Origin of the sequence: Kitasatospora sp. NPDC048286 (assembly GCF_043201735.1) — a bacterium.
GTDB lineage: Bacteria > Actinomycetota > Actinomycetes > Streptomycetales > Streptomycetaceae > Kitasatospora.
In genome coordinates this window covers 1-57,671 of the sequence record NZ_JBICZE010000012.1, presented here as the reverse complement: position 1 = coordinate 57,671, position 57,671 = coordinate 1, and the positions used below count along the sequence as shown (strand labels likewise).

General features: G+C 73.0%; 46 protein-coding genes and 2 pseudogenes (1 of these 48 running past the window's edge). 24 read left to right on the top strand and 24 right to left on the bottom strand.

Annotated elements, in window-relative coordinates; translation table 11 throughout:
- Window positions 1–1,072: the 5' portion of a condensation domain-containing protein gene (locus ACGF13_RS27240; RefSeq protein WP_392879808.1), read on the bottom strand. The gene continues 344 nt to the left of window position 1, outside the view; 1,072 of the gene's 1,416 nt are visible here — the first part of the coding sequence; the start codon lies at window positions 1,070–1,072; the stop codon falls past the left edge of the window.
- A 328-nt stretch (window positions 1,073–1,400) separates the two neighbouring features.
- Here ACGF13_RS27240 and ACGF13_RS27235 point away from each other — a divergent pair, with 328 nt between their 5' ends.
- From ACGF13_RS27235 to ACGF13_RS27225, 3 genes are all read left to right on the top strand, one after another.
- Complete coding sequence (locus ACGF13_RS27235; RefSeq protein WP_392879805.1) at window positions 1,401–2,735, top strand: MFS transporter; 1,335 nt, start codon at window positions 1,401–1,403, stop codon at window positions 2,733–2,735.
- A gap of 115 nt (window positions 2,736–2,850) precedes the next feature.
- Window positions 2,851–3,966 (top strand): oxygenase MpaB family protein, encoded by a 1,116-nt coding sequence (locus ACGF13_RS27230; RefSeq protein WP_392879802.1) that lies wholly within the window; start codon window positions 2,851–2,853, stop codon window positions 3,964–3,966.
- A 264-nt stretch (window positions 3,967–4,230) separates the two neighbouring features.
- Window positions 4,231–6,615: a penicillin acylase family protein gene (locus ACGF13_RS27225; protein ID WP_392879799.1), complete on the top strand. Its 2,385-nt coding sequence runs from the start codon at window positions 4,231–4,233 to the stop codon at window positions 6,613–6,615.
- 274 nt (window positions 6,616–6,889) lie between these two features.
- On the opposite strand, the gene ACGF13_RS27220 is transcribed toward ACGF13_RS27225, so the two are convergent.
- The 3 genes from ACGF13_RS27220 to ACGF13_RS27210 all read right to left on the bottom strand — a co-directional run bounded on the left by ACGF13_RS27220 (window position 6,890) and on the right by ACGF13_RS27210 (window position 9,335).
- Complete coding sequence (locus tag ACGF13_RS27220) at window positions 6,890–7,765, bottom strand: class I SAM-dependent methyltransferase (RefSeq protein WP_392879796.1); 876 nt, start codon at window positions 7,763–7,765, stop codon at window positions 6,890–6,892.
- A 107-nt stretch (window positions 7,766–7,872) separates the two neighbouring features.
- Complete coding sequence (locus tag ACGF13_RS27215; RefSeq protein WP_392879793.1) at window positions 7,873–8,739, bottom strand: RNA polymerase sigma-70 factor; 867 nt, start codon at window positions 8,737–8,739, stop codon at window positions 7,873–7,875.
- Complete coding sequence (locus ACGF13_RS27210) at window positions 8,736–9,335, bottom strand: carboxymuconolactone decarboxylase family protein (protein WP_392879790.1); 600 nt, start codon at window positions 9,333–9,335, stop codon at window positions 8,736–8,738. Before ACGF13_RS27210 ends, ACGF13_RS27215 begins: the two co-directional genes overlap by 4 nt.
- Before the next feature lie 274 nt (window positions 9,336–9,609).
- Between ACGF13_RS27210 and ACGF13_RS27205 the strand changes: the two genes are divergently transcribed.
- Window positions 9,610–10,068 carry a DinB family protein gene (locus ACGF13_RS27205; RefSeq protein ID WP_392880285.1) on the top strand — a complete coding sequence of 153 codons (459 nt, stop codon included), beginning with the start codon at window positions 9,610–9,612 and terminating at the stop codon, window positions 10,066–10,068.
- Between the two features lie 31 nt (window positions 10,069–10,099).
- Here ACGF13_RS27205 and ACGF13_RS27200 read toward each other — a convergent pair whose 3' ends face one another.
- Window positions 10,100–10,594 carry a hypothetical protein gene (locus tag ACGF13_RS27200; RefSeq protein ID WP_392879787.1) on the bottom strand — a complete coding sequence of 165 codons (495 nt, stop codon included), beginning with the start codon at window positions 10,592–10,594 and terminating at the stop codon, window positions 10,100–10,102.
- 218 nt (window positions 10,595–10,812) lie between these two features.
- Window positions 10,813–12,480: a CehA/McbA family metallohydrolase gene (locus tag ACGF13_RS27195; protein ID WP_392879785.1), complete on the bottom strand. Its 1,668-nt coding sequence runs from the start codon at window positions 12,478–12,480 to the stop codon at window positions 10,813–10,815.
- Window positions 12,481–12,684: 204 nt separating this feature from the next.
- Here ACGF13_RS27195 and ACGF13_RS27190 point away from each other — a divergent pair, with 204 nt between their 5' ends.
- On the top strand, window positions 12,685–13,629 hold the full coding sequence (locus ACGF13_RS27190; protein WP_392879782.1) for a polysaccharide deacetylase family protein: 945 nt from the start codon (window positions 12,685–12,687) through the stop codon (window positions 13,627–13,629).
- Window positions 13,630–13,738: 109 nt separating this feature from the next.
- On the opposite strand, the gene ACGF13_RS27185 is transcribed toward ACGF13_RS27190, so the two are convergent.
- The 3 genes from ACGF13_RS27185 to ACGF13_RS27175 form a co-directional block, all read right to left on the bottom strand.
- A complete protein-coding gene (locus ACGF13_RS27185; RefSeq protein ID WP_392879780.1) occupies window positions 13,739–14,122 on the bottom strand; it encodes a barstar family protein in 384 nt (127 codons plus the stop codon).
- A gap of 53 nt (window positions 14,123–14,175) precedes the next feature.
- The gene (locus tag ACGF13_RS27180) at window positions 14,176–14,829 is read right to left on the bottom strand and encodes a 4'-phosphopantetheinyl transferase (RefSeq protein ID WP_392879777.1); all 654 of its coding nucleotides are present in this window, start codon (window positions 14,827–14,829) and stop codon (window positions 14,176–14,178) included.
- Window positions 14,830–14,972: 143 nt separating this feature from the next.
- Window positions 14,973–15,164, bottom strand: coding sequence for a hypothetical protein (locus ACGF13_RS27175; protein WP_392879775.1), 192 nt, complete (start codon window positions 15,162–15,164; stop codon window positions 14,973–14,975).
- A gap of 268 nt (window positions 15,165–15,432) precedes the next feature.
- Between ACGF13_RS27175 and ACGF13_RS27170 the strand changes: the two genes are divergently transcribed.
- Complete coding sequence (locus ACGF13_RS27170) at window positions 15,433–15,918, top strand: cysteine/serine endopeptidase inhibitor (RefSeq protein WP_392879772.1); 486 nt, start codon at window positions 15,433–15,435, stop codon at window positions 15,916–15,918.
- A gap of 114 nt (window positions 15,919–16,032) precedes the next feature.
- On the opposite strand, the gene ACGF13_RS27165 is transcribed toward ACGF13_RS27170, so the two are convergent.
- Window positions 16,033–16,950, bottom strand: coding sequence for a LysR family transcriptional regulator (locus ACGF13_RS27165; protein WP_392879770.1), 918 nt, complete (start codon window positions 16,948–16,950; stop codon window positions 16,033–16,035).
- Between the two features lie 128 nt (window positions 16,951–17,078).
- Here ACGF13_RS27165 and ACGF13_RS27160 point away from each other — a divergent pair, with 128 nt between their 5' ends.
- The 8 genes from ACGF13_RS27160 to ACGF13_RS27125 all read left to right on the top strand — a co-directional run bounded on the left by ACGF13_RS27160 (window position 17,079) and on the right by ACGF13_RS27125 (window position 24,782).
- A complete protein-coding gene (locus ACGF13_RS27160) occupies window positions 17,079–18,017 on the top strand; it encodes an FAD-dependent oxidoreductase (protein ID WP_392879768.1) in 939 nt (312 codons plus the stop codon).
- Window positions 18,018–18,179: 162 nt separating this feature from the next.
- Window positions 18,180–19,577 (top strand): hypothetical protein, encoded by a 1,398-nt coding sequence (locus tag ACGF13_RS27155; RefSeq protein WP_392879766.1) that lies wholly within the window; start codon window positions 18,180–18,182, stop codon window positions 19,575–19,577.
- Window positions 19,578–19,681: 104 nt separating this feature from the next.
- On the top strand, window positions 19,682–20,173 hold the full coding sequence (locus tag ACGF13_RS27150; protein ID WP_392879764.1) for a flavoprotein: 492 nt from the start codon (window positions 19,682–19,684) through the stop codon (window positions 20,171–20,173).
- A gap of 107 nt (window positions 20,174–20,280) precedes the next feature.
- Window positions 20,281–21,669, top strand: coding sequence for an NAD(P)/FAD-dependent oxidoreductase (locus tag ACGF13_RS27145; protein ID WP_392879762.1), 1,389 nt, complete (start codon window positions 20,281–20,283; stop codon window positions 21,667–21,669).
- A gap of 308 nt (window positions 21,670–21,977) precedes the next feature.
- Window positions 21,978–22,940, top strand: coding sequence for a DUF6528 family protein (locus ACGF13_RS27140; protein WP_392879759.1), 963 nt, complete (start codon window positions 21,978–21,980; stop codon window positions 22,938–22,940).
- Window positions 22,941–23,311: 371 nt separating this feature from the next.
- Window positions 23,312–23,509: a hypothetical protein gene (locus tag ACGF13_RS27135; RefSeq protein ID WP_392879757.1), complete on the top strand. Its 198-nt coding sequence runs from the start codon at window positions 23,312–23,314 to the stop codon at window positions 23,507–23,509.
- Window positions 23,506–24,153, top strand: coding sequence for an acyl-CoA thioesterase (locus ACGF13_RS27130; RefSeq protein WP_392879755.1), 648 nt, complete (start codon window positions 23,506–23,508; stop codon window positions 24,151–24,153). Before ACGF13_RS27135 ends, ACGF13_RS27130 begins: the two co-directional genes overlap by 4 nt.
- A 233-nt stretch (window positions 24,154–24,386) precedes the next feature.
- Window positions 24,387–24,782: a DUF2267 domain-containing protein gene (locus ACGF13_RS27125; RefSeq protein ID WP_392879752.1), complete on the top strand. Its 396-nt coding sequence runs from the start codon at window positions 24,387–24,389 to the stop codon at window positions 24,780–24,782.
- A 30-nt stretch (window positions 24,783–24,812) separates the two neighbouring features.
- Here the strand turns inward: ACGF13_RS27125 and manA are convergent, their stop codons facing one another.
- The 7 genes from manA to ACGF13_RS27090 all read right to left on the bottom strand — a co-directional run bounded on the left by manA (window position 24,813) and on the right by ACGF13_RS27090 (window position 34,862).
- Window positions 24,813–26,045 carry a mannose-6-phosphate isomerase, class I gene (manA, locus tag ACGF13_RS27120; protein WP_392879750.1) on the bottom strand — a complete coding sequence of 411 codons (1,233 nt, stop codon included), beginning with the start codon at window positions 26,043–26,045 and terminating at the stop codon, window positions 24,813–24,815.
- A gap of 19 nt (window positions 26,046–26,064) precedes the next feature.
- Complete coding sequence (locus tag ACGF13_RS27115) at window positions 26,065–27,015, bottom strand: ROK family protein (RefSeq protein ID WP_392879747.1); 951 nt, start codon at window positions 27,013–27,015, stop codon at window positions 26,065–26,067.
- Between the two features lie 103 nt (window positions 27,016–27,118).
- Complete coding sequence (locus ACGF13_RS27110) at window positions 27,119–30,160, bottom strand: alpha-mannosidase (RefSeq protein ID WP_392879744.1); 3,042 nt, start codon at window positions 30,158–30,160, stop codon at window positions 27,119–27,121.
- A 124-nt stretch (window positions 30,161–30,284) separates the two neighbouring features.
- The gene (locus ACGF13_RS27105) at window positions 30,285–31,541 is read right to left on the bottom strand and encodes a glycosyl hydrolase (protein ID WP_392879742.1); all 1,257 of its coding nucleotides are present in this window, start codon (window positions 31,539–31,541) and stop codon (window positions 30,285–30,287) included.
- A gap of 57 nt (window positions 31,542–31,598) precedes the next feature.
- Entirely contained in the window at window positions 31,599–32,516 is a 918-nt protein-coding gene (locus ACGF13_RS27100) for a carbohydrate ABC transporter permease (protein ID WP_392879738.1), read from the bottom strand.
- Between the two features lie 3 nt (window positions 32,517–32,519).
- Window positions 32,520–33,392 carry a carbohydrate ABC transporter permease gene (locus ACGF13_RS27095; protein ID WP_392879736.1) on the bottom strand — a complete coding sequence of 291 codons (873 nt, stop codon included), beginning with the start codon at window positions 33,390–33,392 and terminating at the stop codon, window positions 32,520–32,522.
- Window positions 33,393–33,572: 180 nt separating this feature from the next.
- Window positions 33,573–34,862, bottom strand: a complete 1,290-nt coding sequence (locus ACGF13_RS27090; protein ID WP_392879733.1) for an ABC transporter substrate-binding protein — start codon at window positions 34,860–34,862, stop codon at window positions 33,573–33,575.
- A 212-nt stretch (window positions 34,863–35,074) separates the two neighbouring features.
- Here ACGF13_RS27090 and ACGF13_RS27085 point away from each other — a divergent pair, with 212 nt between their 5' ends.
- From ACGF13_RS27085 to ACGF13_RS27070, 4 genes are all read left to right on the top strand, one after another.
- The gene (locus tag ACGF13_RS27085; protein ID WP_392879731.1) at window positions 35,075–36,184 is read left to right on the top strand and encodes a LacI family DNA-binding transcriptional regulator; all 1,110 of its coding nucleotides are present in this window, start codon (window positions 35,075–35,077) and stop codon (window positions 36,182–36,184) included.
- A 307-nt stretch (window positions 36,185–36,491) separates the two neighbouring features.
- On the top strand, window positions 36,492–38,936 hold the full coding sequence (locus tag ACGF13_RS27080) for a discoidin domain-containing protein (protein ID WP_392879729.1): 2,445 nt from the start codon (window positions 36,492–36,494) through the stop codon (window positions 38,934–38,936).
- A gap of 34 nt (window positions 38,937–38,970) precedes the next feature.
- Window positions 38,971–43,230, top strand: coding sequence for an NEW3 domain-containing protein (locus ACGF13_RS27075; protein WP_392879726.1), 4,260 nt, complete (start codon window positions 38,971–38,973; stop codon window positions 43,228–43,230).
- Window positions 43,227–43,925, top strand: a complete 699-nt coding sequence (locus ACGF13_RS27070) for a hypothetical protein (protein WP_392879724.1) — start codon at window positions 43,227–43,229, stop codon at window positions 43,923–43,925. The genes ACGF13_RS27075 and ACGF13_RS27070 overlap by 4 nt, the downstream gene beginning before the upstream one ends.
- 221 nt (window positions 43,926–44,146) lie before the next feature.
- Here ACGF13_RS27070 and ACGF13_RS27065 read toward each other — a convergent pair whose 3' ends face one another.
- A complete protein-coding gene (locus ACGF13_RS27065; protein ID WP_392879722.1) occupies window positions 44,147–44,671 on the bottom strand; it encodes a DUF6879 family protein in 525 nt (174 codons plus the stop codon).
- Window positions 44,672–44,840: 169 nt separating this feature from the next.
- Window positions 44,841–45,572, bottom strand: a complete 732-nt coding sequence (locus tag ACGF13_RS27060) for a hypothetical protein (protein ID WP_392879719.1) — start codon at window positions 45,570–45,572, stop codon at window positions 44,841–44,843.
- Between the two features lie 346 nt (window positions 45,573–45,918).
- Between ACGF13_RS27060 and ACGF13_RS27055 the strand changes: the two genes are divergently transcribed.
- Together ACGF13_RS27055 and ACGF13_RS27050 are read left to right on the top strand one after the other, a co-directional pair.
- A complete protein-coding gene (locus ACGF13_RS27055; RefSeq protein ID WP_392879717.1) occupies window positions 45,919–46,416 on the top strand; it encodes a hypothetical protein in 498 nt (165 codons plus the stop codon).
- 152 nt (window positions 46,417–46,568) lie between these two features.
- The gene (locus ACGF13_RS27050; protein WP_392879715.1) at window positions 46,569–47,657 is read left to right on the top strand and encodes an alcohol dehydrogenase catalytic domain-containing protein; all 1,089 of its coding nucleotides are present in this window, start codon (window positions 46,569–46,571) and stop codon (window positions 47,655–47,657) included.
- 50 nt (window positions 47,658–47,707) lie between these two features.
- Here ACGF13_RS27050 and ACGF13_RS27045 read toward each other — a convergent pair whose 3' ends face one another.
- Window positions 47,708–48,388, bottom strand: a complete 681-nt coding sequence (locus ACGF13_RS27045) for a DUF6368 family protein (protein WP_392879712.1) — start codon at window positions 48,386–48,388, stop codon at window positions 47,708–47,710.
- A gap of 206 nt (window positions 48,389–48,594) precedes the next feature.
- On the opposite strand from ACGF13_RS27045, the gene ACGF13_RS27040 reads away from it, so the two are divergent.
- Window positions 48,595–49,131 (top strand): DUF1707 domain-containing protein, encoded by a 537-nt coding sequence (locus ACGF13_RS27040; protein WP_392879709.1) that lies wholly within the window; start codon window positions 48,595–48,597, stop codon window positions 49,129–49,131.
- On the opposite strand, the gene ACGF13_RS27035 is transcribed toward ACGF13_RS27040, so the two are convergent.
- Both ACGF13_RS27035 and ACGF13_RS27030 read right to left on the bottom strand, forming a co-directional pair.
- The gene (locus ACGF13_RS27035) at window positions 49,116–49,724 is read right to left on the bottom strand and encodes a hypothetical protein (RefSeq protein ID WP_392880283.1); all 609 of its coding nucleotides are present in this window, start codon (window positions 49,722–49,724) and stop codon (window positions 49,116–49,118) included. The genes ACGF13_RS27040 and ACGF13_RS27035 overlap by 16 nt on opposite strands.
- Window positions 49,716–50,780, bottom strand: a pseudogene (locus ACGF13_RS27030) (FAD-dependent monooxygenase); the annotation flags it as partial. The gene ACGF13_RS27035 and the pseudogene ACGF13_RS27030, both read right to left, overlap by 9 nt.
- 87 nt (window positions 50,781–50,867) lie before the next feature.
- Here ACGF13_RS27030 and ACGF13_RS27025 point away from each other — a divergent pair.
- Both ACGF13_RS27025 and ACGF13_RS27020 read left to right on the top strand, forming a co-directional pair.
- Window positions 50,868–51,434 (top strand): CGNR zinc finger domain-containing protein, encoded by a 567-nt coding sequence (locus ACGF13_RS27025; RefSeq protein WP_392879706.1) that lies wholly within the window; start codon window positions 50,868–50,870, stop codon window positions 51,432–51,434.
- Window positions 51,435–51,779: 345 nt separating this feature from the next.
- Window positions 51,780–52,145, top strand: coding sequence for a hypothetical protein (locus tag ACGF13_RS27020; RefSeq protein ID WP_392879704.1), 366 nt, complete (start codon window positions 51,780–51,782; stop codon window positions 52,143–52,145).
- Window positions 52,146–52,220: 75 nt separating this feature from the next.
- Here the strand turns inward: ACGF13_RS27020 and ACGF13_RS27015 are convergent, their stop codons facing one another.
- Together ACGF13_RS27015 and ACGF13_RS27010 are read right to left on the bottom strand one after the other, a co-directional pair.
- Window positions 52,221–52,574, bottom strand: coding sequence for a hypothetical protein (locus ACGF13_RS27015; RefSeq protein ID WP_392879701.1), 354 nt, complete (start codon window positions 52,572–52,574; stop codon window positions 52,221–52,223).
- Window positions 52,575–52,773: 199 nt separating this feature from the next.
- Window positions 52,774–56,853 (bottom strand): polymorphic toxin-type HINT domain-containing protein, encoded by a 4,080-nt coding sequence (locus ACGF13_RS27010; protein WP_392879698.1) that lies wholly within the window; start codon window positions 56,851–56,853, stop codon window positions 52,774–52,776.
- A 489-nt stretch (window positions 56,854–57,342) separates the two neighbouring features.
- On the opposite strand from ACGF13_RS27010, the pseudogene ACGF13_RS27005 reads away from it, so the two are divergent.
- Window positions 57,343–57,671, top strand: a pseudogene (locus ACGF13_RS27005) (hypothetical protein); the annotation flags it as partial.

Genomic DNA, 57,671 nt, shown 5'->3' with positions numbered 1-57,671 from the left:
GTTGGTCGATCTCGGCCGCCAACGCGAGCTTGTCGTAGTAGGCGTGGCGGTAGGTGCCGATCGCCGCGGCGTGGGTTCGGCGCACGATCTCGTCGAACTCGGCGGTGGCGTCCGGGAGATGGAACAGTCCGTCACCCGCGACCACGCTCACCGCGTTGGCCAGTTCGGGCAGGAAGCGGTTGTTGACCACGACGTTCAGCACGGCCTCGGTGGAGCCGGCGAGCCGGGCGGTCATCGCGGCCGTCGCGGCGAGCAGCACCGAGCCCGTGCTGACCCGGTGCCTGGCCGCCACCCGTTCGACGGCCCGGGGCAGGGCGGGGGAGCGGAGCACCGCGTTCGGGAACCGGCCGGGCTGCGCGGCGGCCGGCGGGAAGAGCCGGGCCGGGCCCAGCCTGAGCTTGCGCACGAACTGCGTGCGGGCTCCCGCGTCGCGTCGCAGGCCCCGTTCGGAGTTCTGGAACTCGGCCTCCTCCAGCGGTTGCCGGGCGGGTGCGCGCAGTTCGGCCAGTTCCTCGGGGGAGCTGCCGAGGCAGAGCGCGGACAGGTCGGCGACGAGCCGGCCCATCCCGGTGCCGTCCACCGCGGTGTGCGAGAGCACCAGGCTGATGTGCCGGACCAGCCCGCCCGCCGTCACCGCGCCGATCCGGAGCGGCCACTGGGTGGCGGTGTCGAAGGCCTGCGCGGCCAGCTCCTCGTGCAGCCGGGCGCCGAGCTCGGCCGGCTCCTTGTAGTCCTCGCGATCCTCGTGGCCATCGTGCTCCTCGGCGGGTTGCAGGTGGACGTCCAAGAGGCCTTCACCGTCGACGACTTGGCGGAGGAAGCCGGACTCGTCGGGGAGCAGTCGGGTGTGCAGTGAGTCGTGCAGGTGCAGCAGCTGCTGCAGCGCCGTGAGCAGGACGGGCAGGGGCACTCCCGGGTCCAGCGGTGCCGCGGTGGCGATGTTGTAGCGCGGTGCGTCGGCCGGCGGCAGCTGTCGTACGGCGTCCCAGATGGCCCGTTGGCCCCAGGTGGCCGGTCCGGACCCGGTCCGTCCGGACGAGAAGGCGATCTGAAGCAGTTGGCGAGTGGTCAACGGTCGGCTCTCCGTGGTGCGGTGGTCGGTGCGTCGTACCGGTGCGTTGGGAGCGCGGGTGCTGCTGGGGAGAGTGTGGCGCACCGCCCGCCTCGCGTCGAGGGCCGGGCGGCGCGCGCCCCGGCGGCGGGTGCGGCGCTGCTGCGGGGGCTGGGCCGCCGCTGAGCGGCGGGCCCGGCGGGTGCCCGTGGCCGCACCGGTGGCGCTCGGCCCTGTAAGGGGTCGGGCGCCATCGGCGTTCCCGGGGGTTCCGCAAGTCTCTTGATGTGAAGTATCTTGATATCGAGATTGATGCCGGGATTGATGTCGAGTGCGACGGGGGACCACCATGCGGGGGAACGGACTGATAGCGCAGCTGCGGCGGCCGCCGGGCGGGCGGGACGCGCGGATCATGCTGCTGGCGCAGTGCGTCGACCGGACCGGCACGGGGGTGTGGGCGGCGGCCTCGGTGCTCTACTTCACCTACGTCTGCGGGATGGACGCGCGGCAGCTGGGCCTGCTGCTCGGGGTGGGCGCGGTGGCGGGAATCGCCGGGTCCCCGCTGGCCGGACGGGCCGCCGAGCGGGTGCCGGTGCGCCTGCTGCTGATCGGCTGCCACCTGCTGCGGCTGGGCGCGATGGCGCTGCTGCTGGTGGTCGACGACTTCGCCGCGCTGCTGCCCGTGGTGGCCCTGATCTGCCTGGCCGAGCGGGCCGCCAAGACGCTGGAGATGCTGTTCGCGGCCCGGGTCGCGGGCGAGCGGCGGGCCACCTACCAGGCGCTGTTCCGCAGCGTGGCCAACGCGGGGTACGCGCTCGGGGCGGGCGTCGCGGCGATCGGGCTGGCGGTGGGGACCACGTCCGCCTACCGAGTGCTGATCCTGGCCAACGGGCTCTCCTACGTGCTGGCCGCCCTGCTGGTCTGGCGCACCCGGGAGCCGTCCGGGCGCGGCCTGGTCGCGGCGAAGGCCGGGGACGAGCCCGGCGGGGCGCCGGCCGCCCCGCCGAGCCCCTGGCGTGACCGCGGCTACCTGCGGTTCGTCCTGCTGGACATGCCGCTGAGCCTGGACGACTCGATCCTCAACGTCGGGCTGCCGCTCTGGCTGGTCCACCACACCGGCGCGCCGCACGTCGTCGTCCCGATCTTCCTGGCGCTCAACACGGTGCTCGTGGTACTGCTGCAACTGCGGGTCTCGGCCTGGGCGGAGGGGCCGCTCGGGGCGGCCGCGGCGGTGCGCTGGTACGGGGTGACGGTGCTGGGCGGCTGCCTGCTGATCGTGCTCGCCACCGGCGCCGGGCCGGTCCTGGCCTCGGTCGCGCTGCTGGCCGCGGCGATCCTGGTCACCCTGGCGGAACTGCTGCGCTCGGTCAGCTCCTGGGAACTGGCGGTCGTGCTGGCCCCGCCGGGCGCCCGGGCCTCGTACCTGGGGGTCGCCGGGATGTCCCAGTCGGTGCAGAAGTCGGTCGGCCCGCTGCTGCTCACCGGTGTGGTGATGGCCGCCGGGCCGATCGGCTGGCTCGGGCTCGGCGCGGCGACCGTCGGCCTCGGCGCGCTCCAACGCCGGGCCAGCCTGCGGCGGTTGGCGACGCTGGCCGAGGTGGACGGCGGGGCGGGTGTCGGCGGGGCGGGTGCCGGCGGGGCGGAGGCCGAGCCGGTGCGGTCGACCAAGGCCTCGGTGGGTTGAGCCGACCCTCGGGCCGTTCAGCGGGCGGCGCGCCCTCGTACGGGTGAGGCTGCCCGGGCGGCCCGGAGCGCGGTGATACGTGTGCGGACCACGTGTCGACTCGACGGAGGACCACATGGCCGCCAACGGCTGGACGGATGACCTGCTCGACCGGATGCGCGGCACCGGCGACCCGCTCGGAGACGCCGCCATCGCCGAGACCTACGAGCTGGGGCAGCAGGAGCAGGTGCGGCAGGCGCTGCTCGGCTTCGGCCGGAACAGCGACGCCGTCCCCGAGGGCCTGCCGCCCAAGCTCCAGCGGTACTTCGAGGCGACCGCGGAGCTGCCCGCCTGGGCCGACCGGGAGCAGATGGCGCGCGGCCACGAACTGCTCGGCCGCTACCAGCCGTTGATCGCCTCGATCCTGCTCTGCGGCTCGCTCCCGCTCTGCTACACCTGCGGCAACGGGGCCGAGGTGCTGGCCCGCTCCCAGCGCCTCACCTCCGGGGTGTACCGGCGGCTGGCGGAGACCTCGCAGTTCGTCGTCGACGTGCTCGACGAGGACGGCCTGGGGCCGACCGGCCACGGGCTCCGCTCGGCCCAGAAGATCCGCCTGCTGCACGCCACCATGCGCTACCACGTGTCCCAGTTGGGCGACTGGGACGCCGCCGCCCTGGGCGTGCCCGTCAACCAGGAGGACCTGGCCGGCACGCTGATGAGCTTCTCGGTGCTGATCCCGCAGGGCCTCGCCAAGCTCGGGGTCGAGCTGCTGCCCGAGGACCGGGACGCCTACTTCCACATCTGGCGGGTGGTCGGCCACGTCCTGGGCGTCCACGAGCAGCTCGACCTGGTCAAGTTCGGCGACGGGGCCGCTCTGAAGGACACCATTATCCGGCGGCAACAGCGCCCTTCGGAGGCCGGGACGGCGCTGACCAAGGGAGTGCTGGACTTCATCAAGGAGGTGCTGCCGGTCCTGCCGGGAGCGGGCCCCACGCTGATCCGGCACCTGATCGGGGACGCGTCCGCCGACGTCGTCAAGGTGCCCCCGGCGAGCAGCCTCACCCGACTCGGGCTCACCGCCGCCACCCTGCCCTCCTTCGGGTACGGCAAGGCGGGCGACACCCTGCCGCCCGCCGCCAAGGCGGCGAGCCAACTGGGGCTGCTGGCCTTCAAGGAGGGGCTGCTGCTGACCAACAAGGGTCGGCGCCGGGAGTGGCAGGTGCCCACCGGTCTGGCCGACTCGTCGTCGTGACCGCTCGTCCGCCCGTCAGTCGGGGCGCGGACCCTGATGATCCACAACCGCATCGTCCGACGGAGAAGCGGTGCGGTCAGGGAACATCCCTGACCCGAGACGTATACGGATCGTCCAGGGGGCCGAGACCGGGTCGTCCCGAGGGGCGATGACCGGCGGTGCCCGCGACGGCAGTTTGGGGCCATGATGAACGACAGGAAAACGAGTGAGCATCAGTTCCGCTCGCGCGCAAGGCGTTTCGCCTCGGGTGCGCTCGCGCTCGGGGTGACATCCGCGCTGCTGACGGCACTGGTACCCGGCGCGGCACAGGCGGCGGATTCCGAGACCGACCGCGGCGGCTGGACCGCCAGGATCAGCCGGACCGAGTACGGCGTCCCGCACGTCCTGGCATACGACTTCGGCGGCCTCGGCTACGGCTACGGATACGCCTTCGCCCAGGACAACCTGTGCCAGCTCGCCGACCAGGTGGTCACCGCTCGCGGCGAACGCTCGCGCCACTTCGGCCCCGACGGCCAGTCCGTCGACCGGGTCGGCAACCTGGTGAGCGACACCTACCAGCAGGGCGTGCTGCGCACCGGGACGGTCAAGCGCCTGCTGGCCACCCCCGCGCCGCTCGGCCCGACCGACGAGGCGCGGCAACTGGTGGACGGCTACGTCGCCGGATACAACCGCTACCTGCGCGACACCGGCCCCGACCACCTGCCGGACCCGTCCTGCCGGGGGAAGGACTGGGTCGGGCCGATCACCGCGGACGACCTGTGGAACATCCTCTACGAGGTCAACACCATGGCGGGCAGCGCCGCCGCCAAGAAGCAGATCGCCACGGCCGTCCCGGGCGCCGGGGCCGTGCCTGCCGCCGGGGACGGGCCCACCGCCGGGGCCGGGCCCGCCGGCGAGACGTCCGAGCAGGCGGCGGCCGTACCCCTGATCGGCGCTCCCGGCCGATCCGCCGACAACCCCGAACTCGGCAGCAACGCCTGGGCGATCGGGCGTGACGCCAGCCGCAACGGCAACGGTCTGCTGCTCGCCAACCCCCACCTCCACTGGGCCGGCCCGGAGCGCTTCTACCAGGCCCAGCTGACCATCCCCGGCGTCCTGGACATCGCCGGCGCGGGACTGTACGGCATCCCGTTCCTCCAGATCGGCCACACCCGCGGCCTCGCCTGGAGCCACACCACCAGCTACGCGGACCACTACGCCCTCCACCGGCTCACCCTGGTGCCCGGCGACCCGACCGCCTACCTGGTGGACGGCAAGGTCGAACGGATGGTGCAGGAGAAGGTCCAGGTCGCCGTCCGGGCCGCCGACGGGACGCCCACCACCGTCGACCGGACCGTCTACCGCTCCCGCCTCGGCTACGTCCTCGCCGACGGCTGGACCGGGCAGTACGCCTACACCTTCGGCGACGCCAACGCCGAGAACCTCCGCTCGCTGAACCAGTGGCTGGCGGTCGGCCGCGCCCAGAACCTCGACCAACTGCGCCAAGCCCAGCGCACCTACCAGGGCCTCCCCTGGGTGTACACCACGGCCGTCGACTCCACCGGCACCACCTGGTTCACCGACGCCTCCGCCGTCCCCCACCTCCCCGACGAGCAACTCGGCCGCTGCCTCGCCGCGGTCACCCCCCTCGGGCCGGTCCTGGACGGCTCGACCACCGCCTGCGACCCGGGCAGCGACCCGGACGCGCTCGTGCCCGGGGTCTTCGGCCCCGCCAACCAGCCGAGCCTGACCCGCACCGACTACGTCGCCAACGCCAACAACGGCCCGTACCTGACCAACGCGGACGCGCCGATCACCGGCCTGCCCACCGTCTACAAGGGCGCCTCCGAACGGATGCTGCGCTCGCAGCTGAGCCTGCGCATGATCGCCGAGCGCAGGTCCGGCACCGACGGCCTCGGTGCCCCCGGCTTCACCCTCAACACACTCCAGGCGACGATGTTCGGCAACCGGGTGCAGAGCGCCGAACTCGACCGCGACGACGCCGTGACCCTCTGCCGCGCCCACCCGGTGATCGCCGGCTCCGACGGCAACCCGGTCGACGTCCGCCCGGCCTGCGACGTACTCGCGGCCTGGGACACCCGGGCCGACGCCGACAGCCACGGCACCGTGCTCTGGCAGGCCTACCGGGACGCGCTCGCACGCACCGGCACGACGGCCTGGCAGACCGTCCCCGCCGACCCCGCCCAGCCGCTGACCACCCCGCGCGGCATCGACGCCGCCAACCCCGACGCCCAACGCGCCCTGGCCGACGCGGTCAAGGACCTGGCCACCCGCGGCCTCCCCGTGGACGCCCCGATCGGCAGCGTCCAGCGCTGGGCGGGAATCCCGCTGCACGGCTGCTCCCACCAACTGGGCTGCTTCAACGTGGTCATGACGGCCGGGCCGGACTCCGGCACCGGAGGCGGCACCTACCCGACCGACCTCCGCGCCGTCCCGCACGGCGCCAGCTTCGTGATGGCGACCGAACTCACCGACCACGGCCCGCGCACCCGCACCCTGCTCACCTACGGCGAGTCCGCCAACCCGACCTCACCCCACTACACCGACCAGACCCGCGCCTACGCCCGCAAGCAGTGGATGACCGAGCGCTTCACCGAAGCGGAGATCCGCACCGCCCCGGGCCTCACCGTCACCACCCTCCGGCGCTGACCCGCCACCGCCACCGACCGCACGCCGGGCGGCCGCCGTTCCCGCAACGGCGGCCGCCCGCGCGCGGACCGGGCAGTGCGCCTTCGAGCAGTCCGCCGACCTCATCAGCTCTGGCATCGGCCGGGACCACATCACGGGGGTCGACGTCTGGTCGAATTCGCCAAACCGAACGTCCTTGGAGTAATTCCCGCATGCGCGGGGACGGCTCAAGTGATGGATCGCCATGCCGACCAGGCGGTCGGTGACCGGGGCGCAAGCCGGCCCAACTCCGGTGTCAGATGCGGGTGGCGGTGACGACGTGGTAGTCGAGGAGGTTGTCGCGCCAGGCGGTGAGGAAGTGGCGGGACCAGTGGGCGGTGGGGACGGTGTCGGTGAGGTAGCGGTCGAGGCCTGGCCAGACGTGGGTGCCGATGGATTCGGTGGTGATGTCGGTGAAGCCGTGGCGGGTGAGGTCGGTGGTGAAGCCGTCGAGGGGGTGGGGGACGTCGAGGCCGTCGGCGAAGCTGGCGAGCATGATCTTGAGGCGTTCGGCGGCGTCGGGGCCGGGGGCGGTGAAGAAGGTGGTCACGACGAGTCGGCCGCCCGATCGCAGGACGCGGGCGGACTCGCGGGCGAAGCCGTTCAGTTCGCGGAAGTGCTGGGCGGCCTCGACGGAGAAGACGCCGTCCAGGTAGCCGTCGGAGAACGGGAGTTCGTCCGCCGCGCCGAGGGTGTATGCCAACCGATCGGGGTACGTGGCCAGGGCTCTCGCGTTGACGGCGCGGGCGCGCTCGATCTGGTCGGGGTGGATGTCCACCCCGGTCATCGCCGCGAAGCGGAACTCCCGCAGGGCGAGAGCGCTTCCGAGGCCGCGCCCGCAGCCCACCTCCGCCAGCCGCAGCCGTTCGCGTGGTTCGGGGAACTCCCGCAGCACCCGCCGGTAGAGCTGTTCCTGGCTGCGCACCCGGTCCTCGGGGGTCGGGGCGGTGAGGTCGATGCCCTGCCAGTAGCCGAAGTTGATGAATCCTCCGGCGAACGACGGTGCGGTGCTGAGGTCGTCGGTGCCGTAGGTCCGGCGCACGGTCGGGGGGATGCGGTTGTGGTCCATGGGCCGCTGGGTCTCCTGCTCGGTGGGTGCCCGGCCGTCGGGCGCGCCGAGGTACGTACCCAAACCTGTGGTGGTCCGAACACGGTACGTGATGGCGGGGGTTCCGGGGGACGGTGGGGGCGCGGTGGTGTCCCGAGGGGCTCGGGGCACCACCGCGCGACGGGGGGTGGCTAGCGGGTGAGGTCGGCCGGGGTGTCGAGCCGGGTCAACTTCTGCGGGTTGCGCACGACGTAGACCCGGGTGATCAGGCCGTCCTCCACCGTGAGGCTGACCACCGAGGGCTCGCCGCCGACGTCGATCCGGCCGCCCGGCGCGCCGTTGAGCCACACCGTGGCGGTGTCCGGTGCGACCGGCAGCCGCCCGACGCGTGCGAGCAGGGCCGCGACCGCCTCGGCACCGTGGACCGGGGCCGGCGCGGCCGCCGCGATCCCGCCGCCGTCGGCGATCAGGACGACGTCCGGCGCCAGCACCTCCATCAGGTCCTGCAACCGCCCGGTGCGCAGGGTCTCCAGGAACCGCTCCACCACCCGCTGCTGCTCGGTGCGGCTCACCCGCACCCGGGGCCGGCGGGCCGCCACGTGTCCGCGGGCCCGCCGGGCGACCTGCCGTACGGCGGCCGAGGTCTTGCCGAGGGCTTCGGCGATCTCCTCGTACGGCAGCTCGAAGACCTCGCGGAGCACGAACACCGCCCGTTCGGTCGGCCCGAGTGTCTCCAGTACGGTCAGCATCGCGAACGAGACGCTCTCCGCGAGTTCGACGTCCTCGGCGACGTCCGGGGTGGTGAGCAGTGGCTCCGGCAGCCACTCGCCGACGTACTGCTCGCGCCGGCGGGACAGTGTCCGCAGCCGGTTGAGGCCCTGGCGGGTGACGATCCGGATGAGGTACGAGCGCGGGTCGTGCACCTGCTCGCGGTCGACCTCGGCCCACCGCAGCCAGGACTCCTGTAGCACGTCCTCGGCGTCGGCGGCGGAGCCGAGCAGCTCGTAGGCGACGGTGAAGAGCAGGCCGCGGTGGGTGACGAAGGGGTCCTCGGTCATGCCGGCGACGCTCCGGCCGGGGCGCCGCCGGCGTTGCCGGTGGCGGCGGTGCGCCGGGCCAGCGGGATGTCGCAGGAGTCGGAGAAGCCCTGGGAACGGACGCCGTTGGCGGTGTTGTTCCTGGTGGCCATGTTGACGAAGGCGACGTAGGCGGTGAGTTCGACCATGGCCGCCGCGCCGAGCTGGTCCAGCAGGCTGTCGTACAGCTCGTCGGTGACGGCCGGCGGGGTCACCGTCATGGCCTCGGCGTACTCCAGCACCTCGCGCTCCAGCGGCGTGAACACCTCCGCCGCCCGCCAGTTCGGCACCTGCCTGGCCTTGGCCAGGTCCAGGCCCTGGTTCTGCGCGTGGAAATAGCCGACGTCCAGGCACCAGCCGCAGCCGACCTGCGCGGCCACCGCCATGTGCGCGAAGGACTTGAGTCCCTCGTCGAGCGCGTCCCACTCGGTGATCCGGCGGGAGAAGTCCAGGTTCGCGGTGGCGACGGCGGGGTTGTGCCAGATCGCCTCGACGGGTTCGAGGGTGGCCCCGAAACCCTTGATCATGTTCTCGCTCAGTTCGGCGGGCAGCTGGGCCTTCGGCAGTCGCAGTGCCATGGTGTCGTCCTCCCGGTTCGGTGGGCTGTCTGGGTTGCCGGACATGAAGACACCGGAGGGCGCGCGGATGTGACAGGCGGCTGGGGAAGCCGGAGGAAGGCGGCTGGGGAAGTCGGAGGAAAGCGGCTGGGGAAGCCGGAGGAAAAATGACCTCCGGAAGGGGAGGACAGTTCGCTACAGTCCGCGGGGATTTCCCGACCACCGCGAGGAGAACGACACCGTGAACGCCCCCGACGGCCGCCCCGCCCCACCGCTGACCGGCGGTGAGCGCGAGATGTTGCGCGGCTTCCTCGACTTCCACCGGGCGACGCTGGCCCTGAAGTGCGAGGGCCTGACCGACGAGCAGCTGCGCCTGCGTTCCAGCCCGCCCTCGACGCTCAGCCTGCTCGGGCTGGTCCGGCACATGGCGGAGGTCGAGCGCACCTGGTTCCGCCGGGTGATCGACGGCGAGGACGTGCCGCTGGTCTGGTCGGAGGACGGTGACTACCAGGCCGCGTACGACCCGGCCGGCACCACCCGGGCCGAGGCCTTCACCGCCTGGCAGGCCGAGGTCGAGCACTCCCGCCGGATCGAGCGCGCCGCCGGGTCCCTCGACGTCACCGGCTACCAGGCCCGGTGGGACGCCGAGGTGTCGCTGCGGCTGGTGATGCTCCACCTGATCCACGAGTACGCCCGGCACAACGGGCACGCGGACTTCCTGCGGGAGGCGATCGACGGGGTGGTGGGGGCCTGAGCGAGGCGGGGCCTGAGGGGGAGGAGGGGCCCTACCAGCCGAGGAGGTGGGTGCGGTGGGTGAGGGCGGCGAGGACGGAGTCGGTGGTCGCCTCGGGGGTGAGGTCGGTGGTGTCGAGGGTGTGGGTGGCGTCCTCGGGGGCCGGGCCGGCCTGGAGGACGACGTAGTGGAGGGCGGCGCCGGTGGTGCGGCTCTCGCGTCGGAAGGTGTCGAGGGCGGCGGGCGCCGCGGGGGACTCCACCACGACCTGGTAGCCGCGGGTGGCGTAGGCGAAGGCGGCCTGGGCGGCCGCGGCCAGGGCGGTGGCGTTCTGGCGCTGGGCCTCGGGCAGGTGGGGCGGGAGCTGGCCGCTGCGGATGACCCGCAGGAAGTCGTCGGTCCGCAGGTGGACGCTCGGGTTCAGCTCCCGGGCGAGCAGCTCCGCGACCGGGCTGTTCCCGGCCCCGGCCGGGTCGACGAGGACGAGGACGCCCCCGGCGCCCCCGCCGCCCCCGAGCTCCGGCCCACCTACGGTCGTACGGTTCACAGCTGCTGATCCCTTCGCGGGCCGGGGACGGTCGGGTAGCCGGGGCGGGGCGGTCGGAGTGCGAAGGGGCTGGTCGGCCCATATCCGGACAACCGACCGCCTCGTCCCTACGACTGATGCGTTTCGGGGATCAACCTAGTCCAAACGGGTGGCCCGAGTCGTCCCCCACCCGGTTCCTGGGCGGGTCGGCGAGACGACCTGGGGCCCGCCGACGGCCCCTACCGGTCGCCGGTGCGCAGCACGATCGGGTTGGTGAGCGCCGCCATCGGCCCCCAGGGCAGGTCCGGGCCCATCGAGTTGCCCCGGCCCGGGGTGCCGTCCGCCTTCGGGTGGCGCACCTCGGCCCGGACGTAGGCGGCGAGCGAGGCGGTGGTGCGCCAGATCACCGTGCCGGCGCCGTCGGCGGGCAGCGACTCCTGGTGCATCTGCCCCTCGTCGGTGAGCAGGCGGACCGTCCCGCCGGGCACGCCGGAGACGGTGAGCCGGACGTCCAGCGGGGCGTCGGCGGGGACGGTCAGCTCCTCGCCGATGCCCGCCTGGCGGCCGTGTCCGGTGACGGTGAGGTCCAGCCCGACGGCGGAGGACTCGGCCAGCCAGCTGCGCCCGGCGCGCAGCCCGTCGAGGATCGCGTCCCGGGTGAGGTCCTCGGCGAGCACCACGGTGTGGGGGGAGCCGATGACCTGCGGTTCGCTGTGCGCGTCGCTGTTGCCCAGGGCGGGCAGCCAGGAGCGGCCCTCGCGCAGGGCGACGGCGAGCCGGCCGTCCCAGGTGTCCACCGCCGACTCGTCGTCGTACGTCCAGGGGCCGTTCCACACCTCGACGGCGTCGGCCTCCTCGTAGCCGAACTTCCACTGGCAGGCGACGTACGGGCAGTACGGGTGTGCGGGCACCACCAGGCCGCCGGACCGGTGGACCTGACGGGCGAAGCGCGGGTACTCCTCGTCGCGCGAGCGGTAGCGCCAGTCGACGAACTGGCCGGGCTTCAGGCCGAGGGCCAGCCAGTGGCCGTTGCGGGTGGTGATCTCCTCGCCCGGCAGGATCAGCAGGTCGGGGCCGGCCAGCGGGCCCCAGGCGGCGTGCGAGGAGCTGGTGTTGTGGTCGGTCGAGACGATGAAGTCCAGGCCGGCCGCGCGCGCTCCGGCGGCCACCTCCTCGGGCTTGCGCCGCCCGTCGGAGTGGACGGTGTGCAGGTGGCAGTCGCCCCGGTACCAGGCCCGGCCGCGGCCGCGGGCGCGCTCGGCGGGGTACTGCGGGGTGAACCGCGGCTCGGGCGGGCCGAACCGGAGGGTGACCTCGACGTGGTGGTCCAGGCCCTGCGGGGCGACCTGGTAGGGGCCGAGGACGACGTGCCAGGTGCCGGGGTTGATCGGGCCGGGGAGGTAGCCGGGGGTCGCGGCGCCGCGGGAGAGGCTGAATCCGGTGCGGAAGCCGCCGGACCAGCCGCGGAAGCCGGGGCCGCCGAGGTCGGTGCCGCGTTCGTCGAAGATGCCGATGTCGCAGGAGTTGCCGGGGGTGCCGGCCGGGACCGGCGGCTTGTCGTAGCCGTAGGAGACGGCTATCTCGCGGACGCCCTCGGGCACCTCGACCGGGAGGTACACGAAGTCGGGGGCGCCGGTGGGCAGGTGGCCGGTGAGGGTGAGGGTGCGGTCGGCGGGCGTGGCGCCGGGGGCGCCGGGGGCGTCGGCGGGGGTGGCGTTCGCCTGGCCGGTGGTGGCGGCCAGGCCCAGGGCGGTGGCGGCGCCGGTGGCGAGGCCGGTGCGGAGCAGGTCGCGGCGGGCGGGCCGGGCCGGCTGCGCGGCGGGCTGCTCGGCTGGTTCGGTGGTCGGTTGGTGGGTCGGCTGGTGGGTCGGCTGGTCGGGGCGCGGGCTGCTGGGTTCGGTCGGCATCGAGGCCTCCGGATCGGGGCGGGTGGGTCGCTCGCGTGACTACCCCGGCGAGTGAACCGGGGGTGAGTCGGGGCCCACGGCGGTGGGGCGGGCCGGTGAAGAGGGGCCGGGCGGGGTCGGGGGCGAGTTGCGGTGAGTGACGAATGGTCGGTTCATAGTCATGTCATCAGTTGATGTGAGAAACAGCCTGAACGGGAGACGACCGTGTCGGTGAGTCGGCGGACGCTGCTCATGGTGGTGGCCGGAGGGGCACTGGCGGGTTGCGGGGGCAGGGCGGCGGGCACCGGTTCGGCCGCGTCGTCGGCCTCCGCCCCGGCCGCCCCGACGGCTTCGGCGGCCCCGGCGACACCGTCCGGCGGGCCCGCCGAGGCCGCCGCCGGGCCGACGTCCGCGCCGGAGTCGACTCCCGGTCCGACGCCCGAGCCCGCGGGACAGGCCCCGCACGTGCCGACCCGGGCCGAGACGGTGGAGCGGTACGGCGCGCTGGCGCCGAGCGAGTGGGGGCTGGACGTCTCCGGGGTGGTCACCGCGCTGCCGGGCGGTGAGAGCGCCATGGCGCTCACCTTCGACGCCTGTGGCGGCCCCGGCGGCAACGGCTACGACGCCGACCTGATCGACTTCCTGCGGGCGCACGACGTGCCGGCCACCCTCTTCCTGAACGCCCGCTGGATCGACGCCAACCCGGACGAGTTCGAGCGGCTCGCCGCCGACCCGCTGTTCGAGATCGGCAACCACGGCACCGCCCACCGCCCGCTCTCGGTCACCGGCCGCTCCGCCTACGGCATCGCCGGGACGGGCGGCGTCGGCGAGGTGTACGACGAGGTGACGGGCAACGCGCGGAAGCTCACCGGGCTGCTCGGGCACCCGCCGCGGTTCTTCCGCTCCGGCACCGCGCACTACGACGACGTCGCCACCCGGGTGGTCGCCGACCTGGGCCAGGGCGTGGCCGGTTTCACCGTGAACGGGGACGACGGGGCGACGTACAGCGCGGCCGAGGTGCGGCGCCAGGTCTCCTCGGCCCCGCCGGGCGCGATCGTGATCGGTCACATGAACCACCCGGGCGGTGGTACGGCTCCCGGGGTGGCCGGCGCGGTGCCGGGGCTGCTGGCGGCGGGGCGGAGCTTCGTGCGGCTCTCGGACGTGCTGTAGCCGGGAGGCCCGTGGCGGGGCCCGCCGCGAGGTGCGCGCCCCGGGGGGTACCTCCCGGCCGAAGGCCGGGGGAGCGTCGCGGCCCCGGCAAGGACCCAGGAGACAGGCCCTACGCCAGGCGCAGACCGCCCGGGTGCTCCTCCTCGATGATCCGGACCAGCCAGTCGAAGACCGTCGGCCCCCGGCCCGCCCGGGCGGCCGTCAGCTCGGCGGTGATGTGCGCCCGGTTGGTCGGGTGGGCGCGGCTCAGCCGCCGTTCCAGCTGACGGACCGTCTCCGGGTAGCCGAGGTTGCGGCGGGAGACCTCGTGGTGGCGCCACTCGATGACCCAGTCACCGTCGTCCGGCGTGCCGTAGCCGCCGCGCAGACAGTCGGCGAAGGCGTCGAGGTTGCGGCCGAAGTAGCCGTCCGCCCCGATGGTCCGCCCGGCCGCCTCCCAGAAGTCCTCCAGGGTCTTGATCCCGTCGCCGTCGATCACATAGGTCACCGTCACGGGGACGAGGATATGCGGCGCCGACGGCGGGACGGGGGCGGGTCGGGGGCCGGTCAGGGGGAGACCGCGATCGCGGTGGCGAGCAGTCCGTTCCGGACCGCCCAGCGGCCGTCGAAGCCGTCGATCCGGCGGCCGTCGACCACCGGGCCGGGCACGAGCAGCCGGGCGCTGAAGGTGCCGTCGGGGGAGAGGTCCAGCTCGGCCTCGCTGAAGTCCAGGAAGAGCAGGGTCAGCGGGAACCAGGCCTTGTAGACCGACTCCTTGGCGCTGAACAGGATGCGGTCCCACGGGACGCCCGGGTGCTCGGCGGCCAGCTTGGCGAGCCGCTGCTGCTCGACCGGCAGCGCGATGGCCTCCTGGACGCCCTCCGGCAGCGGCAGCGCGGGCTCGGCGTCGATGCCGACGGAGGCGAGGGTGCCGGCCCGGGCCACGGCCGCGGCGCGGAAGCCGTCGCAGTGGGTGAGGCTGCCGACCACGCCGTCCGGCCAGCTCGGCGCGCCGCGCAGGCCGGGGACGAGTGGCTGGTACGGGACGCCGAGTCGGGTGAGGGCGGCCCGGGCGCAGTGCCGGACGGTGGTGAACTCGCGGCGCCGCTTGTCGACGGCGCGGGCGATGATCGCTTCCTCCTCGGGCTCCAGCCGGGCCTCCGGCGGATCGAGGTAGGCCACCTCGGTCACCACGACGTCCGGCAGCAGGTCCCCGATCATCCGTTCCCCCCTCGGTCGGTTGCGCGGGTGGTCGCCGCGCGGGACGAGGGTAACCCGGGCGGAGGGATCTCGGTGGGCTGATCGGGGACCACGGCCGGGGTGCCCGGCTGCTCGGAGGCGGCCGCCGCCTCGGGCAGAGCTTGCTACTTGGTGAGCAGGCGGGCGAAGTCCAGTCCGAGGCTGCCGAGGACGGGCAGCGCGCCGAGGTCGGTGACGCCGGCGACCGGAATGCTGTAGCCCTGGTTCACCTCGCGGGGTGCCGCACCGGCGGTGACGGGTGCGGTGGTCGGGAGCAGGACGGTGCCGAGGAGCAGGGCGACGAGCGAGGTGCGCATCTGAGGGGGCCTCCGGAGGGGGACGGGTGACGGCCTGTCAACACCCTCCGTGCCGGGGCGGTCACGCATCTTCGTCCCTTCGGGCGCATTGGTAAAGATTCCTGCCTTGTGTTCATGCCGACACCGTGGAGGTCTGGACCACAATGCGCTCGAACGCATACGTTTCCTCCACGGGGGCGGGCGTTCGATCGATGAACTGCTTTGCGGTTCGCCGGACTTGTCGCCTGTCATGCCCATGACCTGCACTGCAACCGGAGGGAACGAACCCATGCGCGCCATCGGCAAGAACCTCAGGATCCTCGCGGGCGCCCCGCTCGCCGCAGCCGCCCTCATCGCCCTCTCGGCCGGCTCCGCCAGCGCCGCGATACCGATCAACAAGCCCATGTCCGGCAAGGCCACCTACTACAACGACGCCGGCTACGGTGCCTGTGGCACCCAGATCAACGCCGCGACCCAGATGCTGGTCGCCGTCTCGCACGCCTGGTGGACCACCGCCAACCCGAACAACGACCCGGTCTGCAAGGGCATTTCGGTCAAGGTCACCTACCAGGGCAAGACCATCACCGTCCCGGTGAAGGACCAGTGTCCCTCCTGCGACTCCACCCACATCGACCTCAGCCAGCCGGCCTTCGCCAAGCTGGCCCCGCTGGACAAGGGCGTCATCACCGGCCTGAGCTGGCAGTTCGTCAAGACCGCGCTGAACGGTAAGACGGTCGAACTGTCCGCCCCGATCACCGGCTCCACCATCGGCTGAGCCGGCCCCCGAACGGCCGTGCCCGCCCCCGCGGCATGACGGGGGCGGGCACGGCTGCCGTCCGAGGGCCGGTCGTCGGTCAGCAAGGCACGGGCGGGAACCGGCCGTTCGGGATCACGGCCGGCCGCCGCCGAGCGGCGGGGCCATCGCGAGCAGCAGCTGGACGGCCGGGGGCGCGGTGCGCGGATTGTGGGCGAGCCCCAGGGTGACGGTCGGCACCGGGGCGGTGAGCCGGCGCAGGCAGACACCGGGGATCCGGAACACCCGGGCCCGCCCCTCGGGGATGGGCGCGATGCCGTAACCCGCCGCCACCGCCAGCAACAGCTGCTCGTCGTCCGGCTCCTCCCGGACGATCCGCGGCGACCCACCGGGCCACAGCTGCGCCGTGATCAGCGCGTGCATCCCGGGCCCGTTCTCACGTGGCCACAGCACCACCGGCTCGTCCACGATCCGGTGCCGGCCGATCCGGGCCCGGCCGCGGGCGAGCGGATGGCCGGCCGGCACAGCGAGCAGCAACTCCTCCTCGGCGATGATCCGGCAGGCGAGCTCGGGGACGTCCAGCGGAGGCCGGACGAACGCCGCGTCCAGCCGCCCGGCGAGCAACTCGCCGACGCTGTGCGAGGTCCAGGTGGTCTGCAGCGCGACGTCCAGCCGCGGGTGCCGGTTGCGGAACTCCGTCACCAGGGCATCACAGACCCCGCCGCGGGCGGAGCGGGTGTACGCCACGCGCAGTCTGCCCTCCCGCCCCTGCACCACCGCCGCGACCCGCTCCTCGGCCGCCGCCACCTCCCGCAGCACCCGCCGGGCCTCCTCCGCGACGGCCCGCCCGACCGGGGTCAGCGCGCAGCCCTTGCTGGTCCGCTCCACCAGCTCTGCGCCCAGCTGCCGCTCCAGCGCCTTGATCTGCTGGCTGAGCGCCGGCTGCGCCACGTGCAGCCGCCGGGCGGCCCGGGTGAAGTTCAACTCCTCGGCCAGCACGGAGAAGTAGCGCATCCGGCGCAGATCCAGACGCAGGTCCATCCGCAGATCCATCCGGCGATGATAAGCGCGGGTTATCGCTCCCGGACAGAACCGGTCTTGGACGGCCTCCGCCGCGACCGGCTTTCCTGGAGACGGCCGCCGGCACCCCGGCGGTCAGGCCTTCGAGGGAGGAGTTCACGATGGACGTCGTCGTGGTCGGAAGCGGAGTCATCGGGCTCACCACAGCGATCCGGCTGCAGGAGAGGGGACTTCGGGTCGTCGTGATGACGGCCGACGGCCTGCTGTCGACGACCTCGGCCGTCGCCGCGGCCGTCTGGTTCCCGGTCGCCACCGGCACCGACCGCCGGGTGGCGCACTGGTCCGCCACCGCCTTCGCCGAGTTCGCCCGCCAGGCCGAGCAGGGCGTCCCCGGCGTCTCGATGCGCAGTACCCGGATGCTGGAGCACGAGCGGCAGCCGGAGGGCCTGCCCTGGTGGGGCGAGGCCGTCCCCGACCTGCGCCGGCTGACGGCCGCCGAACGCGGACCGGACTGCGCGGACGGCTGGTCCTTCACCGCCCCCGCCATCGAGATGCCGCTCTACCTGCTCTGGCTGCTCGGCCGGTTCGTCGACAACGGCGGCGAGGTCGTCCAGCGCCGCCTCGACGCCCTCGACCAGGCCCTCGCCTGGGCACCCGTCGTCGTCAACGCCACCGGAATCGGCGCCCGGCAGCTCTGCGACGACCGGGCTGTGCACCCGGTGCGCGGCCAGCTCGTCCTCGTCCGCAACCCCGGACTGCCCACCTCGACCCGCATCCAGGACGACCCGGCCGGCTACACCTACATCCACCCCCGCAGCGCCGACGTCGTCCTCGGCGGCACCTTCGAACCCGACGACTGGAACACCACCCCCGACCCGGCCACCGCCGAGGCCATCCTCGCCCGCTGCACGGCCCGCATCCCCGAGCTCCGCCACGCCCGCGTCATCGGCCACGCCGTCGGCCTGCGCCCCGCCCGCCACGGCGGCCCCCGCCTCGAAGCGGAACCGGGCGGCCGGATCGTCCACAACTACGGCCACGGCGGTGCCGGCGTCACCCTCAGCTGGGGCTGCGCCGACGCGGCGGCCGCGCTGGTGGGGTGACCGGGCGGCCCGCCCGAGACAGTCATCCCCGCCGGACCGGGCAGTGTCCGCATCACGACCACGGCGGCGGGGCGGATTCGCTACGGTTGCGCGCTGAGAACGTCCCGCGTCCCGCTTTCGCTCCCCGCTCCCGCTCCCCGATTCCCTTGCTCCGGAGGAACCTTGGCATCGATCACGCTCGACGCCGAGCGCCGCGTCCAGGCCGACACCGGACGCGTCCGGGTCGCCGCCGTGGACGTGCTGCGCTCGCTCGGCTTCCAGATCACCTCGGAGATGGCCACCGTGGTCGAGGCCCGGCGCGGCTCCGCCGTCCGCTCGGCGATGCTCCTGCCCGACCAGGTGCCGCTCGCGGCCCGCCTCCACCTCGCGCCCGCCGACGGCGTGCACACCTCGGTGTCCCTGCACCTGACCGACCGGGCCGTCTCGGTGATCGCACTGGGCGTGCAGGACCCGTACGTGGCCGCCTTCCAGCAGACGCTGTCCGCCCTGGACCGGGCACTCACCGGCCTCGACCCGGCGGCCGGCTTCCCCCAGCCCCGCTGGTGGGCCCGCGCGCCCCGGGCCGACACGCTGGCCCGGCACCACGAGACGGGCCAGCGCCTGGTCGGCGGGGTCGCCGCCCGCGTCAACGAGCGGCTCTCCGGCGGGCGCCGCTCCACCGGCCCGGCGCTGTGGGAGGGTATCGAGCGCATCGTCTTCCGCTCTCCGGCCGGCTACCTCGCGATGGACATGGCCACCGCCCGCACCCTGCTGGCGATCCCGGTGATGATCGGCAGCCGGCCGGAGGGCGTACCGGAGCAACTGGCCGCCGACGTCGCGCGGTTGGCGGCCATGGTGGAGGGCCGCCTCAGCTCGGGTGGGTTCGGTTCGGTGGAGGTGGCGGTCGCCGAGGCGGACCGCCCGGCCTTCGAGTTCCTGCACCGCCAGTTCGGCATCCGCTCGCGCCTGCCCGTCCGCACCCTCTGCACCTGCCGGGCCTGCCGGCAGACCAAGGTCGTCAACCTCGACCTCAAACGGCTGCGGCAGCGGAAGAACCGCCTCAGGACCATCGCCTCGGTGCTGCAGACGACGTACGAGAAGGACGGCGACCCCAACCCCTTCCTGATCTTCGGGGCGATCTTCCAACGGTCCAGGATCGACCCCGACTTCGTCTGCGTGCGCTGCGAGAGCACCGTCGCCGACGAACAGCCGGTGACCTTCTGTCCGAGCTGCGGCGACATGCGCACCGAGGCCGTCCTGGACACCTGCTCCGAATGCGGCCACGACTTCCGGGCCCTCGCCCCGGACCTCCCCGCCTGGGACCCCGCGCCCCCGCCCCCGCTCACCCCGCCCCCGCCCCCGCTCACCCCGCCGATGCCGCCGACCCCGCCGCCGCCCGTCGTGCCCCCGATGCCCACGGCTCCGCCCCGCCCCAACTGCGCCGTCTGCGGGGGCAGCTACCCCGTGCTCTGGTCCGTCCAGGTCCTCGACGGCCCCCACCAGAGACCGCTCACCGTCTGCGCCACCACCTCCCGCTGCTCCCCGCCCTCCGTCGCCCCGCCCGTCCGGATCCGCACCTGAGGCCCACGGGGCGGGGGCGCGGGGGTGCGGCGGGGGAGCGGTTTGGGAAGGTGGTTCCTGCCGACCCGGTAGTGGGGCGGCGGTGACCAGAGGGGATTGCCGGGATGGCCGAGAAGCCGGTGCTGTACGTCGTGGTCTGTGCGGCGGGGGTCGTGGGCGGGGTCGGGGAGTTGATCACCGCGGCTCAGCGGCAGGGGTGGGACGTGGGGGTGGTGGCGACTCCGAACGCCATGGCGTTCATCGACGCCGAGGCGATCACCGCGCAGACCGGGTATCCGATCCGCTCGGCCTGGCGCAGGTCCGGAGAGCCGCGTCCTCTGCCGGACCCGGACGCGATCGTCGTCTCGCCCGCCACCTTCAACTCGATCAACAAGTGGGCGCTGGGCATCTCCGACACCCTCGCCCTCGGCATCCTCTGCGAGTCGTACGGCTGGGGCATCCCCGTCGCCGTGCAGCCCTGCCTGAGCGCGGCCCAGGCGGCCCATCCGGCGTACGAGGAGAGCCTGGCGAAGCTGCGGCGGACGGGGGTGCGGATCGCGGACTTCGTGCCGGGCTCGTACAGCTGGACGCGGGCGCTGGAGCTGCTGCGGGACTGACAGGGTGGCTGATCGGGGCCGGCGATCCTTGCACTGTGAGGGGTGGCCCGCAGCGGCCCGCCGGAGGTAGCGTCCGGGCAGGTCAGCGAGGGTGTGGGAGGTTTCCGGTGGCGGCGGTCAACGGCGAGGTGTCGTTCTGGTACGCGGCGGACGGGGTGCCCGAGGAGGGGCCCGCCCTGCCGGGGGGCCGGGACGTCGACGTGTGCATCGTCGGCGGCGGGTACACCGGTCTCTGGACGGCCTACTACCTGAAGAAGGCCGACCCCTCCCTGCGGATCGCCGTCCTCGAACAGCGCTTCTGCGGCTACGGCGCCTCCGGGCGCAACGGCGGCTGGCTGTACAACGGCTTCGCGGGGCGCGGCGCGTTCGCCAAGCGGTACGGGCGGCAGCGTGCGGCGGCGATGCAGCGGATGATGGACGCGGCGGTCGGGGAGGTCGTCGACGTCGCCGCGGCCGAGGGGATCGAGGCGGACATCGTCCGCGGCGGCGTCCTCGAAGTAGCCCGCAGCAAGCCCCAGTTGGAGCGCCTGCGCGAGCACGTCGAGGGCGAGCGGGCCTACGGCGAGGGCCGGTTCGAGCTGCTCGGCGAGAAGGAGACACGAGACCGGATCGATGTCGCCGGCACCATCGGCGGCTGCTGGACCCGGTACGGCGCCCGCATCCAGCCCGCGAAGCTCGCCCGCGGACTCGCCCGCACCGTACGCGAGTTGGGCGTCGACGTGTACGAGGGGACGACCGTCACCGCGATCCTGCCCGGCGACGGCCACCGCAAGCCCCGCGCCGTCACGCCGCACGGCACCGTCACCGCCGACCAAGTGCTGCGCGCCACCGAGGGGTTCACGGCCGGGCTGCGCGGCGAGAAGCGCACCTGGCTGCCGATGAACTCCGCGATGGTCGCCACCGAGCCGCTGCCCGCCGAGTTCTGGGCGGAGACCGGCTGGCAGGGCCGCCAGGTGCTGGGCGACTTCGCCCACGCCTACATGTACGCCCAGCGCACCGCCGACGACCGGATCGCGCTCGGCGGGCGGGGCGTGCCGTACCGGTTCGGCTCGCGCACGGACTCGGACGGCAGCACCCAGGTGGAGACGGTGCGCCAGCTCCGCCGGATCCTCGACAGCTTCTTCCCGGACGCCGCGCACGCGCGGATCGACCACGCCTGGGCGGGCGTGCTCGGCGTCCCCAGGGACTGGTGCGCCACCGTCGAGCTGGACCGGGTGAGCGGGCTCGGCTGGGCGGGCGGGTACGTCGGCAGCGGGGTGACCACCACCAACCTGGCCGGCCGCACCCTGCGGGACCTGGTGCTCGACCGGGACACCGAGCTGACCCGGCTGCCCTGGGTCGGCCACACCGTGCGGCGCTGGGAGCCGGAGCCGCTGCGCTGGCTCGGCGTGCACGCGATGTACGCCGCGTACCACGCCGCCGACCGGCAGGAGGCGGCCGGCCGGGCCACCACCTCGCCGATCGCCCGGGTCGCGGACGTCGTCGCCGGGCGCTGAGCCTTCGGGCGTGTTGAGCCCTTGGATGCGTTGAGCCGTTGGGCGTGCTGAGCCTTCGGACGCGTTGAGCCTTCGGGTGCGCTGAGCCTTCGGACGCCGAACGAGCGGCTCCGGAACGCCGGGTTGACGTCCCGACGTGCCCGTACCGCGTTGCGCCGACCGCCGGTGGGGCCGTCCCGCCACGATGTGCGGATGACAGTGAACGAGGTGGATCCGCCGACGGCTCCGCACGATCCACCACCGCGCATCGATGGTCCATTCGGTCGTGCCGCCGAGCGGATTCGCCCGGCAGCAACGACGGTGAAGGCGTGCTGAGGAGAACACCGCCGGCCCTCGCGGTCGCCCTGCTGCTCTGCGCGCCGACGGCCGGCGCGTGGGCCGGGTCGCCGGGTCGGCAGGTGGCGGTGGTGGACCAGGCCTCGCGCAGCGTGCTGGTGTTGCAGAGCGCCGAGGAGCTGATGGCCTATCGCGGGCCGGACCGGCTGCCGGTGGTCTGGGGCTGGAGTGCCGACCGGGCAGCGGAGTTGGCGGATCTGACGCCCGCGCGCAGCTGGACCAACCCGGACGAGGCGAAGTCCCGCGTCCGGCACGGGCGGCGCTACCTGCTGACGACCGCCTCCGGAGGGCTCGCCGCCGTCGTGGAGACCACCACCGGCCGGGTCCACTGGGCGGCGGACCTGGGGACGGCCGTCAACCCGCACAGCATCGAGCTGCTGCCGGACGGCAACGTGGCCGTGGCCGCGAGTTCGGGCGGCTGGGTGCGGCTGTACGCGGCCTCGCAGGGCCCGCGGGCCGCGGCGTACGCGCAGTTCCCGCTGCCGGGCGCGCACGGGGTGCACTGGGACGGCCGGACCGGCCTGCTCTGGGCGCTCGGCGACACGGCACTGACCGCGCTGCGGGTCGGCGGCACCCCGGCCGCGCCGACGCTCGACGCCGTGCGGAGCAGCCCCCTGCCGGGGAGCGGGGGGCACGACCTGGCCGCCGTCCTGGCGGCTCCCGGGGGGTTCTGGGTAACCACCTCGGACGGCCTGTGGCGCTACGACCCGGCCACCGGCCGCTTCACCGCCGTGCACCTGGCCGATCCGGCCGCCGAGCGGGACCTCAAGAGCGTCGGCGACGAGCCGGGCACCGGCCGGTTGCTCACCGTGGCGCCCGAGCACGAGGTTCCGTGCGACTGGTGCACCTCGGTGATCACCCTGCACCGGCCCGAGGGCACGCGGTCGCTGCGCGGCGCGCACCTGTACAAGGCGAGGTGGTGGAGTGGCTGGTAGCAGACTTCGGAGTCCGGGGAGTCCATCCTGGGGCGCGCGTCGGAAATTCCACCCGAATTGCGGACGGCATTCGACTGATGGGGCATATTGTGTACACCGACAAACTACTCCGATGGTGGTCAGTTTCCCGTCGCGGTCCGCAAACCATCAGTCGACCCCGGTCGGCTGGGATAGCGTCGTGGGGTCGGGGGGTCGACACCGATCCGGTGTAATCGAACGCTAGCTACCGGGCCGTAACGGCCGAATGAGTCATGGAGAAAATCATGCGGAATTTCCCTGCGGAAAACCGGCCGGACGGAGTTGACGACCTTCAGCTCGCGATGGAATCACTGGCAGCCTTCCCGTCCCGGAACGCGGGGAGCGGGGCGGACGTGACCGAGCGGCTCGCGGCCGTTCACGACCTCTGCCGCGCGGTCGACGGGGTGCTGGACAGCCTGGTCGTCCAGGCGGCGGCCGAGGCGGCCGAGGAGGGGTGGACCGCGGCCCGGATGGCGGCCGAACACTCCGGCTACTACGCCAGGTTGCAGCGCGCGCTGCTCCCCGCCGGTGCCGGGCTGACCCGGCAGTGAGCGCGGTGCAACCGGGCGTGCACGTGCTGTCCTGCCCCACCCGGTGGAGCGACGTCGACGAGAACGGGCACATCAACAACGCGCGTCTGGTCGGCTACGTCCAGGAGGGGATTTACGACCTGTTCAGCCACCACGAAACCGCCGTACGGGAATCGCTGTTCCCGTCCGGATTCATTATCGCCAGGCACGAGATCGACTACCTGGAGCAGTTGCACCACCGGCCCGAGCCGTTGTCGGTGCGGCTCACCGTGGAACGGCTCGGACGGAGTTCCGTGCAGGTCGAGGTGAATGTCTGCCGGGACCGGATCACCTTTATGCGGGCACGGACGGTGGTGGTCGCCCGGGACCGCGATTCCGGCCGCTCACGGGCGCTGAGCCCGGCCGAGCGGAGCTTTCTCTCGGCGTTCATGGCGGACGCGGCCCGCGCCCAGGCGGCCCTGGCGGCCACCACGGTGACCGCGGCCACGGCGGTGAGCACCACCACGGTGGTGGCCACGGCCGTGACGGCCGCGGCGGTGGGCACGGCGGTGGGCACGGCCGGGGTGGCCGCGACGCCGCCGGCGCAGCGGGTTCCGGTCGGTGCGGCCGCCGCCGCGGTGCCGTCGCGCCGACCGCGCAGGCGGTGCCACGCCTCGGTGCGGTGAACCGCCGCCCGGGCCCGGCGGCGGCGATCCCGCCCGGCCGGCCCCCCGGTCTCGGGGGCGTCCGTACGGTTCCTTGACGGCCGGCCGCTTCCGCGGGCGCCGGGGCGAGTTACGCTGAGCAGCACGGGCACCGGTACGTTCCACGGTGGTCACGGGCTGCGACCTCCCTGCTGGTCCAGGGCGAGCGGGCCGCCGTCGGGCCGGCCGGCGCCGCCGACCGGAAGGAGGATGCAATGACCATCTCCTGGGAGGACTTCCTCGCCCGCGTGGTGGAGCGCGGTGAGTACCGGAGCCAGGCCGAGGCGGATCACGCCGCCCGGGTCGTGCTGGCCCTGCTCGGCGAGCACCTGGTGGGGTCCGAGCGGGTCGAACTCGCCGACGCGCTGCCCGTCACCTACGCCCCGCTGCTGCGCGACGCCGCGCCCGCGTCCGAGCCGCTGACCGCCGAACGCTTCGTGCAGGCCGTGGTGGGGTGGATCGACGGCGCGACCCCGGCGACGGCGCAGTGGGACATCGGGGCCGTGCTCAGCACCGTCGCCGACCTGGTCCCCGGGGAGCTGCTGGACCGGGTGATCGAGCAACTCCCGGACGGCTACGACCTGCTGTTCGGCCACCCGGCACCGGCCTGAGCGCCGGGCAGGCCCGCCCCGCGCCGGCAGCTACCCCGTGGTGGCCCGGAACAGCTCCGCGCCCGGGCCGGTCAGCTCGACCGGCCCGGCGCCCGGGCGGAGATAGGCCGACGCGCCCGCCGGGAGCGGGAGTTCGGCGCCGCCGGGTGCCCGCAGCCGGGCCCGCCCGGAGACGCAGAGCAGGATCTGCGGGGTGGTGAGGTCGACGCGGACGGTGGTGGCGCCGGGGCGCAGTCGGAAGAGACCGAACTCCTCGGCGGGTGAGGCGAAAGCCTCCTCGCCGTCGCGCCCCGTCGGGCGCGGTACGAGCACCTCGGGCTCCCCGGTGCGGAACGACGTGACCGCCAGCAGGCCGTCCACGTCGACGTGCTTGGCGGTGAGCCCGCAGCGCAGCACGTTGTCCGACTCGGCCATCAACTCCACGCCCACGCCCCGCAGATAGGCGTGCGGCATCCCGGCGTCCAGGTACAGGGCCTGCCCGGCGCCGAGCCGGACGTGGTTGAGCGGCAGCGCGGCGAGCAGCCCGCGGTCGCCGGGGTACTCCTCGGCGAGGCGGGCGTACGCGGCGCAGCTCGCGCCGTACGGTCCGCCGGTTGCGGCGGCGCGCCGCAAGGCCCCGGTGACGGCGGCCAGTTCGGCGGCGTCGGCGTTCAACCCGGTGCGCAGCAGCTCGGGCAGCACGGCCTCGGCGGGCCGGGTGCGCAGGGCGGCGGCCCAGGACGGGAGCACGCCGAGGGCGTCCAGCAGCCGGGCGGTGGCGACGGCCGGTCGGAAGCCGAACAGCGCCTCGAAGTCGCCGAGGGCGCAGATGAGTTCGGGCTTGTGCCCGCGGTCCTTGAACACCCGCTCCGGCGCGTCCAGCGGGATCCCCCTGGCCTGCTCCGCGGCGTAGCCGGCCTCGGCCTGGGCGCGGGTGGGGTGGACCTGGAGGGAGAGGGCCCGGTCGGCGGCCAGCACCTTGAACAGGAACGGCAGCGCCGGGCCGAACCGCCGTACGGTGTCCGGTCCGAGGAGGCCGTCCGGGTCGGCGTCGATCAGCTCGTTCAGCGGCCGCGGGACATCGCCGTTGCCGTCGCCGTTGTTGCCGTCGCCGGTGACGAGCAGCGACGGCGCCGACGGGTGGGCGCCCAGCCAGAGTTCGGCCTGCGGGGTGCCGTCGGGCGCGGTGCCGATGAGCGCGGGGATGGCGGTGGGCGAACCCCAGGCGTAGCGGCGGACGGGGTTGCGCAGGAGGGCGAAGGGCGGCAGCGGGGACGGCGGCATGGGGCGGCTCCGGGCGGGCTCAGCGGCAGAGCGCGGCGGCGCCGATCAGCCCGGCGTCGGTGCCGAGTTCGGCGCGGCGCACGTCCAGGCCGCGGATGTACGAGAGGGCGGCGTAGCGGTCCAGGTGTCGGGAGAGCGGGGCGAACAGCACGTCCCCGGCGGCGGCCACCCCGCCGCCGACGACGACCCGGGAGAGGTCCACCAGGGCGGCCGTGGCGGCGATCCCGGCGGCCAGCGCCTGGGCGGCGCGGTCGAAGGAGGCCAGCGCGATGCGGTCACCCGCGGCGGCGGAGACGGCGACGGCGCGGGCCGTCCGGTCGCCGTCCGCGGGCCGCCAGCCCTCGGCGAGGGCCCGGCGGGCGATCGCGGTGCCGCTGGCGAGGCCCTCCAGGCAGCCGCGGGAGCCGCACGGGCATGGCTCGCCGTCCAGGTCGACCGTGATGTGGCCGAGGTGGCCGGCGTTGCCGCTGGGGCCGGGCCGCACCACGCCGTCGAGCACCAGTCCGGCGCCGACGCCGGTGGACACCACCAGGCAGAGCGCGTTGTCGGCGCCCCGGGCCGCGCCCCGCCAGTGCTCGGCGGCGGCCATCGCCACGCCGTCCCCGGCGAGCCGGACGGGCAGGGCGCGGGCGGCCGCCGCCGGGTGCGCCGCCACCGCCGGGTGCGCGGCGACCGCCTCGACCAGCGGGAAGCCGCGCCAGCCGGGGATGTTGACCGGGCTGACGGTGCCGCCGGCGAGGTCGACCGGGCCGGCGCTGCCGATCCCGACGGCCGTCACGGCGGCCCAGTCGGCCGTCCCGGCGAGCCGTTCCAGCACCTGGTGCACCACGGCGAGCACGGCCGCGCCCGGCTCGGTGGCCGGGGTGGGCAGCTGGAGCCGGTGCCGCAGCCGCCCGTCGGCGTCGACCAGCGCCCCGGCGATCTTGGTGCCGCCGATGTCGAGGGCGGCGAACAGCGGGGTGACGGGCACGGCGGGCTCCAGATCGGTCGGGGGCGGCGCCCCGGCCACGGGGCCGAGGCGCCGAACAGCGTAAGAGGGCCGAACATCGTAAGGGCGCCGAACAGCGTAAGGGTTAGGCAGTCGCCCGCAGGCGCAGGGTCACCAGCTCGAACGGGCGCAGCGCGAGCCGCACCGCGCCGTCCTCGAACGCGACCTCGCCTCGGGTGCCGTCCCAGGGCCGTTCCAGCAGGTCGCAGGGCACGGCGTCGGCCAGCGGGAAGGAGGTGGTCAGCCGGCCCCGGGCGCGGCCGCCGCCCGCCTCGTAGACCCGGACGACCAGGTCCCCGCTGCGGTCGTCGGCGAGCTTGACGGCGCTCACCACCAGGGCGTCGTTGTCCAGCTCCACCAGCGGCGCGACCCGCTCCGCACTGCCGGTGACCGTTCGCTCGGGCAGGCCGATCCGGTAGCCCTCGCGGACGGCGTCGCCGATCGCCGCGCCCGGCACCAGGGCGTGCCGGAAGCGGTGCAGGCCCTGGTCGGTCTTCGGGTCGGGGAAGCGCGGGGCGCGCAGCAGCGAGAAGCGGACCGTGGTGGTGGTCCCGCCGTCCTCGGCGCGCACCGTGCGGGTGACGTCGTGGCCGTAGGTGGAGGCGGTGACCAGGGCGACGCCCCAGCCGGGCTCCTCGAAGTGGACGAAGCGGTGGTTGCAGGCCTCGAACTTGGCGGCGTCCCAGCTGGTGTTGGTGTGGGTGGGCCGGTGGAGGTGGCCGAACTGGGTCTCGGCGGCGTAGCGCTCGGTGTGGACGTCCAGCGGGAACGCGGCCTTGAGGAACTTCTCGGTCTCGTGCCAGTCGACCTCGGTGTCGATGTCCAGCCGCTGCTCGCCGGCCCGCAGGGTGAGGGTCTGGACGACGGTGGAGGAGCCGAAGGAACGGGCGATCCGCACCGAGGCCCCGGCGGGGGACGAGGAGGCGGTGAGCGAGTCGGTGCCGGTCAGGTCGGTGACGGTGTTGCGGTAGAACTGGTCCACGTCCCAGGCGTCCCACATGTTGGGGAAGTCGGGGTGCAGCTGGAGCAGGTTGGCCCGGCTGCCGGGGGCGACGGTCTCCCGGCCGGTCGCGAGCTCGACCACCGAGGCGATCAGGCCGTCCGCGTCCACGACGACCTCCAGCAGGCCGTTGCGCAGCGTGAAGCCGCCCCCGGAGCGCTCGACCGCCTCGCAGGTGCCGCCCGGCATGACGACGGCGGCGGCCCCGCCGGCCGGCACCGCCGAGCGGGTGTGCGGCGCCGCGTTGAACACCAGCTCGCGCCCGCCGGCGGCCGCCCCGGCCAGCGCCCGCTGGGCCGCGCCGATCAGGCCCTCCAGCTCCCCGGCCAGCGCCGCGTACGTCGCCTCGGCCTCGCGGTGCACCCAGGCGATGGACGAGCCCGGCAGGATGTCGTGGAACTGGTGCAGCAGGACGGTCTTCCAGATCCGGTCGAGCTGCTCGTACGGGTACGCCGCTCCGGTGCGCAACGCGGCGGTGGTGCACCAGAGTTCGGCCTCGCGCAGCAGGTTCTCGCTGCGCCGGTTGCCCTGCTTTGTCCTCGCCTGGCTGGTCAGGGTGGCGCGGTGCAGCTCCAGGTAGAGCTCGCCGACCCAGACCGGCGGGTTCGGGTACTCGGCCTCGGCCTTGGCGAAGAACTCGGCGGGGTTCTCCCAGCGGACGGTGGCCGAGCCCTCCAGGTCCTTCATCCGGGCCGCCTTGGCGACCATCTCGCGCGTGGTGCCGCCGCCGCCGTCGCCCCAGCCGGTCGGGGCGAGCGAGTGCCGGGCGACGCCCTTGTCCTTGAAGTTCCTCGCCGCATGGGCGATCTCGCTGCCCTTCATCGAGCAGTTGTAGGTGTCCACCGGCGGGAAGTGGGTGAAGATCCGGGTGCCGTCGATGCCCTCCCAGAGGAAGGTGTGGTGCGGGAACCGGTTCACCTGGCTCCACGAGATCTTCTGGGTCAGCAGCCACTTGGAGCCCGCGTTGCGGATGATCTGCGGCAGGCCGCCGGTGAAGCCGAAGGTGTCCGGCAACCAGGCCTCGTGGTTCTCCACCCCGAACTCGTCCAGGAAGAACCGCTTGCCGTGCACGAACTGCCGGGCCATCGCCTCCGAGCTCGGCATGTTGGTGTCGGACTCGACCCACATGCCGCCGGCCGGGACGAACCGGCCCTCGGCCACCGCCTTCCGGACCCGGGCGTACACCTCGGGGCGGTGCTCCTTGATCCAGGCGAACTGCTGAGCCTGGGACATGGTGTAGCGGAACTCCGGCTCGTCCTCCAGCAGCGCGGTCATGTTGGCGGTGGTGCGAGCCACCTTGCGGACGGTCTCGCGCAGCGGCCAGAGCCAGGCCGAGTCGATGTGGGCGTGGCCGATCGCGCTGATCCGGTGCGCGGACGGCACGGCGGGCGCGGCCAGTACCCCTTCGAGCTGCGAACGGGCGGCGGCAGCGGTGGAGTTGACGTCCTGGAGGTCGATCGCGTCGAGGCAGCGCTCGACCGCGCGCAGGATCTCCCAGCGGCGGGGGCCCTCCACCGGCAGTTCGGCCATCAGCTCGCCGAGCACCTCCAGGTCCATCACCAGCTGCCAGACCGTCTCGTCGAAGACGGCGAGGTCCATCCGGGCCAGCTTGTACTGCGGCCGGTCGCCGGCCGTCTCCCGGTCGCCCAACTCGGTGGGCAGGAAGGGGTGGTAGTCCAGGATGACCGGGTTGGAGGCGGCCTCGACGTGCAGCAGCACCTGCTCGCCGCCGGCCGCCGGCGCGGCGATCCGCACCCACTGGTTCTGCGGGTTGAGGCCCTTCACCGGGGAGCCGTCGGGGCGGTAGACCAGGCCCTCGCACTGGAAGCCGGGCATGTTGGCGTCGAAGCCGAGGTCGATCAGCGCCTCGACGGTGCGTCCGGCCCAGGCCTCGGGGACGGTGCCGGTCACGGTGATCCAGCTGGTGCCCCAGGGCGCGCCCCAGGCGTCGCCCACCGCGATCGGGGTGCGCGGGGCGGCGAGGCCCTCGGCGACCGGGACGGGCTCGCCGGGTGCCGTCCAGATGCCGACCTCCAACGGGACGGACTCGGGGTACACGGCCGGACGGATGCGCTCGTCCAGGACGCGCTTGAGGCGGGACTCGACCAGGGTGCGGTCATCGTGCATGTCAGCGGGCTCCGTTGCGTGGCTGGGGTTGCGTGGCAGGGGACGGGGTGGCTGGGGTCGCGTGGCTGAGGGTGCGTGGCAGGGGACGGGGTGGCCGGCGTCGCGTGGCTGAAGGGGGAACGGGCTAGAGCGAACGTACGTCGGCGGGGTGCACCACCTCGGTGATGCCACGCGCGGCGAGGTGGGCGTGGTCCTCGGCGCGTTCGGCGAGCACCGCGGTCGGGCGGGCGCCGTCCTCGGCGAGGCGCATGAACGCCTCGTACACCGGGCCGCCGGGGCCGCAGACCGAGCGGCGGGGCGAGGTGACCTCGTCGCCGGTGGCGACCACCACGGCGGTGCTGCGCGGCTTCGGCGCCTGCCAGGACCGGCGGGCCTCGGCGGCAGCCTCGGCGAGCCGGGCGCCGGCCGGCTTGACCGTCCGGTCGGTGGTCAACAGGCCGAGGCTGTACTCCAGTTCGGGGAAGTCGGCGAGCGAGCGGTCCACGTCGTGCGAGCACCACCAGGTGACGCCCCACAGGTCCGGGCAGTCCAGCGCGGCCGCCACGGTGGCACCGGTGAAGCGCGCCGCGTCCTCGGCCGTGATGTGCGGGGCGGGCGCGCCGACCTCCTGCAGCCAGACCGGGCGGGCCGGGTCGTCCGCCCAGGCCTTGGACAACTCGACCAGGTACGCGGCGTGCTGCGTGGTGGCGGTCGAGTGGGCGCCGTAGCGCTGGGCGGTGCCGTTGAACACCCAGGAGTGCACGGCGGTCGCGGCGCCGATCCGGGCCGAGTGCCAGGGCGTGAAGGGGTGCCCGTCCAGGTACCAGGCCGCGTCGTAGGAGGCGTGCAGGTGCAGTCGGCCGGGGGCGCCCCGCTCGCAGGCGTCGAGCATCCGGCGCAGCCAGGCCTCCGCCTCGGCGGGGGTGGCCCGGTCCGGGTCGGGGTGCGGGGCGCCGGAGAACTGGTTGATCTCGTTGCCGAGCGTCATCCCGAGGAAGTTGGGCCGTTCGCGCAGCGCCCCGGCCAGGGCGCGCAGGTAGGCGGCCTGGCCGTCGAGCACCTCCGGGTCGGTGAAGAGGTTGCGCCGGTGCCAGGTCCGGGTCCAGGAGGGGAGGAAGTCGAAGCTGGACAGGTGGCCCTGCAGGCCGTCCACCGCGACGTCCAGCCCGCGCTCGCCGGCCGCGTCCACCAGGGCCGTGAGTTGCTCGACGGCGCGCGGGCGGATCAGCGTGCGGTTGGGCTGGAAGACCGGCCAGAGCGGGAACACCCGGACGTGGTCCAGGCCGAGGGCGGCGATGGAGTCGAGGTCGGCGCGCACGGCGTCGAGGTCGAAGTCGAGCCAGTGGTGGAACCAGCCGGCGCTGGGGGTGTAGTTGACACCGAAGCGGGGAGCGGTGGTCATCGGATGGCTTCCTCAACGAGTGTGGGGCGTACGGACGGTGGACTGTCCCCGGACGGGCTATCCCTTGACGGCCCCCTCCTTGACGCCCTTGAAGAAGAAGCGCTGGCAGACGCCGAACACCACGACGATCGGCAGGAAGGCGATCATGGTGCCGGCCGCGATCAGCCGCGGGTTGGCGGAGAAGGTGCCGTTGAGGTACTGGAGACCGACGGTGAGGGTGTACTTCTGCGGGTCGTTGAGCACGATCAGCGGCCACAGGAAGTCGTCCCAGGCGCCGATGAAGGTGAAGATCACGATCACGCTGAGCATGCCGCGCACGTTCGGCAGGCCGATGTGCCACAGCCGCTGCCAGACGTCGGCGCCGTCCACCAGCGCGGCCTGGTCCAGCTCGGCCGGGACGGCGGCGAACGCGGTGCGCATCAGCAGCACGTTGAGCATCGCGATCGAGCCGGGCAGGGCGACGCCGAGCAGGCTGTCTGCCAGGCCGAGGCTGCGCACCAGCACGTACTGGGAGACGATGGTGACCTCGCCGGGCAGGATCAGGGTGGCGAGGAAGAGGCCGAGGACGAGCTTGGCGCCGCGGAAGCGCAGCCGGGCGAGCGCGTAGCCGGCCAGCGTGCAGCCGACCACGTTGCCGGCGATGCAGACCGCGGCGACGATCACCGAGTTGAGCGCGTAGGTCCACACCGGGATGACCTCGGCGACCTTGCCGTAGTTGCCCAGGGTGGGCTGGTCGGGCAGGAAGCTCGGGGTACGGGTGTAGACGTCCTCGGCGGGGCCCTTGAGGGAGGTGGACAGCTGCCACAGGAAGGGGCCGATGACCAGCAGCAGGACCAGGGCCAGGAGCAGGTAGCGGGCGGCGGTCACGGCGGTGGAGGGGGTGTTGAAGCCCCGGGCGGGCTTGGAGTTCCCGGCGTTCCCGGCGTTCCCCGAGGGCTTCGCGGGGGTCTCGTTCGACGTGTGGACGGTGGTCACGGGTCAGGCCGCCTTCCGGTTCAGCCGCATCAGGAACAGCATCGGGCCGAGGGTGACGACGAACAGCAGCAGGCTGAGCGCCGAGGCGTAGCCCAGGTGGCCGTTGAAGCCGCGGCTGTACATCTGGATCAGCATCACCACCGACATGTCCCGCCCGCCGGGCCCGCCCTGGCCGTTGGAGAGCACGTACAGCTCGGAGAACACGCGCAGCGAGCTCACCGAGATCAGCGCGGAGACCAGGACCATGGTCGGGCGCACCCCGGGCAGGGTGACGTGCCAGAACCGGTGCAGCGGGCCCGCGCCGTCCACGGCCGCCGCCTCGTGCAGCTCGCGCGGGACGTTGGCGAGGGCGGAGAGGTAGATGACCATGTAGTAGCCGAGGCCCTTCCAGACGGTCAGGGCGATCGCGCTGAACAGCAGCAGCCAGCGGTCGGTCAGGAACGGGACCGGGGAGTCGGCGAGCCCGGTCTGCCGCAGCAGGCCGTTGACCAGGCCGCGGTCGTCCAGCACCCAGCCCCAGATCAGGGCGACCACGACGGCGGAGGCGATCACCGGGGTGTAGAAGGCGGTGCGGAAGAAGGTGATGCCGGGGATCCTGCGCTGCACGAGCAGGGCGAGCAGCAGCGGCAGGACGGTCAGCAGGGGCAGGCAGACCAGCATGAACACGATGCTGTTCAGCAGGGCGTCGGCGAGCTGCTCGTCGTCCAGCAGCCGGCCGTAGTTCTCCAGGCCGGTGAACTGCCCGCCGCCGATGGGCTTGGCGTCGGTGAAGGAGAGGATCACCGTGTTGACGGCCGGCCAGAGGTTGAAGACGGCCAGCCAGACCATCGCGGGCCCGGCGAGCAGCCAGGGGGTGAACCAACGCCGGTGGGTCATGCCGTCGCCTTCCTGGGGCTGGGGGTGGTGCGGGTGCCCGCCGGGGAGTGTCGGGGTGGGGAGCGGCGGGTGTGGGGGAGACCCGCCGCTCGTCACCGGTTCGGGGTCGGGACGCGGCCCGGTGGGGTTGGGGCGCGGTGAGTTTGGGGCGCGGTGAGGGTTCGGTGGCGCCTGGTGGGATCAGCCCTTGAGCAGCTTGTTGCACTGTTCGACGGCGGTGTCCAGCGCCTGCTTGGAGCTGGTGTCGCCGCTGATGGCCAGGGCGAACTGCTGCTTGATGACGGTGCCCATCGCGTCGTCCACCTCGACCGGCTGGATCAGCTGGGCCTTGGCGAGCGAGGTGAAGGCGATCACCTTGGCGTCGCCCGCGTTGGTGCCGTCGCTCTTACTGAAGAACGGGTCGTTCGCGGAGGCCTTGGTGGACGGGAAGACGCTGGTCAGGTGGGCGAAGGCGGCCTGGTTCTCGGGGCTGGTGACCCAGCGGGCGAGGGCCACCGCGGCGGCCGGGTTCCTGGTGTTCTTCGGGATGGACAGACCCTGGACGTACAGCGGCGGGGTGGCCATCGCGGGGGAGGGGACGACCTTCGGGGCGAGGGTCGGGTTGTCGGTGGCGAGGCTGGTGATGAAGTTGCCGCCGCCGGTGGTCCAGGCCGCGGTGCCGGAGCTGAAGAGCTTGGAGTTGCCGGCGTAGGTGTCGGTGAGCACCCCGTTCGGCATCAGGCCCTCCTTGAAGGCGTCGCGGTACTTGTCGAGCAGCGCGGCGGCCTCGGGGGTGTTGAAGGTGAAGCTCCTGCCGTCGTCGGACATGATCTTCACGCCGATGTTGTACAGGTCGCCGATGCCCGGCTTGCGGCTCATCAGATAGGTCTGGCCGCCGGACTTCTCCTTCATCGTCCGGGCCTGGGCGATCAGCTCGTCCAGGTTGGCCGGCGGCTTGTGCGGGTCCAGGCCGTACTTCGTCAGGAGTTCCGAACTCCAGTAGTTCACATCGGTGTTGAGGTACCACGGGTAGCCGTAGGTGCCCGGGTGGCCGTTGAACCGGTAGGCGTCCACGCCGCCGGGGACGTACTCCTCGGCGAGCTTCGGATCGGCCTTGGCGACGTCCAGCAGGACGTCCTTCTTCGCCAACGGGAAGGCGAAGTCCGGCGGGAGGTTGACCACGTCGGGCAGGGTGCCGGCGGCGGCCTGGCTGAGCACCTTGTCGGAGTAGCCCTCGCCGGGCTGGTCGAGCCACTCGACCTCGACGCCGGGGTACTTCTTCTTGAAGCCGTCGATCACGCCCTGCATGTAGTCGGTGAACTTCGGCTTGAGCGCCCAGGTCTGGAGCGAGACCTTGCCCTTGACCTCGCCGGTGGCGGCCGCGCTCGCCACCGTGTCGCCGTCCTTGGTGTCGCCGGAGCCGAGTCCGCAGCCGGTGAGGGCGGCGGTGGCGAGCGCGGTCGTGGTCAGTGCCGCCCAGATTCTTCGCATGAGGGTCTCCCGGTCCTGGGGTGGGTGGGGGATCGTGCTGAGCTCGGGGGTGGTGCCGGATCTTGGGGGACGTGCCGGATCTCGGAGGTGCCGGAACACGGGGTGCCGGCTCGGGGAGGAGGATTCCGCAATCTGGCTAACTAAACCGGTCTAGCGATGCCTGGGACTATGCTCCCGCCTAAACTTGGCTGTCAAGAGAGGAGTCGGGTTCTGTGGGCAGACCGACGATCGCCGACATCGCCCGCCAGGCCGGTGTCTCCAAGGGCGCGGTGTCCTTCGCGCTCAACGGCCGCCCGGGCGTCAGCGAGGCGACCAGGGCCCGGATCCTGCGGGTCGCCGAGGAGATGAACTGGCGGCCGCACAGCGCCGCGCGGGCCCTCGGCGGAGCCAGGGCCGACGCCGTCGGCCTGGTGATCGCCCGGCCGGCCCGCACCATCGGCGTCGAGCCGTTCTTCAGCCAACTGCTGTCCGGGCTCCAGGCGGTGCTCTCGGCCGGCTCGGTCGCACTGCACCTGATGGTGGTCGAGGACACCGCCGCCGAGACGGAGGTCTACCGGCGCTGGGCGTCCGAGCACCGGGTGGACGGCTTCATCGTGGTCGACCTCCAGGTCAAGGACCCGCGGCTGCCGGTGCTGGACGAACTCGGGCTGCCCGCCGTGGTGCTGGGCGGGCCCGGCAAGGGCGGAAACCAGCTGCGGATCTGGGCCGACGACCGGGAGGCGATGCTCTCGATCGTCGACTACCTGGCCGCCATCGGGCACCGCCGGATCGCCCACCTCGCCGGGCTGCCGCACTTCCAGCACACCCAGCGGCGGATCCGCGCGCTGCGCGACGCCTCGCGCCGGCTCGGACTGGAGGAGGCGGTGTCGGTGCCCACCGACTTCAGCGACGCCGAGGGCGCGGCCGCCACCCGGACCCTGCTGTCCCGGGCCAGGCGGCCCACCGCGATCGTCTACGACAGCGACGTGATGGCCGTCGCCGGACTCGGTGTGGCGGGGGAGATGGGCGTCGCGGTGCCCGGCGAGCTGTCCATCGTCTCCTTCGACGACTCGGTGCTCGCCCGGATCGTCCACCCTCCGCTGACCGCGCTCAGCCGGGACACCTTCGCGCTCGGCGAGCAGGTCGCACGCAGCCTGCTGGCGGAGCTCGACGAGGCCGGTCCGGGGCGGGACCTGCAGATGCCCACGCCCCGGCTGACCGTACGGGAGTCCACCTCGCCGCCGGGGGTCGCGCCGGCCGGATTCCCGGCGGCTTCCCCGGCGGCTTCCCCCGCGGGCGTGGTCGCTGCGCACATCGTTGACAGCGGTTCTGAACCGGTTTAGCCTCGCAGCGCCGAGCGGGCGCCGCTCGGCGCGCTCCACCCGGGCGCGCTCCACCCGCGCACCCACCGCGCTCCGTCCGGCTCCCGCTGCCTGTCTCGCTCCGCGTCCGCTCCCTTCCGCTTCCGCGCGCTCGGGGAGTCAGGCCGCGGTGCGACTCCGACTCGGTCCCGACCCCGTTCCCAACCGGTCCCCGCTCGGCCCCGACTCCGACCCCACTCGATCCAGCACCGGCACGCCCGCATGCAGCCGGGCCCCCGTCCGCGACGGCGGGCCCGCCCACCCTCCTCCGCTCGATCGGAGCCCCCGCATGTCACGACGCCTCCCCCTGCTGCTCGGCGCCGCCCTCGCGGCGGCCACGCTGACCGCGACTCCCGCGGCCTGGGCCGGCCCGACACCGGCCGCGGCGCCCGCCGCCACCGCCACGTCGGGCACCCAGCCCTTCGCCTCGTACTGGTACCCCAACAGCATCCTGAACTGGGACCCGGCCACCGACCCGGACGCCCGCTTCAACCGCTCCCGCGTCCCGCTCCAGCCGCGCACCAGCGACCCGGCGTTGCGCGCCAACCCCAACGCCCGCACCGGCGAGGGCCGGATCGCCTCGCTGGTCTCCTTCGGCCCCACCTCCGACAACCCCTCCCAGGGCTCCGCCGACCCGAACTACTACGCCTTCGGCTACTGGCAGTACGTCGACAAGCTGGTGTTCTGGGGAGGCTCGGCCGGCGAGGGCCTGATCCTCGCCCCCAACCCGACCGTGATCGACGCCGCCCACCGCAACGGCGTCAAGGTGTACGGCACGGTCTTCTTCCCGCCCGGCGCGTACGGCGGCCAACTCCAGTGGGTGCGCGACTTCGTCCAGAAGTCCGGCAGTCGGTACCCCGTCGCCGACAAGCTCGTCCAGGCCGCGCAGTACTACGGCTTCGACGGCTGGTTCATCAACCAGGAGACGGGCGGCGGGGATTCGGCCCTGGCGGCCGAGGTGCGCAACCTGATGCAGTACACCAAGGCCCAGAGCGGCACCGAGTTCATGTGGTACGACGCGATGACCACCTCCGGTTCCGTCAACTGGCAGAACGCCCTCACCTCGGCCAACTCGCCCTTCCTCCAGGACGGTTCGAAGCGCACCTCGGACTCGATGTTCCTGAACTTCGGCTGGTCGTCGAGCGGCCTGAACTCCTCCCGGGCGCTGGCCCGCCAGCTCGGCCGCAGCGAGTACGAGCTCTACTCCGGCATCGACACCGAGGCCAACGGCTACAACACCGGGGTGAACTGGGCCTCCCTCTTCCCGTCCGGGCAGCCGCACACCACCTCGCTCGGGCTCTACCGCCCGGAGTGGACCTGGAAGTCCGCCACCGACCGCGCCGACTTCTACGCCAAGGACGCCCGCTACTGGGTCGGCGCCGCCAACGACCCGTCCAGGATCGACCTCTCGTCGAGCTGGCCCGGCCTGGCCGGCTACGTCGCCGAGTCCTCGCCGATCACCGCCAAGCCCTTCGTCACCACCTTCGACACCGGGCAGGGCGACTTCTACAACGCGGCCGGCACCCGGGTCGCCACCGGCGGCTGGAACAACCTCTCGCTCCAGGACGTCCCGCCCACCTACCGCTGGGTGGTCGAGTCGAGCGGCGCCGGACTCACCCCGTCCGTCGACTTCACCGACGCCTACCAGGGCGGATCCGCACTGCGGTTGAGCGGAAAGCTCGACGCCGCCAACACCGTGCGGCTGTACCAGACCAGGCTGCCGGTCGCCGCGGACACCAGGCTCGACCTCGTGGTCAAGACTCCGGCCGCCGGGCCCACCAAGCTCAAGGCCGCCGTCTCCTTCACCGACGCGCCGGGCACCTTCACCACGATCGACGTCGGCGCCAACTCCGGTACCGGCTGGGAGCGGCACACCCTCGACCTCTCCCCTTACGCGGGCCGCACCGTCGCCCAGATCGCCCTGCGAGTCGAGGGCAGCGACCCGGCCTACGACCTCAGGGTCGGCCAAATCGCCCTCTACGACGGCTCGGTGGAGAAACCGGCGGCACCGTCCGGCCTCACCGTCCTCGGCGCGAGCGACGTGACGCCCGGCGCCAGCCAGTCCCTGCGGCTGTCCTGGACGGCGGCGCCCGGCGGCAACGTGCACCACTACGAGGTCTACCGGCGCAACGCGGACGGCAGCCGCACCTTCCTCGGCGCCACACCCAACGACGCGTACTTCGTCGGGCGGCTGGACCGGGCCGGCGGCGAGAACGCCACCGCGCTGGACGTCGAGGCGGTCTCCACCACCTACGGACGCTCGGCCGCCACCTCCACCACGGTGAGCTGGAACGGCACCCCGCCGACCGCCACCAATCTGGCGCTGAACCGCCCGGCCACCGCCTCCGGCCAGTGCAACGCCAACGAGGGCCCGGCCAAGGCCGTCAACGGCAGCGTCGGCGGCGGGACCGGCGACAAGTGGTGCACCCTGACCTCCGCCAAGTGGTTGGAGGTGGACCTCGGTTCGGCGAGGAAGCTGTCGACCTTCGTGGTCAAGCACGCGGCGGCGGGCGGCGAGAGCGCCTCGTACAACACCCGTGACTTCACCATCCAGGTCCGGTCGGGCACGAGCGACCCCTGGACGACCGTCGCCGACGTCACCGGCAACACGGCCGGCACGACGAGTCACCCGGTGAACACCACCGCCCGCTACGTCCGGCTGGTGGTCACCACGCCCACCCAGACCAGCGACCCGGCCGCCCGCATCTACGAGTTCGAGGCCTGGGGCGCGTAGCCCTGTTCCGAAGAGTCCGAAGAGGAGGCACCCCGTGCCGGTCACCATCACCGCCGTCGAGAGCACCGACCTGTTCGTCGGGCCCGAGGACGCCCCGCGCCAAGTGCTGCGGGTGAGGCTGGAGGGCCCGGCCGCCCGGATCGCCGTCAGCGGCCAGGGCGTCCGCGGCGAGGCGACCGGCACGGGGCTGGTCGACGTCCCGCTGGAGATCGGCGGGGCCTCTCCCGGCGACCGGCTCGCCGTCACCGTCAGCGTCGAGGGTTCGTCCGTCGACGCCGTGGTGGACGTCGCCGAGCCCGGCTGGACCATGTTCCTGGTCTCGCACTTCCACTACGACCCGGTCTGGTGGAACACCCAGGCCGCCTACACCTCCCCCTGGGAACTGCTCTCCGCCGACGCCACCACCCGGCCGCTGTGGGAACGCAACGGCTTCGCCCTCGTCGACGCCCACCTGGACCTCGCCCTGCGGGACCCGGTGTACAAGTTCGTCCTCGCCGAAGTCGACTACCTGAAGCCGTACTTCGACCAGCACCCGGAACGCCGCGAGACACTGCGGCAGCTGCTGGAACGCGGCCAGGTCGAACTCGTCGGCGGCACCTACAACGAGCCGAACACCAACCTCACCGGCGCCGAGACCACCATCCGCAACATCGTCCTCGGCATCGGCTACCAGCGCGACATCCTCGGCGGCGACCCGCGAACCGCCTGGCAGCTCGACGTGTTCGGCCACGACCCGCAGTTCCCCGGCCACCTCGCCGCGGCCGGCCTCACCGGCAGCGCCTGGGCGCGCGGCCCGTTCCACCAGTGGGGCCCGATCCAGAAGAACTTCCGCGCGGCCAAGGACGACGCCCGGGTGATGCAGTTCCCGAGCGAGTTCGAGTGGATCGCCCCCGGCGGCGAGGGCGTGCTCACCCACTACATGCCGCACCACTACTCGGCCGGCTGGTGGATGGACTCCTCGCCCGACCTGGCCACCGCCGAACAGGCCGTCTACGAGCTGTACCGCAAGCTCAAGCCGGTCGGGGCGACGAAGAACCTGCTGCTGCCGGTCGGCACGGACTACACCCCACCGAACAAGTGGGTCACCGAGATCCACCGCTCCTGGGCCGCCAAGTACCTCTGGCCCCGCTTCGTCTGCGCCATCCCGCGCGACTTCCTCGACGCCGTCCGCGCCGAACTCGCCGCCACCGGACGGCGACCCAGCCCGCAGACCCGCGACATGAACCCGGTGTACACCGGCAAGGACGTCTCGTACATCGACACCAAGCAGGCCCAACGCGCCGGCGAGGTCGCGGCCGTGGATGCGGAGAAGCTCGCCGCGCTCGCGTCCGTCCACGGCCTCGGCCGCTACCCGGCCGCCGCGCTGGACAAGGTCTGGCGCCAACTCGCCTACGGAGCACACCACGACGCGATCACCGGCTCCGAGTCCGACCAGGTGTACCTGGACCTGCTCGGCGGCTGGCGGGAGGCGTACGACCTGGCGTCCGGCGTCCGGGACGCGGCACTGGACGCGCTCACGGCGCGGATCTCCACGGTGGGCTTCGGCTCCGCCGAGGGCGACGGCTCCGCCGGGCGCGAGGGTTCCGAGGTGGGCATCGGCTCCGCCCTGGGCGTCGGCTCCGCCGTGGTGGTGACCAACACGCTCTCCTTCGACCGGACCGACCTCGTGACAGTCGAACTGCCCGACGGCGTACGGTCGGTGCGGGTGCTGGACGACCGGGGCGAGCCGGTGCCCAGCGCCGTCGACCGGGGGACGCTGCGCTTCCTGGCCACCGACGTGCCCGCACTCGGCTGGCGCACCTGGCGGCTGGTGGAGGGCGTCGCGGAGCAGCCGTGGACGGCCGCCGCAGGTGTGACCATCGGGAACGACCGGTACCGCGCCACCGCCGACCCGGCGCGCGGCGGCGGCCTCACGTCGGTCCATGACCTCCTGCACCAGCGGGAGTTGATCCAGGACGGCCGGATCGGCAACGAGCTGCGAGTGTACGAGGAGTACCCGCAGCACCCCGACTTCGGCGAGGGCCCCTGGCACCTGGTGCCCAGCGGACCGGTGGTCGGCTCCGGGGACGCCCCGGCGTCGGTGCGCCGGGAGACCGGGCCGCTCGGCGAGCGCCTGGTGATCGAGGGCACGGTCGACTCCGTGCGGTACGAGCAGACCGTCACGCTCTGGCGCGGCCTCGACCAGGTCGACTGCCGCACCCGGGTGGTCGACCACTCCGGCGCCGACCGGCTGCTGCGACTGCGCTTCCCGGTGGACGTCCCCGGCGGGCTGCCCGTCAGTGAGGTCGCCGGCGCCGTCGTCGGGCGCGGCTTCGCGATGCCGGACGTGGACTCGGCGGAGGCGCCGTGGACGCTGGACAACCCGGCCAACACCTGGTTCGCGCTCGGCGCCACCGCGCGCGTCGACCTGATCGACCCGGCGGGAGTGGCGGCCGGCTCGCGCGCCCTCGGCGTGGCGGAGGTCGTCGTCCCCACTCTGGACGACGCGGCCGACGCCCGTCCGCTGGTGGTCGCCCTCGCCCGGGTCGGGGTCACCGCCACCACCTCGGCGGCGGACTGGGCGCGGTACGGGTGGCTGGACGTGGACTCCAACCTGCCGGACTTCCGGATCGTGGTCGGCCCGCCGGAAGTCAACCCGGTGGCACGGGAGTTGCTTTCGCTGGTGGGGGAGGAGTGCGCCGCCGCCCTGAAAGCGCACGGCGCGGTGTGGGTGCCGGCCCTCAGGCCGCTCACCGAGGTCTGGCGCCCGGACGCCGACCTGCGCGACCTGCGGGCGCTGCCGGCACTCGTCGTCTCCGACGTTGCGGCGCTGGTGGAGGACCTGGCCGACGCCCGGATCACCGCCGTCTGCCCGTCGACGGTTCCCGTCTCGGAGCAACTCGCGGACCACACCGTGGCGTTGCTGAGCTTCGGCCTGCCCGGCTTCGCGGTCGACACCACCGGAGCGCTGCACCTGTCGCTGATGCGCTCCTGCACCGGCTGGCCCTCCGGCGTCTGGATCGACCCACCCCGGCGCACCCTGCCCGACGGCGCGTCCTTCCAACTCCAGCACTGGACACATGAGTTCAGCTACGCACTGGTGGGTGGGAACGGCGACTGGCGGGACCAGACGCTGCCCGCCCAGGGCCAGGAGTTCAACCACCCCCTGTACGCCCGGATCGTCCCGGCACAGGAGGGGCCGCTGCCGGCCACCCTGTCCTGGCTGCGGGTCGAGCCGCAGCGGGAGGTGCTGCTGGGGGCGCTCAAGCCTTCGGGTAACCCGATCGCGCAGGGCTCGGTGGCCGAGGCCGGTCCCGAACTCGCCGTCCGCCTGGTCGAGTCGACCGGCCTCGGACGGTCGGTGCGACTCGGCGGCGCCCTCGGGCTGGGCGACGTCCGGGCCGCCGACCTGCTGGAACGGCCGCTACCCATCGACGGCCCCGCCCTCGACCTCGCCGGTTCGCAGATCGCCACCCTGCTCGCGACCCCGGCCGTCACCGCTCCGGCGGGTGAAGCGGACCTCGGCCCGGTGGCGGAGGCCGTCCAACCCGTCCACGCCCGCTACTGGCTCCACAACCGGGGCCCGGCACCGCTCGGCTACCTACCGGTGTCCGTCGGCGCCTCGCCCGGATTGCTGCGGACGGCGGGGGATTCGGTGACGATGTCGGTCGCCCTCTCCTCCCAGCTGCGGGACGCGGAGGTGGAGGGGACGGCCGTGGTGCTGCCCCCCGAAGGCTGGACGACCAGCCTCGGCAGCCGCCCGTACCGGCTCGAACCCGGAGGGCACCTGCGCTTCCCGGTCACCCTCACCCCGCCCGCCGGGGCCGAACCGGGGCTGTACTTCGCGGCCGTCCGGATCGAGCACGACGGCCAGCAGATCGAGGACGTCGTGACCATCGCCGTCGGCGACCTGCCCGGCGTCCTGCCCGTCCCCGGAGACACCCCCGAGGACTGGACGATCGCCCAGGGCACCAAGGCCACCACCGGCCGAGACACCGGCCTGGACGTCGCGGTGTCGCGTGAAACCCTGCGGGTCGTCCCCGGAGGCCGGAACTTCCTCGCCGTGACCCTCACCAACCGCACCCGCGGCGAGATCCGGGGCGAGCTGCAACTCGTCTCCCCGTGGGGCACTTGGCACACCATCGCCGAGCCCGTCCGCGGCTTCACCGTCGCGGCCGGCTCGACCACGACCGTCCAGTTCGATGTCACCGTCCCCGAATCCACCGACCCCGGCTCGTACTGGGCCCTCGCCAAGGTCATGTGGTTCGGCCGCTGCCAGTACGCCCCGACCGTCGCCCTGGTGGTGGAAGCATGACCACGCTCGGCCTCCTCGACGGACGGCCCATTTCCCGCGCGGCCCTCTATCACCGCCTCACCGCCCTCCGGAGCGGCCCACGCGCCACCGCCCTGCCACAGACCGGCAGTTCGGAGGACCGCCAACTCACCCGCTGGGTCGCCCAGGTGCTCCTGACCGAGGCCCTCTGCGAGGCGGTGGCCGCCGAACGCAAGCTGCCCGTCGTCTCCGACGGCCCCGTCCACCTCGACCACCAAGCCGCCGTCGAACTCGGCTCCATCACAGCGGCCGCCTTCGAGGGAAGCCCAGCCGTCCGCGCTGTCTACGAGTCCGTGACGGCCGACACCGAGCCCTCACCCACCGACATCGCCCACTACCGCGCCATGACCACCCGCGCGCAAGTCACCCGCTGGCGCCTCGCGCTCCCCGACGGCGAGCTGGAGGCCGACCCCGACACCCTTCCGCTGGCCCTCACCGAAGCCCTCCGCACAGCGCCAGAGGGCGAATGGGTCACCGTCGGCCCCTGGAAGGCCGCCCTCCTCGCCACCACAACACCGCTGGAGGAGGACGACCCCACCCCCGCCCTGCGCGACGCCGCCCGCCGCGCCGCCTTCGTCCGCTGGCTCGACCGAGAACGCGCCCAACGCCTCATGCTCGTCGAAGGATTGGAACACCCCGGCGACCCCGCCCAACCCGACAACCACCACCGCCACTGAGCAATCCACCGGCGCCCGTCGCGCCCGTCGCGCTCGCCTCGAGCGCGGCGGGCCGTCGGTGGTGAGCATCGTTCGCGCCTGGGATGCGCCTCTGGCCAAGGTGTGGTTCCAGTGCCGTGGCTCCACCCGGGCAGGGCGGCCAGGATCCTTCCGCCCGGCTTGACCTGGTGCAGCCAGAGGAGCGGAAAGCGGCGCCGTCCGGTACTTGCGTGCTCGCAGAGTCAGACGGTGAACTGCTCGTGGGGGATGCCCGCCGCCCACACGGCCTCGAACGCCGCGGAGCAGAGCGCCACCGCGGCCTCGTCCTCGGAGAAGGCGTGGCCGGCCCAGTCGCCGTCGCCCGTGAACCAGTGGAAGAGCACCAGCCGCTGGTCGATCAGCCAGAAGTCGTTGCCCGGGAGGGCGATGGTCGACGCCCGGCTCCGGGGGAGCCATCGGACCTGTTCGCCGGCCGCGAGGTTGACGGGGGTGACGGCGTGTTCGTACCTGATGTAGTCGGTCACGGGTTCCGAGACGATCCGGGCGCGGCGCATGACGACGCCCCGGGAGATCGCGTCCTCCACCAGGGGTATCCACGTGGGCCAGAACGACGCGTCGGGGTCGTTGTCCACCTCGCCGGTCCGCTTGAAGCGGTCGAAGGGTTCGACCTCGTCGCCGACCGCGTAGCTGTCGCGCATCTCCAGGTGCACGGCGGACCGGGTGGCGCCCCGCAGCAGTTCGGCGAAGTCCGGGGTGCTCTGTGCCATCACGGGCCTTCCTCGGGATCGGGGTCATCGTCGGCGGATGCGGACCCCATTCTCGCCTTCGGGATGCCGGTGGGGTGGCTTTCACTCGAAAGTGCCCGCCGTGCCGGGGGAGCGGCTCGGCGGGCGAAGTTGTCCGGCAGTAGGGGTAGTTCGACTCGATCGGCCGGGGTCAGTTGCGGATGAGGACCCAGGCGCCCAGGCCGCCGCAGTAGCTGCTGTTGTAGGTGCCGGTGTGGTAGCCGGCCGGGATCGGGGTGTACGGGCAGATCCACAGTCCGGGCCTGGCGAGCTGCAGGAACCAGGAGCCGAGGCCGCCGCAGCCGGGGTTCTGGTGGTTGGTGTTGATGTATCCGGGCCAGATCGGCGAACCCGCGCAGGTCCAGATGCCGTCCCGGGCGAGCTGCATGTACCAGGCGTCGATGTTGGCGCAGCCCATGCCGTTGGCGGCGTGGTTGGTGAGCACGTAGCCGGACGGGATCGGCGAGGTGCCGCAGGTCCACAGGCCGTCCGCGGGCAGCCGCATGTACCAGGAGTCGTAGCCGTCACAGCCGTTGGGCGTGTGGCCGGAGAGCACGTAGCCGGCGGGGATCGGGGAGGTGGCGCAGGTCCAGATGCCGTTCTGCACGGGCTGCTGGTACCACATGCCGGCGCCGTTGCAGCCGTTGTTCGTGTGCTGGGTGAGGACGTAGCCCGGGGTGACGGGGGCTCCGCGGCAGATCCAGCCGGCGGCGGCGAGCTGGGGGCTGGTGGCATCGGAAACGGAAACGGAAGCGGAAGCGGTGGTCGGCGCCGCGGTCGGCGCGGCGCTGGCCGTGCCGACCGAGACGCCGGTGAGGACGGCCACCATCAGGGCGATCACCCCTGCTGCGGAGGCGAGTCGGCTTCGGAGATTCGCTGTCAACGGGCGGTCCAGCAGTCTGCGACGTCGGTTGATCACTTCGCACCAGTCCAATCGGCAGGGTGTCCATTCGGCGCCGAACGGCGGTCGTGCGGCGCCGAGTTGTGGATCTGGAGTGACCCTAGCCGGGAACGTGAACCACCCGAATGTATTGGCATGGTCATATCCAAAGTTGGCCGGAAGCCGATCGAAGGCCCCCGCGCGGTTCCGATCCCCCGACGGAGTGAACCTGCCGGAGATGGGCCGCCCGTACGTCGGGGGAACGTCGAAGATCGGATGCCAGGAGTCGGGTGCCGTCCGGGACAGGACGGGACAGGACGGGCTCGGGCCCGGATCGGAAGGATGAGACGTGGACCGTACGGAACTGCTGCCGATGAGCGACCTGTGCCGGGAGCTGTACGGCCTGTCGGCCGCCACCCGGGAGGCCTTCCTCAACTACGGCAAGGCCCTGATGGTGATCGCCGGCGCCGACGGCGAGGTCAGCGAGCCGGAACTCGACTGGCTGATCGACCACCAGCGGCGCATGGGCGCACCGGAGGACGTCATCGAGCTCTACCGGGAGTTCGACTTCCGCTCGGCCGACCTCGACGACCTGCTGCCGGCCATCCGTACCGACGTGGAGACCTGGCAGGCCGCCCCGCACCTCGTGTACCACGCCATCAAGATGGCCGGCGCGGACGGCGTCTACGCGGAGGAGGAGCGGGCCCAGGTCCTCCGGGCGGCCCGGCTGATGGGCGTCCCCGACGACATCGTGCTGTCCCTCCACTCCCTGGTGGACATGGAGCAGGCGGTGCACGACCTGCGCGCCGCGCTCTTCCACGTCAGCAGCGCCCCGGACGTCGACTGACGCGTGTGGAGGTGGCCCGCGAGCGGCGGACTCGACGCGTCCACGGTCCCGACCGGCGGTGCGCGGACAAACGGTGGTGGACGTACGAAGCTGGTGGAACCGGCGGGTGCGCGCGGCGCCCCGCCTTACCCCGTACAGAAGGGTCTCCACTCATGGCTGCCTCCTCGCACTCCTCGTCCCCTTCCTCCCCTTCCTCGCCGTCCTCGTCCTCCTCCGGTTCCGACGGCCCGCAGCGTGCCGTGCGGGTCGCCGCTCCGGGCGCGGTGCCCGAGCTGTCCGAGGTGCCGGTCCGCGAGCCGGGGCCAGGGGCGGTGCGGATCGCCGTCGAGGCCTGCGGTGTCTGCCACTCCGACCTCCTGATCGCCGGTGGCGCCCTGCCCGGCACCACCTTCCCGGTCACCCCCGGCCACGAGATCGCCGGCCGCATCGACGCGCTCGGGGAAGGGGTGGAGGGCTGGAAGGTCGGCGACCGGGTGGCCGTCGGCTGGTACGGCGGCAGCTGCGGACACTGCGAGGCCTGCCGCTCGGGCGACGGCATCCACTGCCCCGAGCTGCAGGTCCCCGGCGCGGCCTACCCCGGCGGCTACGCCGACAGCGTCATCGCCCCGGCCATGGCGCTGGCCGCGATCCCCGACGAGCTGAGCGCCGCCGAGGCCGCCCCGCTGGCCTGCGCGGGGATCACCGTCTTCAACGCCCTGCGCCGCTCCGGCGCCCGGGCCGGTGACACCGTCGCCGTGCTGGGCCTGGGCGGACTGGGCCATCTGGGGGTCCAGTTCGCCCGCGCGATGGGCTTCCGCACCGTGGCCATCGCCCGCGGCGCGGAGAAGGAGCCGCTGGCCCACCAACTCGGCGCCGAGCACTACATCGACAGCACCGTCGGTGACGTCGCCCTGGCGCTGCGGGCCCTCGGCGGTGCGAAGGTGGTCCTGTCCACCGTCACCAACGCCGACGCCGTGTCCGCCACCGTCGACGGGCTCGGCCGGCGCGGCGAACTCATCGTCGTGGGCGTCTCGACCGACGGCATTGCGGTCAGCCCGCTGCAGCTGATCACCGGCGACCGCAAGGTCTACGGCCACTCCTCGGGCACCGCCGTCGACACCGAGGCCACGCTGCGCTTCGCGGCCCTCAGCGGCGTGCGGGCGTGGATCGAGGAAGTGCCGCTGGAGGAGGCCGCCGCCGCGGTGGACAAGATGACCAGCGGCCGGGCCCGCTTCCGCATGGTCCTCACCACCGGCCGCTGAGCGTTGGGCCTGGGAGGGGCTGGGCCGAACGGCCGGGGCCGGGATTCCGACTACTTGACCAGCCGGAATCCCGGCCGTCCGGCCCAGGCACGCAGGAACTCGGCCGTCACCAGGGCCGTGTCCCACCCGTCGTCGGCGACACCCAGGAGCCCCGGGATACCGGCGACCGCCGCCGCCTGACCGGCCGCGAGTTCGGCCTTGCAGACCCCGCCGGTCACGTCCATGACGGCGGCGGTCAGCAGGGCCGTCGCGACATGGTCGATCCACCGGTTGCAGGCAGCACTGACGTTGACGGCCTGTACGGCCCGGAACCCGAGGATCGCCTCGATCTCGGGCTCGTCGGCGTGCTCGCCCTCGAAGACGTCCTCGTCACCGGCCCCTGCTCCCAACAGGTAGACGTCGAACGGCCGGCGCCAGTCCTCGCGCGCCGGATTGAAGCCCACCAACGCCGCGAGCCGCTCGTCCGTCGACCCCTCCTCCGTCGACCGCTCGTCTGTCGACCGCTCGTCTGTCGACCGCTCGCCGAGCAGCGGCAGCGGGTACGGCCGGCGCCAGTCCTCGTCCCGGGTGTCCTCGATGCCCAGCCGCTCCGCGGGCACGTGGGCGTCGTAGCAGGCCGGGCGGGTCTCCTCGAGCCGGCAGGACAGCCGCACCATCAGGGCGCGCAACTCCCGCAGCACGGCGGGGGAGACGGGCTCAGCGAGGTCGATGACCAAGGTAGGACCGGACATACGGGGAGCCTAGGGTGTCGACCGTCCGGCGGCCTCCGAATTCCGGTCGCCCTCGACGGCGGCCTCGGAAGAGCCGGCGCCGACCGAGCGGCATCCCGCCCGGGACTGGCCGAGGGGCGGAGGCGCCGTCCTGCGGGCTCTTCCCGTCCTCCCAAGTGGGCTTCCCCGCCCAGTGGTTCCGCCGCCAGGGGTACTAGAGTGGGACGGTGACAGCTCTGCCGGACAACCCGCCGATCAGCGATGCCGACCGTGACAGCGCCGTTGAGCGCCTGCAGGAGGCGTTCGCCGAAGGGCACATCTCACGCGAGGAGATGGACGAGCGTCTTCATCGGGTGCTCACCGCCGGGACGCGCGCCGACCTCGCGGCGCCCCTGGCCTCGCTGCCCGAGGTGAACCCGGAATCCGCCCCCACCCTGGCCGCCGCCACCGGGCGGCTGGTGCGCCGCGGCCCCTGGCGGGTCCCTCGTGCCTTCAAGGTGGTGTCGGCCTTCGGGCGGGTGCGTCTGGACCTGTCGAAGGCGGTCATCGAACACCCCGTGATCGACATCGAGTTGGGGCTCGGCACCGGTGGCGCCAAGATCACCGTCCCCTGTGACGCCGTCGTCGACATCGACGGCCTCCAGGGCGGCTGGAAGGACGTGCGCTACACCCCGCCCCGCCGTTCCCACCTCGGCAGTCCGGTGATCCGGATCACCGGCACCACCGGCTTCGGTCGACTCAGGATCCGTCACGCCAGGCGCTGAGCGGAATCGGCGGATGGGTAGTGACCGGCGTCCTGGGCAGCAGGCCCAGCGGACAGTACGCGCCGCAGGGCGGCGATCAACTGTCCATCGCCCGCGTCCGGTTGGGGTGCCCGCCAGGCGATGTGGCCGTCCGGCCGGACGAGGACGGCTCCGGTCGAAGGGATGCCGGTCGCCTCGGACAGGCCGGGCAGCGGCACCGTGCGCACGGTGACCGGCAGCCCCGCCGCCGTGGCGGCGGCCGCCTGCCGCCGCCAGGCCTCCGCCCCCGTGGTGGTGAACAGCGTGAAGCCCGGCCCGACCAGGTCCAGCATGGAGGCGGCGCCGGCCCGGTTGCCGAGCCGCAGGTGGGGGAGCCGGGTGCCGGGTGCGGCCTCGGGGTGGTCGCCGTCCGGGTCCAGGGGCGACCGTTCCGGGATGTCCGGAGTATGCAAAGCGGCCGGGGCGTCCGGATCGGCGGGGGCGTCCGGATCGGCCGGATCGGCGAGGACCGCCGTCGAGCGGTAGGCGGCGGTCAGCAGCAGCTCGTCGTCGATCCGATAGCCGCCGCGGGCGCGGGAGTTGGCGAGCGAGATGTCGATGACCTGCCGGGCCACCGGTCGGCGCTCGGCCTCGTAGCTGTCCAGCAGCGCTTCGCCCGCCGTCCCGGCCGTGACCGCCGCGAGTTTCCAGGCCAGGTTGTCCGCGTCGCCGATGCCAGCGTTCATGCCGTGTCCGCCGGTCGGCGGCACCACGTGGGCGGCGTCGCCCGCGAGCAGCACCCGCGCGCGGCGCTAGGTCTCGGCGAGGCGGGCGTCCATCCGCCAGGTCATGGTGTCCTGGACGGTGACCGCCAGCTCGGGCAGCCCGGCGGCCTCCCGGACCAGCCGGGTGAGCGCCTGGTGGTCGGCCAACAGGGCGGCGGTGTCCGCGTGTTCGGGGTCGTACGGGTACTGGTAGATCCACCGCCGGTCGTTGTCGACGGCCAGGAACCCGCCACGGCCCGGTGCGGTGAGGAAGTACGAGGCGCTGGCACGGTCGGCCACCACCTCGCCGAGCGGTGCCTCGAAGCGGATGCTGAGGAAGTGGCCGAGGCCGGTCGGCCCCGCCATCGCGATCCCGGACGCCTCGCGGACGGTGCTCGACGCGCCGTCGCAGCCGACCAGCCAGTCGGCGCGCACGGTGTGGCGCTCGCCGGTGGCCCGGTCCTCCAGCACGGCCCGGACGTGTCCGTCCTGCGGGGTGAGGGAGATCAGGCGAGTGTCGAACAGAACGCTGTCTGGGGCGAGTTGGCGGGCCCGCCGGAGCAGGACGGCCTCCAGGGCGTCCTGCGAGCAGATCAGCCCGGGCGACGGCGTGCGTTCCGGTCCCTCAGCCGCGCCGCTCGCCACACCGGTGCGGACGAAGTCCGGGTCGACGAGGTCGCGGCCCCGGTAGAAGAACACCTGGGCGGCCGGGAGCCCGGCCGCCCGGACCTCCTCCTCCAGCCCGCACCGCCGGAAGATCTCCATCGAACGCGCCGACACCCCACGGGCCTTGGGATGGCGCGAGGTGCCCGGGTGCGCCTCGACGAGCAGGTGCGGCACGCCGTGGCCGGACAGCAGGACGGACAGGGTCAGGCCGACGGGGCCTCCACCGACGACGAGCACGGGCGTGGTCTCGGGGAATCGCATACCACCCACTCCTCAGTAACGCCTACCAAGTCATTTTGACGTTACCATGGCCTGGACGGCATCCCCCCGACCATTCGAGGCGACCCCATGGCCCAGCCCCAACCCCGCTCCCGAGACGACGGGAACGACGGCAACCCCCGCGGCCTCCACTTCCTCACCGAACTCGCGAACACCGTCCGCGAGGACCCCGACGCGGGCGCCGCCGACCTCCAGGCCGTCCTGGACCGCCACGGCGGCCCGCCCTTCCGGCTCACCGACGCCGACGCCCGCGAACTGCGCCGAGCCACCGCCGAGGTGATCGCCGTCCTCGACACCGACGACCCGGACCGGGCCGCCGAGCTGATCAACGCCCTGCTCGACCGCCATCCGGCCAGCCCCCGCCTGGTCCGCCTCCCCGGCCGGCCCTGGTCCCTGCACACCCGCGCCCCCGCCGACGCCGGCCTCACCCACTGGCTGCTCTCCACCGCCGCCCTCGCCCTCGGCCTGTGGCTCAGCGAACGCGGCGGCTGCGCCTGGGGCCGCTGCGCCGCCCCGGGCTGCGAACGCTTCTTCATCGACACCGGCCGCCGTACCCCGCAGCGCTACTGCACCCCGCGCTGCGCCACCCGCGTCCGCGTCGCCGCCCACCGGGCGCAGAAGGCCGACCGGCCGTGAGGCAATCGCCGGCCTCCACACCGGCCTCCACACCGGACGCCGCACCGAACTCGGGGCCGAAGCTCGTGCATCCGGGCGATCGTCCGGCCCACCCCCATGGTGCGGGACGTACCCCTTGGGTCACCCGGGCCGCCCCGGTGCCCCAGAGGTGGCATACCACCATCCACGCTCAACTCGCTTGTTGACGACGGTCGTTCGAATACGTCACGCTCGATGAACCGCCGAGGCCGGGCCGTCGCCCGGGGCCATCCGGCCGCCACGCGCGCCGTACGCCGCGTGGTGTGCCGCGCCACCCCGCCGCCCCGGCCCGGATGTCCACCGTGCACCCCGTGTGGAGGTACCGCCATGTCCAAGCGCCGTCTCGCCGTCCACGGAGCCGCCGTCGCCGCTCTGACCCTCGCCTCCCTGCTCCTCCCGGCCACGGCCGCCCACGCCGCGCCGCCCGCCGACTCCTGCACCCAGAACTGGAGCATCAGCTCCGGCGAGGGCTACGCGAACGGCAAGTGGTGCAACTACAACACCAAGGTCGTCGGCACGGTCCACGACACCAAGGCGGACGGCCGCTGTCCCTACGTGCGCGGCGCCCTCTCCAGCGGCGGCTACGTCGACAGCGACTGGGCCGGCGGCAAGGGCAAGTCCCGCGCCATCACCCTCCACGCCCCCTCGGGCGCCCACTTCACCAGCGTCGGCATGCGCTACATCGGCTGCTGACCCCCGGCCGCGGGCGGCCGCGGATCCCCCCGCCGCCCGCGGATCCCCTGCGGTCCCCTCTCCGCCGCCGCGCCCCTATTTCACCGCCCGAAACGGCGAGAAGTGCGACGGTGCGTCAAGCCACTCGTGATCCACGTTCCATTGGCAGTGGGTCGCGATCACGTAACCGGCGCCCGAGTTCAGGACGAACAGTTCCTTGGGGGCGGGAGGGAGGGCGATGCCGAACTCGCGCGATTCTTCCGGCGTCTCGATCCGGTCGATCGACAGGCTCGACATGTCCGCCGAGATGCTCATGTGGTGGACATTGCTGAAGAGGACCTCGATGCGCTCGTCGCCGTCGAACCTCGGCGCGCTTCGGAGGAGGAGCCTGGAGTAGCTGAACCCGTAGGCCCAGATCCTGAACTCGCGGTCCCACTCGATCAGACGCATGAACTTCCCCATTCGATGGAAAACACAGGATTCGGTACGTCAGGCCTTCGCGGACGTGACGCAACGGCCGAGAGGCCCCTTCCCGGCAGCATTGGCCGCGACAGAAGGGACCTCTCGGTCGACGTTAGCCGATTCGACGGCTGAACCGACTAGTCGCCGTCGGTACGCCCCCGGTGGAACGTGACGGCCGGCTTCCGGGTCATCCGGCGGCCCGAAGGGCGTTGAAGTCGGGCAGGGTCAGTGAGACGTCCTTGCCCTGCCACCGGAACGTGATCGATTCCCATGACCGGTTGCCCAGCCTGACGGCCTCTCCGAGGATGTTCATCTCCCGCTGGGTCGTGATGTAGCTCTTGTCGATGCGGCCTTCCCTGTAGAAGTCCTCGAAGAGCTCCTGCGGCGTTCCGGGCTTTCCGTTGGACATCCTGAAGCCGTCGAGGACGACGTAGATCCGACGACCGGGCTGCTCGTTGGCGACGTCCCGGACGGCTGCCAGCGCGCCCTCCTGTGTCTTGTCGAGGAAGTGCTCGTACCGGTTGCTGTCCGCGAAGTTGCGGAGATCGCCCTCCTTCTGGATCCCCAGTGCGACCCCGCAGACCTCGGCGTTGTGCACCAGGACCGGCGTCTCGCCGGCGAGGACGTAGTAGGTGTGGAGGTCGTCGACGGTGAGGTTGTAGGCGGGCTGGAGGGTGTTCCAGTGCCGGACGCTCTCGATGCGCTGGGGCTGGCCGGCCGGGTCGCGCAGTTCGTCGCCGGTCTTGAGGTCGGCGGCGTCGATCCACTGCTTCTGGTTCTCGGACCAGAAGGGGTGGTGGTCGGTGCTGGTCAGGGACTGCCCGGTGCCCAGGGAGACGTCGGTGAAGTCACGGTCGTCCGGGGTGTAGATCGTCGCGCTGACGCGGCGCGGCGCCGTCAGTCCGGTTGCGGGATCGGTGGCGAGGACCTCGTCGCCCGCCTTGACGGTCTCGATCGGACGGGTGGAGCCGTCGCCCATGAGGACGCGGGTGCCGGCCGGGAAGCTGTTGACGGGGCACGACTTGGGGAGCCGGCCGACCAGCTTCTTGATGAACTCGGCGGCCTTCTCGCCCCAGGGGCCGAACTTCTTGGCCCACTGCGCGAACTTGGCGACGGCGGCGCCGTCTCCGACGAGGGGAATCGCCGCGATGCAGGAGAGGTAGGCGTCCTGGGTCCGGCCCTCGATGGCGTAGTAGGCGCAGTTGACGAGGTCGGCGATGTCGGCGAGGCCGGGCGCGATGACACCACCGGCGCCGCCGATGACGTCGAGGGTGAGGTGGACGCTTTCGGAGAACAGACGGTAGACAGCGTTGATGTTGTCGTTGTCCTCCTTCTGCTTCTTGAGCTCCTCCTCCAGCGCCGCGATCGTTTCCTGCTTCTGCTTGGCCTCCCTGGCCTGCTTCTCGGCCTCCTTGCGCTCTTCCGCGATCCTGGCGAGCCGGGCCTTCTCCTCGGCTTCGTACTTGGTCTGGTAGCTGGCAAAGGCCTCGATCCGGGACTGCTCCGCAGCTGTCGCGTCCTTGCCGGCCGCCTCCGCGGAGGCCCGGGCGGCGTTCGCGGCGCCGTAGGCATTCGATGCCGCGAACCGTGCCTCGCCGGCGGAGTGTTCCGCCTGCCTGGCGGAGTACATCGCGGCAGCGGCGTCGCGGTTGGCGGAGGCCTTGGCGGTGTTCGCGGCCTTCGCGGCGGAGGTGGCCTTGGCCGCGGCGGCCTGGGCGGCGTCGGCGGCGGCCTGGGCCTTGGCGACGTGGTCGGCGGCGGTGTCGGCCGACGCCTTGGCCGCGGCCTCGTAGCCCCTGGCCTCGTCGGCGATGCCACGGGCGTAGGCGGCGGCGGCCTGGGCCGTGGCCGCGTTCTTCTGTGCCGTCGCGGATGCGGCGGTGGCTTCGGCGATCAGGCCCTTGACGTCGGCGACGTGGACGGCGGTGAGCCGGTCCTTCTGTTGGGCGGTGAACTGACCCTCGGCCACGAAGGCGCGCAGCTTGAGTACCGGGCCTTCGAGGGCGATCCTGGCTGCGGCCTTGAGCTCGGGCTCGGTGGTCGGGGAGTCCTCGAGCCGGGTGGCGGTGAGGCGGTCGTCGGTGGCCTGCGCGTCGGCCAGGGCCGTGCCGAGGAAGTCCCGCAGGGCCGTGGGGGTGTTGGTCCGCAGTGCGGCGTCGGCGGCAGCCTTGACGGCGGGGCCGGCCTTGTCGCTGAGACGGGTGATCGTCAGCCGGTTGTCGGGGGCCGCGGCCTCGTACTGCCCGCTGTCCAGGAACGCACTGACCTGGTCCGCACCACCCTGGAGCGCGGTGTACGCGGCCGTGCGGACCGCGTCGTTCTCGTCGTCCTCGTAGATCTGCGCGGCGTGTTCGCGGGCGTCCCGTGCTTCGGCCGCCCGGCGTTCGGTCTTGAGGTAGCTGAGGACGGCGATGTCATTGCCGGACAGGGCCGCCTGGGCCGCAGCAGCTCCCCAGGAGCCGGAAATCTTCCGGGAGAGGATGGCGAGCTTGCGGCCGTCGGTGGCGACCCGCTCCGGGGTGGTGCCGGGCTGGTTGGCCAGCTGGGCGAGGCGGTCGGACTCGGTCCTGGCCTTCTGGACCTCCTGGGCGGCCTGGTTGGTCTGCTCCTGCTTCGCCGTCTCGTCGGCCTTGGCCTGGCGGGCCTTCTCCACGGCGGCCGCGGTGCGGTTGGCGAGGTCTTCGGCCTCGGTGCGGCGGGCCAGGTCCTGGACGTCGTTGGCCTGGTTGACCGCCTTCTGGGCTTCCGTGGCGTAGCCGGAGGCGGCGTTCGCGTGGTTGGTCGACTCCTGCGCGGCGTTGGAGCTCTGGCCTGCGTGGTCGGCGGCGTCCCGGGCGGCCTGGGCCGCCGCAGTGGCGTGTTGGCCCGCGGTCTTCAGCAGCTCTGCGGCGGCCGCGGCCTGCGTCGAGGCTTCGGTGGCGAACTGCTGGGAGGCGGCGGCGGCACGGCCGGCCTCGGCGGCCTGGCGGCGCGTCGCCGCCGCGGCCTGCTTGGCCTTGGCCGACTGGCCGCCGGCGCTGGCCGCGTAGGCACCCGCCTGCTCGGCGGATCCCGCCGCGGCATCCGCGTTGCCCTTGGCGCTCAGCGCGGCGCCCGCCGCGTCCTTGCCGTTCCTGGCGGCCTCGTTCGCGTGACCGAGCGTCGTGTTCGCTTCCGCGGCCAGCTTCGCCGCAGCTGTGGCGGCATCGGCGGCGACCCGCGCTTCGTGCGCCTTCGTCGCGTCGCCGGCGGCCCCGGCCGCGGCGGTTTCGGCATCGGCTGCGGCCCGCTGGGCCCCGGCCGCGGCGGCAGCGGCGTTCGACGCCGCGTAGGCGGCGGCCCGTGCGCCCGCGTTGGCGGCCCTGGCGGCCGACATCGCGGTTTGCGCCGCGGCACCCGCGCGCTCGGCCGCCGTCGCGGCCTTGTTCGCCGCCTCGGTCGCCTTGGCCGCGTCATTGCCGGCCTGCTGTGTCTCGGACGCGGCCAGTGCGGCGGCCTCCATGGCCTTCTGCGCCTCGTAGACCGCCTTGTCCTTGGCGTCGATGGCCGCGGCCGTCTCCTGGGCCGCCTGCGCGCCCGCTTCCTTCGCCTGCTGGACCAGCTGCGCGATGCTCGCGCGCTCCAGGTCACGGTTCTGCGCGATGTACTGACCGACCGCGAGGAAGTCGCGGACGTCCTCGACCGACCCGTTCAACGCCGCACGAGCCGCCGCCTGGGTGTTGGCGCCGCCCGCGCTCAGGATCTGGACCAGCTTGACCCGGTCGTCCGCGTCCTTGGCGGCGAACTGGCCCTCGGTCAGGAACCGCTGCAGGTCGTCACTGCTGTTGCTGCGCAGCGCGGCGTCGCCGGCCGCCTGGATGCCGCGGCCGGCGCCCATCGCCGGGTCGGTGAGCCGGGTGATCCACAGTCGCCGGTCCGCGTCCAGCGCCGCCTGCCAGCCGCCTTGCAGGAAGGTGTGCAGCTGGTCGGGGGTGCCGCCGATGGCCTTGTCCACGGCCTCGCGGACCTTGGGCCCGCCCAGGCTCTCGATCTGGGTGGCAGCCAGCAGGTCGTCCAGGTGTTGGGCGCCGGCGAGGTCGTTGTCCAGGAACCGCTTGACGTCCTGGTCGGAGCCTGCCAGCGCGGTCTCGGCGAGCTGGTGTACGCGGGGACCGCCGCTGAGCCAGGCCTGTACGGTGCGCTCGCGCTCGCTCAGCTGGACCCCGTCGTCGGTCGGCTCGACGGCGACCGCGTTCGGGATACCGGCCCCCACCAGACCGGCGGTCAGGGCGAGGGGTAGCAGGCTCAAGGAGAGCTTGCCCAGCAGCGGCGGCCTCCCCCTCCTCCGCCGTCGTGAGCGGGATATCGATAGGCGCACGGGAAACCTCCACTGTCGAGTCGGCCGAATCACGGCCGCAGCGGAGCCTACGACAAATGACACTGCGACAGAACGCCTACGAAGTCCGATTGTTGCGGGCAGAGAAGGCACCGTGAGATCCACGATCACGGGCATAGGCCTGCAAATGCAGCGCATCGCCAAGAACTCCTTATTGCCTTCGAAAGCATGACATCTCGCCCCATCTGACCATGGAAATAGTTGTCGAGACGTCAGTTCATCTGCTTCGATGGGTCGGATTCCACTGCCGTCGACATTGGCGGCAATGCGACCGGCGAAGGCATTTCCATCGACATTGACGCTTCGTCACTACCAGTCGGTTCGCCTGTCATACGGGCTGGTTCGTACCAATCCGTGGATCCGCCCTCCGGGGCAACACCAGATGAACGAAAAGGATTAGGCATGGCAAAGCACGTGTCCCGCTGGCTCGTTGGCGGCACCATCGCTCTGGCCGCGACGCTGGGCGCCACCGCGCTCGCCTCCGCCGACGGCGCCCCCGCGGACAACTCGACCGCGCCGGTGGCCGTCGAGGACTTCAACCACCCGGGCCCGGCGCCGTACCCGAACGTCAAGCTGCTGCGTGGCGACGGCCACATCATGCTGTCCGACTGCGCCGTGGACAACCAGATCAGCGTGCTGAGCTTCGACCTGCCCAACAGCAGCGGCAACCAGATCTGCTTCCGCGCCACCAGCAGCACCGGCTACCTCGCCCTCGAGGTGCCCAACGTCTT

Bases quoted from the DNA above. Each gene is read 5' to 3' on its own strand.
- ACGF13_RS27235 (WP_392879805.1), top strand. From the start codon at position 1,401: ATGCGGGGGAACGGACTGATAGCGCAGCTGCGGCGGCCGCCGGGCGGG.
- ACGF13_RS27230 (WP_392879802.1), top strand. From the start codon at position 2,851: ATGGCCGCCAACGGCTGGACGGATGACCTGCTCGACCGGATGCGCGGC.
- ACGF13_RS27215 (WP_392879793.1), bottom strand. From the start codon at position 8,739: ATGACCGAGGACCCCTTCGTCACCCACCGCGGCCTGCTCTTCACCGTC.
- ACGF13_RS27210 (WP_392879790.1), bottom strand. From the start codon at position 9,335: ATGGCACTGCGACTGCCGAAGGCCCAGCTGCCCGCCGAACTGAGCGAG.
- ACGF13_RS27205 (WP_392880285.1), top strand. From the start codon at position 9,610: ATGTTGCGCGGCTTCCTCGACTTCCACCGGGCGACGCTGGCCCTGAAG.
- ACGF13_RS27195 (WP_392879785.1), bottom strand. From the start codon at position 12,480: ATGCCGACCGAACCCAGCAGCCCGCGCCCCGACCAGCCGACCCACCAG.
- ACGF13_RS27180 (WP_392879777.1), bottom strand. From the start codon at position 14,829: ATGATCGGGGACCTGCTGCCGGACGTCGTGGTGACCGAGGTGGCCTAC.
- ACGF13_RS27175 (WP_392879775.1), bottom strand. From the start codon at position 15,164: ATGCGCACCTCGCTCGTCGCCCTGCTCCTCGGCACCGTCCTGCTCCCG.
- ACGF13_RS27170 (WP_392879772.1), top strand. From the start codon at position 15,433: ATGCGCGCCATCGGCAAGAACCTCAGGATCCTCGCGGGCGCCCCGCTC.
- ACGF13_RS27165 (WP_392879770.1), bottom strand. From the start codon at position 16,950: ATGGATCTGCGGATGGACCTGCGTCTGGATCTGCGCCGGATGCGCTAC.
- ACGF13_RS27160 (WP_392879768.1), top strand. From the start codon at position 17,079: ATGGACGTCGTCGTGGTCGGAAGCGGAGTCATCGGGCTCACCACAGCG.
- ACGF13_RS27150 (WP_392879764.1), top strand. From the start codon at position 19,682: ATGGCCGAGAAGCCGGTGCTGTACGTCGTGGTCTGTGCGGCGGGGGTC.
- ACGF13_RS27125 (WP_392879752.1), top strand. From the start codon at position 24,387: ATGACCATCTCCTGGGAGGACTTCCTCGCCCGCGTGGTGGAGCGCGGT.
- manA (WP_392879750.1), bottom strand. From the start codon at position 26,045: ATGCCGCCGTCCCCGCTGCCGCCCTTCGCCCTCCTGCGCAACCCCGTC.
- ACGF13_RS27110 (WP_392879744.1), bottom strand. From the start codon at position 30,160: ATGCACGATGACCGCACCCTGGTCGAGTCCCGCCTCAAGCGCGTCCTG.
- ACGF13_RS27105 (WP_392879742.1), bottom strand. From the start codon at position 31,541: ATGACCACCGCTCCCCGCTTCGGTGTCAACTACACCCCCAGCGCCGGC.
- ACGF13_RS27095 (WP_392879736.1), bottom strand. From the start codon at position 33,392: ATGACCCACCGGCGTTGGTTCACCCCCTGGCTGCTCGCCGGGCCCGCG.
- ACGF13_RS27090 (WP_392879733.1), bottom strand. From the start codon at position 34,862: ATGCGAAGAATCTGGGCGGCACTGACCACGACCGCGCTCGCCACCGCC.
- ACGF13_RS27080 (WP_392879729.1), top strand. From the start codon at position 36,492: ATGTCACGACGCCTCCCCCTGCTGCTCGGCGCCGCCCTCGCGGCGGCC.
- ACGF13_RS27070 (WP_392879724.1), top strand. From the start codon at position 43,227: ATGACCACGCTCGGCCTCCTCGACGGACGGCCCATTTCCCGCGCGGCC.
- ACGF13_RS27065 (WP_392879722.1), bottom strand. From the start codon at position 44,671: ATGGCACAGAGCACCCCGGACTTCGCCGAACTGCTGCGGGGCGCCACC.
- ACGF13_RS27050 (WP_392879715.1), top strand. From the start codon at position 46,569: ATGGCTGCCTCCTCGCACTCCTCGTCCCCTTCCTCCCCTTCCTCGCCG.
- ACGF13_RS27045 (WP_392879712.1), bottom strand. From the start codon at position 48,388: ATGTCCGGTCCTACCTTGGTCATCGACCTCGCTGAGCCCGTCTCCCCC.
- ACGF13_RS27025 (WP_392879706.1), top strand. From the start codon at position 50,868: ATGGCCCAGCCCCAACCCCGCTCCCGAGACGACGGGAACGACGGCAAC.
- ACGF13_RS27020 (WP_392879704.1), top strand. From the start codon at position 51,780: ATGTCCAAGCGCCGTCTCGCCGTCCACGGAGCCGCCGTCGCCGCTCTG.
- ACGF13_RS27015 (WP_392879701.1), bottom strand. From the start codon at position 52,574: ATGCGTCTGATCGAGTGGGACCGCGAGTTCAGGATCTGGGCCTACGGG.